This is a genomic window from Streptomyces sp. NPDC060232 (assembly GCF_042726555.1).
Classification (GTDB): Bacteria; Actinomycetota; Actinomycetes; order Streptomycetales; family Streptomycetaceae; genus Streptomyces.
This window is the reverse complement of record NZ_JBHXAG010000001.1, coordinates 620425-676270: the sequence shown is the minus strand read 5'-3', so window position 1 is coordinate 676270 and position 55846 is coordinate 620425. Positions and strand designations below refer to the sequence as shown.

General features: G+C 72.7%; 50 protein-coding genes and 5 pseudogenes (1 of these 55 cut by a window edge). 30 read left to right on the top strand and 25 right to left on the bottom strand.

The features are described 5' to 3' along the window. Positions 1-32: 32 nt before the first annotated feature. A pseudogene (locus tag ACFWFZ_RS03020) lies at positions 33-140 on the bottom strand (alpha/beta hydrolase); the annotation flags it as partial. 134 nt (positions 141-274) lie between these two features. Here ACFWFZ_RS03020 and ACFWFZ_RS03015 point away from each other — a divergent pair. Genes ACFWFZ_RS03015 through ACFWFZ_RS03005 form a run of 3 tightly spaced genes read left to right on the top strand, consistent with a single transcriptional unit; the run spans position 275 to position 2671 of the window. Next, complete coding sequence (locus ACFWFZ_RS03015; protein ID WP_387115645.1) at positions 275-604, top strand: plasmid stabilization protein; 330 nt, start codon at positions 275-277, stop codon at positions 602-604. A gap of 32 nt (positions 605-636) precedes the next feature. Continuing rightward, a complete protein-coding gene (locus ACFWFZ_RS03010; protein WP_387115643.1) occupies positions 637-1089 on the top strand; it encodes an SRPBCC family protein in 453 nt (150 codons plus the stop codon). Further along, entirely contained in the window at positions 1082-2671 is a 1590-nt protein-coding gene (locus tag ACFWFZ_RS03005) for a phytoene desaturase family protein (RefSeq protein WP_387115640.1), read from the top strand. The genes ACFWFZ_RS03010 and ACFWFZ_RS03005 overlap by 8 nt, the downstream gene beginning before the upstream one ends. Before the next feature lie 88 nt (positions 2672-2759). Here the strand turns inward: ACFWFZ_RS03005 and ACFWFZ_RS03000 are convergent, their stop codons facing one another. Then, entirely contained in the window at positions 2760-3875 is a 1116-nt protein-coding gene (locus ACFWFZ_RS03000; RefSeq protein ID WP_387115637.1) for a glutamate--cysteine ligase, read from the bottom strand. 384 nt (positions 3876-4259) lie between these two features. On the opposite strand from ACFWFZ_RS03000, the gene ACFWFZ_RS02995 reads away from it, so the two are divergent. From ACFWFZ_RS02995 to ACFWFZ_RS02985, 3 genes are all read left to right on the top strand, one after another. Further along, the gene (locus ACFWFZ_RS02995) at positions 4260-4385 is read left to right on the top strand and encodes a hypothetical protein (protein ID WP_387115634.1); all 126 of its coding nucleotides are present in this window, start codon (positions 4260-4262) and stop codon (positions 4383-4385) included. Positions 4386-4462: 77 nt separating this feature from the next. Continuing rightward, positions 4463-4681, top strand: a complete 219-nt coding sequence (locus tag ACFWFZ_RS02990; protein WP_387115631.1) for a hypothetical protein — start codon at positions 4463-4465, stop codon at positions 4679-4681. Beyond that, positions 4666-5172 (top strand): DUF6766 family protein, encoded by a 507-nt coding sequence (locus tag ACFWFZ_RS02985; RefSeq protein WP_387115628.1) that lies wholly within the window; start codon positions 4666-4668, stop codon positions 5170-5172. Before ACFWFZ_RS02990 ends, ACFWFZ_RS02985 begins: the two co-directional genes overlap by 16 nt. 44 nt (positions 5173-5216) lie before the next feature. On the opposite strand, the gene ACFWFZ_RS02980 is transcribed toward ACFWFZ_RS02985, so the two are convergent. From ACFWFZ_RS02980 to ACFWFZ_RS02965, 4 genes are all read right to left on the bottom strand, one after another. After that, complete coding sequence (locus ACFWFZ_RS02980; protein WP_387115625.1) at positions 5217-7433, bottom strand: S9 family peptidase; 2217 nt, start codon at positions 7431-7433, stop codon at positions 5217-5219. A gap of 64 nt (positions 7434-7497) precedes the next feature. Then, the gene (locus tag ACFWFZ_RS02975) at positions 7498-9279 is read right to left on the bottom strand and encodes an N-acetylglutaminylglutamine amidotransferase (RefSeq protein WP_387115622.1); all 1782 of its coding nucleotides are present in this window, start codon (positions 9277-9279) and stop codon (positions 7498-7500) included. A 356-nt stretch (positions 9280-9635) separates the two neighbouring features. Then, entirely contained in the window at positions 9636-9833 is a 198-nt protein-coding gene (locus tag ACFWFZ_RS02970) for a hypothetical protein (RefSeq protein ID WP_387115619.1), read from the bottom strand. A 121-nt stretch (positions 9834-9954) separates the two neighbouring features. Beyond that, on the bottom strand, positions 9955-10497 hold the full coding sequence (locus tag ACFWFZ_RS02965; protein ID WP_387115616.1) for an isochorismatase family cysteine hydrolase: 543 nt from the start codon (positions 10495-10497) through the stop codon (positions 9955-9957). Between the two features lie 179 nt (positions 10498-10676). Here ACFWFZ_RS02965 and ACFWFZ_RS02960 point away from each other — a divergent pair, with 179 nt between their 5' ends. The 4 genes from ACFWFZ_RS02960 to dhaK all read left to right on the top strand — a co-directional run bounded on the left by ACFWFZ_RS02960 (position 10677) and on the right by dhaK (position 13725). Further along, positions 10677-10865 carry a hypothetical protein gene (locus ACFWFZ_RS02960; protein WP_387115613.1) on the top strand — a complete coding sequence of 63 codons (189 nt, stop codon included), beginning with the start codon at positions 10677-10679 and terminating at the stop codon, positions 10863-10865. Positions 10866-10993: 128 nt separating this feature from the next. Then, positions 10994-12190, top strand: a complete 1197-nt coding sequence (locus tag ACFWFZ_RS02955; RefSeq protein WP_387115610.1) for a PP2C family protein-serine/threonine phosphatase — start codon at positions 10994-10996, stop codon at positions 12188-12190. Positions 12191-12329: 139 nt separating this feature from the next. Continuing rightward, entirely contained in the window at positions 12330-12578 is a 249-nt protein-coding gene (locus ACFWFZ_RS02950; protein ID WP_387115607.1) for a type II toxin-antitoxin system RelE/ParE family toxin, read from the top strand. Between the two features lie 142 nt (positions 12579-12720). Beyond that, the gene (gene dhaK / locus ACFWFZ_RS02945; protein ID WP_387115604.1) at positions 12721-13725 is read left to right on the top strand and encodes a dihydroxyacetone kinase subunit DhaK; all 1005 of its coding nucleotides are present in this window, start codon (positions 12721-12723) and stop codon (positions 13723-13725) included. 96 nt (positions 13726-13821) lie between these two features. Here the strand turns inward: dhaK and ACFWFZ_RS02940 are convergent, their stop codons facing one another. The 4 genes from ACFWFZ_RS02940 to ACFWFZ_RS02925 all read right to left on the bottom strand — a co-directional run bounded on the left by ACFWFZ_RS02940 (position 13822) and on the right by ACFWFZ_RS02925 (position 18135). Continuing rightward, positions 13822-14394, bottom strand: coding sequence for a DUF2231 domain-containing protein (locus ACFWFZ_RS02940; RefSeq protein ID WP_387115601.1), 573 nt, complete (start codon positions 14392-14394; stop codon positions 13822-13824). Positions 14395-14516: 122 nt separating this feature from the next. After that, complete coding sequence (locus ACFWFZ_RS02935; RefSeq protein WP_387115598.1) at positions 14517-16862, bottom strand: FtsX-like permease family protein; 2346 nt, start codon at positions 16860-16862, stop codon at positions 14517-14519. 2 nt (positions 16863-16864) lie between these two features. Continuing rightward, the gene (locus ACFWFZ_RS02930) at positions 16865-17632 is read right to left on the bottom strand and encodes an ABC transporter ATP-binding protein (RefSeq protein WP_387115595.1); all 768 of its coding nucleotides are present in this window, start codon (positions 17630-17632) and stop codon (positions 16865-16867) included. After that, on the bottom strand, positions 17629-18135 hold the full coding sequence (locus ACFWFZ_RS02925) for a PadR family transcriptional regulator (protein WP_387115593.1): 507 nt from the start codon (positions 18133-18135) through the stop codon (positions 17629-17631). The genes ACFWFZ_RS02930 and ACFWFZ_RS02925 overlap by 4 nt, the downstream gene beginning before the upstream one ends. 166 nt (positions 18136-18301) lie before the next feature. On the opposite strand from ACFWFZ_RS02925, the gene ACFWFZ_RS02920 reads away from it, so the two are divergent. The 5 genes from ACFWFZ_RS02920 (at position 18302) to ACFWFZ_RS02900 (ending at position 25230) form a co-directional block, all read left to right on the top strand. Further along, positions 18302-19576, top strand: a complete 1275-nt coding sequence (locus ACFWFZ_RS02920) for an ABC transporter substrate-binding protein (protein WP_387115590.1) — start codon at positions 18302-18304, stop codon at positions 19574-19576. Positions 19577-19806: 230 nt separating this feature from the next. Then, on the top strand, positions 19807-21510 hold the full coding sequence (locus tag ACFWFZ_RS02915; protein ID WP_387115587.1) for a glycoside hydrolase family 13 protein: 1704 nt from the start codon (positions 19807-19809) through the stop codon (positions 21508-21510). A gap of 69 nt (positions 21511-21579) precedes the next feature. Next, positions 21580-22911 carry an ABC transporter substrate-binding protein gene (locus ACFWFZ_RS02910; protein ID WP_387115584.1) on the top strand — a complete coding sequence of 444 codons (1332 nt, stop codon included), beginning with the start codon at positions 21580-21582 and terminating at the stop codon, positions 22909-22911. 10 nt (positions 22912-22921) lie between these two features. After that, positions 22922-24265, top strand: coding sequence for an ABC transporter permease subunit (locus tag ACFWFZ_RS02905; protein WP_387115581.1), 1344 nt, complete (start codon positions 22922-22924; stop codon positions 24263-24265). Then, entirely contained in the window at positions 24262-25230 is a 969-nt protein-coding gene (locus ACFWFZ_RS02900) for a carbohydrate ABC transporter permease (protein WP_387115578.1), read from the top strand. The genes ACFWFZ_RS02905 and ACFWFZ_RS02900 overlap by 4 nt, the downstream gene beginning before the upstream one ends. A 79-nt stretch (positions 25231-25309) precedes the next feature. Here the strand turns inward: ACFWFZ_RS02900 and ACFWFZ_RS02895 are convergent, their stop codons facing one another. Next, on the bottom strand, positions 25310-26731 hold the full coding sequence (locus ACFWFZ_RS02895; RefSeq protein ID WP_387115575.1) for an amidase: 1422 nt from the start codon (positions 26729-26731) through the stop codon (positions 25310-25312). A gap of 329 nt (positions 26732-27060) precedes the next feature. Here ACFWFZ_RS02895 and ACFWFZ_RS02890 point away from each other — a divergent pair, with 329 nt between their 5' ends. Next, positions 27061-27684 carry a histidine phosphatase family protein gene (locus ACFWFZ_RS02890; RefSeq protein ID WP_387115572.1) on the top strand — a complete coding sequence of 208 codons (624 nt, stop codon included), beginning with the start codon at positions 27061-27063 and terminating at the stop codon, positions 27682-27684. A gap of 304 nt (positions 27685-27988) precedes the next feature. Continuing rightward, entirely contained in the window at positions 27989-28414 is a 426-nt protein-coding gene (locus ACFWFZ_RS02885; protein ID WP_387115569.1) for a subtilase-type protease inhibitor, read from the top strand. Between the two features lie 232 nt (positions 28415-28646). On the opposite strand, the gene ACFWFZ_RS02880 is transcribed toward ACFWFZ_RS02885, so the two are convergent. The 3 genes and pseudogenes from ACFWFZ_RS02880 to ACFWFZ_RS02870 form a co-directional block, all read right to left on the bottom strand. Next, positions 28647-30383 carry an immunity 49 family protein gene (locus ACFWFZ_RS02880; RefSeq protein ID WP_387116309.1) on the bottom strand — a complete coding sequence of 579 codons (1737 nt, stop codon included), beginning with the start codon at positions 30381-30383 and terminating at the stop codon, positions 28647-28649. Between the two features lie 245 nt (positions 30384-30628). Continuing rightward, positions 30629-31366: an SAM-dependent methyltransferase gene (locus ACFWFZ_RS02875; RefSeq protein ID WP_387116306.1), complete on the bottom strand. Its 738-nt coding sequence runs from the start codon at positions 31364-31366 to the stop codon at positions 30629-30631. A gap of 90 nt (positions 31367-31456) precedes the next feature. Further along, positions 31457-32647: pseudogene (locus ACFWFZ_RS02870) on the bottom strand (glycosyltransferase); the annotation flags it as partial. 273 nt (positions 32648-32920) lie between these two features. Here ACFWFZ_RS02870 and ACFWFZ_RS02865 point away from each other — a divergent pair. Next, positions 32921-33170: pseudogene (locus tag ACFWFZ_RS02865) on the top strand (glycosyltransferase); the annotation flags it as partial. Positions 33171-33391: 221 nt separating this feature from the next. Here the strand turns inward: ACFWFZ_RS02865 and ACFWFZ_RS02860 are convergent. The 4 genes from ACFWFZ_RS02860 to ACFWFZ_RS02845 all read right to left on the bottom strand — a co-directional run bounded on the left by ACFWFZ_RS02860 (position 33392) and on the right by ACFWFZ_RS02845 (position 35564). Beyond that, positions 33392-33988 carry a hypothetical protein gene (locus ACFWFZ_RS02860; RefSeq protein WP_387115567.1) on the bottom strand — a complete coding sequence of 199 codons (597 nt, stop codon included), beginning with the start codon at positions 33986-33988 and terminating at the stop codon, positions 33392-33394. After that, positions 33985-34191, bottom strand: coding sequence for a hypothetical protein (locus tag ACFWFZ_RS02855; RefSeq protein WP_387115564.1), 207 nt, complete (start codon positions 34189-34191; stop codon positions 33985-33987). The genes ACFWFZ_RS02860 and ACFWFZ_RS02855 overlap by 4 nt, the downstream gene beginning before the upstream one ends. A 441-nt stretch (positions 34192-34632) precedes the next feature. Further along, positions 34633-35082 carry a hypothetical protein gene (locus ACFWFZ_RS02850; RefSeq protein ID WP_387115562.1) on the bottom strand — a complete coding sequence of 150 codons (450 nt, stop codon included), beginning with the start codon at positions 35080-35082 and terminating at the stop codon, positions 34633-34635. Positions 35083-35288: 206 nt separating this feature from the next. Further along, complete coding sequence (locus tag ACFWFZ_RS02845) at positions 35289-35564, bottom strand: SH3 domain-containing protein (RefSeq protein WP_387115559.1); 276 nt, start codon at positions 35562-35564, stop codon at positions 35289-35291. A 404-nt stretch (positions 35565-35968) separates the two neighbouring features. Here ACFWFZ_RS02845 and ACFWFZ_RS02840 point away from each other — a divergent pair, with 404 nt between their 5' ends. Both ACFWFZ_RS02840 and ACFWFZ_RS02835 read left to right on the top strand, forming a co-directional pair. Continuing rightward, positions 35969-37672, top strand: a complete 1704-nt coding sequence (locus ACFWFZ_RS02840) for a M4 family metallopeptidase (protein WP_387115556.1) — start codon at positions 35969-35971, stop codon at positions 37670-37672. A 16-nt stretch (positions 37673-37688) separates the two neighbouring features. Then, entirely contained in the window at positions 37689-39641 is a 1953-nt protein-coding gene (locus tag ACFWFZ_RS02835; protein WP_387115553.1) for a M28 family metallopeptidase, read from the top strand. A gap of 188 nt (positions 39642-39829) precedes the next feature. Here the strand turns inward: ACFWFZ_RS02835 and ACFWFZ_RS02830 are convergent, their stop codons facing one another. Both ACFWFZ_RS02830 and ACFWFZ_RS02825 read right to left on the bottom strand, forming a co-directional pair. Then, a complete protein-coding gene (locus tag ACFWFZ_RS02830; RefSeq protein WP_387115550.1) occupies positions 39830-40456 on the bottom strand; it encodes a hypothetical protein in 627 nt (208 codons plus the stop codon). Between the two features lie 64 nt (positions 40457-40520). Beyond that, positions 40521-41408 (bottom strand): NAD(P)-dependent oxidoreductase, encoded by an 888-nt coding sequence (locus ACFWFZ_RS02825; RefSeq protein WP_387115548.1) that lies wholly within the window; start codon positions 41406-41408, stop codon positions 40521-40523. Positions 41409-41462: 54 nt separating this feature from the next. Between ACFWFZ_RS02825 and ACFWFZ_RS02820 the strand changes: the two genes are divergently transcribed. Then, complete coding sequence (locus tag ACFWFZ_RS02820; RefSeq protein WP_387115545.1) at positions 41463-41816, top strand: winged helix-turn-helix transcriptional regulator; 354 nt, start codon at positions 41463-41465, stop codon at positions 41814-41816. A 155-nt stretch (positions 41817-41971) separates the two neighbouring features. On the opposite strand, the gene ACFWFZ_RS02815 is transcribed toward ACFWFZ_RS02820, so the two are convergent. Next, complete coding sequence (locus ACFWFZ_RS02815) at positions 41972-42163, bottom strand: hypothetical protein (RefSeq protein ID WP_356785421.1); 192 nt, start codon at positions 42161-42163, stop codon at positions 41972-41974. A gap of 559 nt (positions 42164-42722) precedes the next feature. On the opposite strand from ACFWFZ_RS02815, the pseudogene ACFWFZ_RS02810 reads away from it, so the two are divergent. Beyond that, a pseudogene (locus ACFWFZ_RS02810) lies at positions 42723-42983 on the top strand (hypothetical protein); the annotation flags it as partial. Continuing rightward, positions 42866-43381 (top strand): FG-GAP repeat domain-containing protein, encoded by a 516-nt coding sequence (locus tag ACFWFZ_RS02805; protein WP_387116303.1) that lies wholly within the window; start codon positions 42866-42868, stop codon positions 43379-43381. The pseudogene ACFWFZ_RS02810 and the gene ACFWFZ_RS02805, both read left to right, overlap by 118 nt. A 191-nt stretch (positions 43382-43572) precedes the next feature. Here ACFWFZ_RS02805 and ACFWFZ_RS02800 read toward each other — a convergent pair whose 3' ends face one another. Beyond that, on the bottom strand, positions 43573-44508 hold the full coding sequence (locus ACFWFZ_RS02800; RefSeq protein WP_387115542.1) for a class I SAM-dependent methyltransferase: 936 nt from the start codon (positions 44506-44508) through the stop codon (positions 43573-43575). 258 nt (positions 44509-44766) lie between these two features. Between ACFWFZ_RS02800 and ACFWFZ_RS02795 the strand changes: the two are divergent. Continuing rightward, positions 44767-44937: pseudogene (locus tag ACFWFZ_RS02795) on the top strand (ATP-binding protein); the annotation flags it as partial. Between the two features lie 275 nt (positions 44938-45212). Here ACFWFZ_RS02795 and ACFWFZ_RS02790 read toward each other — a convergent pair. Both ACFWFZ_RS02790 and ACFWFZ_RS02785 read right to left on the bottom strand, forming a co-directional pair. After that, a complete protein-coding gene (locus ACFWFZ_RS02790; protein WP_387115539.1) occupies positions 45213-46034 on the bottom strand; it encodes an ABC transporter permease in 822 nt (273 codons plus the stop codon). Next, on the bottom strand, positions 46031-46951 hold the full coding sequence (locus ACFWFZ_RS02785) for an ATP-binding cassette domain-containing protein (protein ID WP_387115536.1): 921 nt from the start codon (positions 46949-46951) through the stop codon (positions 46031-46033). Before ACFWFZ_RS02785 ends, ACFWFZ_RS02790 begins: the two co-directional genes overlap by 4 nt. Before the next feature lie 326 nt (positions 46952-47277). On the opposite strand from ACFWFZ_RS02785, the gene ACFWFZ_RS02780 reads away from it, so the two are divergent. Then, entirely contained in the window at positions 47278-48339 is a 1062-nt protein-coding gene (locus ACFWFZ_RS02780; RefSeq protein WP_387115534.1) for a sensor histidine kinase, read from the top strand. Beyond that, a complete protein-coding gene (locus ACFWFZ_RS02775) occupies positions 48336-49001 on the top strand; it encodes a response regulator (RefSeq protein ID WP_387115531.1) in 666 nt (221 codons plus the stop codon). The genes ACFWFZ_RS02780 and ACFWFZ_RS02775 overlap by 4 nt, the downstream gene beginning before the upstream one ends. Positions 49002-49434: 433 nt before the next feature. Here ACFWFZ_RS02775 and ACFWFZ_RS02770 read toward each other — a convergent pair whose 3' ends face one another. Continuing rightward, positions 49435-49851, bottom strand: a complete 417-nt coding sequence (locus ACFWFZ_RS02770) for a hypothetical protein (protein ID WP_387115529.1) — start codon at positions 49849-49851, stop codon at positions 49435-49437. Between the two features lie 365 nt (positions 49852-50216). Between ACFWFZ_RS02770 and ACFWFZ_RS02765 the strand changes: the two genes are divergently transcribed. The 4 genes from ACFWFZ_RS02765 to ACFWFZ_RS02750 form a co-directional block, all read left to right on the top strand. Continuing rightward, a complete protein-coding gene (locus ACFWFZ_RS02765) occupies positions 50217-52817 on the top strand; it encodes a helix-turn-helix domain-containing protein (RefSeq protein ID WP_387115526.1) in 2601 nt (866 codons plus the stop codon). A 163-nt stretch (positions 52818-52980) separates the two neighbouring features. Next, positions 52981-54096: an alpha/beta hydrolase gene (locus ACFWFZ_RS02760; RefSeq protein WP_387115523.1), complete on the top strand. Its 1116-nt coding sequence runs from the start codon at positions 52981-52983 to the stop codon at positions 54094-54096. Positions 54097-54190: 94 nt separating this feature from the next. Beyond that, on the top strand, positions 54191-54871 hold the full coding sequence (locus ACFWFZ_RS02755) for a DUF6585 family protein (protein ID WP_387115520.1): 681 nt from the start codon (positions 54191-54193) through the stop codon (positions 54869-54871). Positions 54872-55148: 277 nt separating this feature from the next. Next, positions 55149-55846: the 5' portion of a hypothetical protein gene (locus ACFWFZ_RS02750; RefSeq protein WP_387115517.1), read on the top strand. It continues 919 nt past the right edge of the window; 698 of the gene's 1617 nt are visible here — the first part of the coding sequence; the start codon lies at positions 55149-55151; its stop codon lies beyond the right edge, outside the window.

Here is a 55846-nt window from a genome sequence, read left to right as displayed (position 1 = left end):
TGTCGACGTCCGGCTGGAGGGCGAGGCCGGTGGATGTCCTGCACGCTGAAGCCGCCGCGGTAGCCGACGTCGTCGATGGACCGGGGGGAAGGCGCGACCATCACCAGAGCGCCGATCCGCTGCGGGGCCGCGACCGCGGCTGCGGCTGCGGCCGGCACCCCGATCAACGCCTTCGGGGCAGTGCCGACATCTGGTGCGTTTCACGTGGAATGCCGCGTTTTCTGGGTACGCGCAGCATGACCGTGGCATCTCACCGTCGACGAAAGGTTGCGTCATGCCCCGAGGATCCGGCCCCAAGCGCGAGCGCCAGTACGAGCACATCAAGGAGTCCGGGGAGCAGCGCGGCATGTCCGAGGACCGCGCGAAGGAGATGGCGTCCCGGACGGTGAACAAGGAACGCGCGCGTTCGGGTGAGAGCAAGACCGCGAGCCGCAGCTCGACCCAGGGCAAGTCCGCCTCCCAGCGCGGTGGCGAGAAGTCCGGCGGCGGGGGCAGCTCGTCCGGGCGCACCAAGGACGACCTCTACCAGGAGGCGAAGAAGCGCGGCATCGAGGGCCGCTCGACGATGACCAAGCAGCAGCTCAAGAACACCCTCGGCCACTGACCGCGGGTCGAGGAGGGGGAGGAGGAACCCCTGTGGCCGTCCGCCATCAGCTCGTCCGCTGTCCGCCGCGTCGCGTGTGGGCCGTACTCGCCGATCCGAACCTGTACGGGGAGTGGGTGGTGGGGCCCTCCGGGTCCACCCCGCTCGACGCCACCTGGCCCGCGCCGGGGTCCCGGCTGCGCTACACGGTCCGGCTGGGCCCCTGGTCCGCCGAGGGCACCACGACCGTACGCCACCAGGAGGCCGGCAGGGAACTGGAGTTGGAGGCGTCGTTCAAGTCCCTCGGGACGGCGCGGATCTTCCTCCAGCTCAGGCCGTGGGGCGAGGAGACCCTCGTCGTCTGCGACGAGCACCCGCTGCGCGGCCTGGGCGGCTTTCTGCACAACTCGGTGAGCGAAGCGGCCCTCCAGCTCCGGCACCGCGGCATGTTGGCCCGCCTGGCCCGGCTCGTGGAGCAGCAGCCCGACGAGGTGCTCCGTGCCTGACGCGGTGGTGATCGGCGCCGGCCCCAACGGGCTGGTGGCCGCGAACCTGCTGGTCGACGCCGGGTGGACCGTGGAGGTTCTGGAGGCCCAGGAGGAACCGGGCGGGGCGGTGCGCAGCGACCGGGGGGTGCACCCGGACTACGTGTCCGATGTCTTCAGCGCCTTCTACCCGCTCGCCGCGGCCTCCCCGGTGCTCGCGCGACTCGATCTCGGCGGCGAGGGCCTGCGCTGGAGCCACGCCCCGTCCGTACTGGCCCACCCCCTGCCGGACGGCCGGTGCGCGGTGCTGGAACGCCGGGTGGAGGACACCTGCGCCGGCCTGGCCGGGTTCGCCGCCGCCGACGCCGAGGCGTGGATGGACATGTACCGGACGTGGAGCCGGCTCGGGCCGGATCTCGTCCAGGCTCTGTTCACGCCCTTCCCGCCGATCCGGTCCGGACTCCGGCTGGCTGTGGGGCTCCGCGCCTCCGGCGGGCTGCGGCTGGCCCGGAAGCTGGCCCTGCCGGTACGCCGCCTGGGCGAGGAGGAGTTCGCCGGGGAGGGCGGTCGGCTTCTGCTCGCCGGCAACGCCCTGCACGCCGATCTGGCCCCCGAGGCGGCGGGCAGCGGTGGATTCGGCTGGCTGATGTCGATGCTGGGGCAGAGCCACGGCTTCCCGGTGCCCGTCGGAGGGGCCGGCGCCCTCACGGGGGCGCTCGTGAGCCGGCTGCGGCGCCGCGGCGGTGTGCTGCGCTGCGGGGAGCGGGTCACGGCTGTCCTCGTACGCGGGGGTGCCGCGGTCGGGGTCAGGACCGCGGGCGGGGAGACGGTGGGCGCGGGCCGGGCGGTCCTGGCCGACACGTCGGCGCCGGCCCTGTACCGGGACCTGGTCGGCGAGGAGCACCTCCCGTCCCGCCTGGTGTGGGACCTGGAGCGGTTCCACTGGGACTTCGCGACCTTCAAGGTCGACTGGGCACTGACCGGTCCGGTGCCGTGGACGGCACCGGGAGCGGCCGGCGCGGGGACCGTCCACCTCGCGAGCGGTGTCGACGGGCTCACCCGCTTCGCCGCTCAGATCGCCGCAGGACGGGTCCCCGACGAGCCGTTCACGCTGTTCGGCCAGATGACCACCGCGGACCCCGGCCGGTCACCGGCCGGTACGGAGTCGGCGTGGGCGTACACCCACCTCCCGCAGGACATCGCCGCCGACGCCGGCCCCGACGGCATCACCGGCCGCTGGGACTCCCGGGAACAGCGAGCCATGGCCGACCGTGTCGAGGCGCAGGTGGAACGCTTCGCACCCGGCTTCCGTGAGCGGATCGGCGCCCGCCGCATCCTGGCCCCCACCACCCTGCAGGCCATGGACGCGAACCTCCACAACGGCGCCGTCAACAACGGCACCACCGCCCTGCACCAGCAGGCGGTCTTCCGGCCCACGCCCGGGACCGGCAGGCCCGAGACTCCCGTGAAACGGCTCTACCTGGCCTCCGCCGCCGCACACCCCGGCGGCGGCGTCCACGGCGCACCGGGCGCGAACGCCGCCCGGGCCGCCCTGCGCCTCCACGGGCTGCCGGCCGTTCTCCACCGGGCCCAGCGCGTCTGACGGCCTGCGGGCAGCCGGGTGCGGCGTACACCGGCGCCCGCCCCACCGCCCTGCGAGAGTTCGGGTCCGCCCCTCGCCGCCGCGGCACTCAAGGCGCGACCGTCATCTCCGCACACCGGGTGACGACGGAGGCGAGGGACCGGCCGTCGGCGTGGAGGCGCCGCTGGATGCGGGCGCCGTTGCCCCGCTCGTGCAGCCGCGCGATGGCTTCGCGGACACGCTCGTCGTCATCGTGGTCCTTCAGCGCCTCGCGCACATGCCGGTACAGGGCTTCGACGGCATGCTCGGCGGACGTCTCGCGCATGGTCTCCGGGTGCAGCAGCGGTCCGTCCAGGCCCGAGCGGGCGGCCCGCCAGGAGGCGAGGCGCAGCAGGCTCGTATCGACCCGGGCCGGAGGCCGCCCGTCCTGCCAGGCGCGGGACTCCGTCTCGACGAGGCCGCGGATGAGGGCGGCGAGCAGGACCGGCGTGGCGGCGTCCAGGCAGACGTCGGCGACCCGGACCTCCACGGTGGGGTAGGTGGCCGACAGCCGGGCGTCGAAGTAGATCATGCCCTCGTCGCGCAGCACCCCGGTGTCGATCATCTCGCGTACCTGCTCGTGGTAGCGGTCGGCGGAGCCGAAGACCCCGACGGGGCCGGCGGAGGGCCATCGGTTCCACACCCTGCTGCGGTAGCCGGCATAGCCGCTGTCCTCGCCCTGCCAGAAGGGGGAGTTCGCGCTCATCGCCGCCAGGACGGCCAGCCAGGGCCTGATGCGGTCCAGGACCGCGACGCCCTCCTCGTCCGAGTCGACCGATACGTGGACGTGACAGCCGCAGGTGAGCTGTTCCTGGGCCGTGAGGCCGAACTGCTCGCCCAGCCAGCGGCAGCGCCGGCCGACGTTGAGCGACGGCTGCACGGGCAGCGGCGAGGTGGCGACCGCCGCAACCACCGCACCGGCGCTGGCGGCGTGGCGGGCGGCCTCACCCCGGATACGGACGATCTCATCCTGGAGTTCGCCCATCTCCGTGACCGGTTTGGTGGCGAACTCCAGCTGCTCCTTGTGCAGTTCCGTCTCGAACTCGTGCTCCGGTCCGCCGTCGGCGCCGGAGCGCTGCCGGTTCTGGCGCTCTGCGGCCGCCAGGACCGCTCCCGACACGGCGCGGGGAGCCCCGCTGTCCGCGTCCACGAGCAGCAGTTCTTCTTCCACGCCTACGCTTCGCATGTCGCCGCCTGTGCATCGATCCGTCAGATGTCCCGCACCTGCCCCGGCCGCCCTCGGCCATGCGGCCCGGCGAGGGCTGCCCGGCCGTGGCGTGGATCTGCTACCGGGGCGCCCTGCTGAGGGGCGCGGGGCCTGGCGGCGGTGGTCCTCGCGGCTGCGGGGACCGCCGGTGCGCTCACCGGCGGCGGATGAGACGCCGCGCCATCCGGTGAACCCGGTTCGCGGAAGCGGGCGCTCAAGTCACCCGCGCGGGGGCGGCCACTCGGGTGACCTGGGCCCGGCCCCCGGCCCCCGTACCACCGCGGGACGGGTCGCCGCCGTGAGGATGACCGGGCCGACGCCAGTCGGTGCAGGTCCGCACATCCGCAGACTCGGAGGACAGACATGGACGCGATGGTGCTCCTGCGCGACGACCACAGGACGGTCGAGGAACTGTCCAAGCAGTTCGAGAAGACCGAGGACGAGGACACGGGCGAACGACGTCGGATCGCGGACGCCGCAAGCCGGTGACACCGGCCGGCACCGGGCCCCGGCCCCGCCCTCCCCGGCCCGCTCGGAGGGTACTGGGCGCCGGGGTACTGGCCGGGGTGACGGTCACGCTCCTCACGGGCTGCGGAGCCTCGGCCGTACGGGTGGACGGCGCACGCGACGCGGCCCACGCGTTCGAACAGGCACTGGCCGCCCGCGACTACGCCGCGGCGTGCGAGCTGCTGGCCCCCGAGACCCGCACCCAGCTGGAGCAGGACGGGAACAGACGTGCGCGCAGGCGCTCGGGAGCCAGGAACTGCCGGTGTCCTCAGCGGTGAAGTCGACGGAGGTCTACGGGCGGATGGCTCTGGTCCGCGCCGAGGGGGACGCGATCTTCCTGTCCCGGTTCACCGGCGAGTCCAAGGAGATCCACAGGACCGGTACGGAGTCCGACCGCGAGCAGCGCGTCGGCAATCACGCCACGGCGCAATCGCCCCGCTGGGCCGGCACGAAGGACTGGCGCCAGAGCGTGTACGCGCGCTCGCCGGGCCTGGTCATGGGCACACTGTTCATCCTGTCCTGGACCGCCCAGTCGATCACGGGCATGGCCGCCTACGACGAACAGCAGCTCCGGCAACTCCAGAACCCGGTCGGATGGGACGGCTATCTGGCCTCGCCGGACTTCTGGAACAGGAGCCTGCAGAACCGGCAGTCGGAGCTCCTGGCCGTGGCGGCCGTGGTCATCCTCTCCGTGTACCTGCGCCAGCGCGGCTCGCCGGAATCCAAACCGGTCGGCGCCGCCCACACCTCCACCGGCGTCGAAGGCTGACGGCCCGCCGCTCTTGCCGGGCGGGCGGCGTCGGACGTGAGCGGTCAGGTCGCCGGGTGGGGGTCCAGATACCTTTCCAGCCAGTCCGCGGCAGCACGCCGGTAGAGCCTCCTGTTGTCCGCCCGCAGGAACTCGTGGCCCTCGTTGCGCAGCGTCAACTGCCTCGCGGACACGCCGCGTTCGCGGGCCGCGCGGACGAACTGCTCCGACTCCGTCGGCGGCACGTTGGTGTCGTGTTCGCCGTGGACGGCCAGTACCGGCGCGCGCAGTTGGTCGACGCGGCTCATCGGGGACAGTGCGCGCAGCAGCTCCCGGTCGTGTTCGGGGTGGCCGTACTTGGCGGTGGCGGACTGGGCGATCCACGGTTCCGTGCCGGCGAAGAACGTGGCGAAGTCCGACATCCCGCAGACGGCCACGCCGGCGCGGAAGAGGTCCGGATGCCACACGAGGGAGGCCATGGTGAGGTAACCGCCGTACGAGCGGCCCATCACCCCCAGCCGCACGGGGTCGGCGTAGCCGAGCGCGACCACGTGCGCGGCGCAGTCGGCGACGTCGTCGATCGCCGCGAACCGGCCGGCGCCGAGGTCGGCGTCCACGAAGGACCGCCCCCAGCCGGACGAGCCGCGGACGTCGGGGGCGAACACGTCCAGGCCCCTGCCGAGGAGCTCGTGGTAGAGCGGGCTGAAGACCGGCCGTTCCTGTTCCTCGGGACCGCCGTGGAGGTGGATGACGCACGGGGCGGGCCGGCCCGGATCCCGGCCGGGCGCCCGGTAGTACCAGCCTCCCAGCGTCAGCCCGTCCCGCGCTCGGCAGCGCAGGGGCACCGGCCGTACGGGAGGCCGCCCGGGCGGGACCGCGTCCTCGTCGCGGGCCGACCAGCCGGCGCGTGCCGGCACGAGGCCCTGGTCCAGTTCCCAGATGCCGGGCCTGCGCCGGGAGCCCGCCAGTGCGGCGAAGAGGCCGCCGCGTTCCAGGGGCGCGATGCGGGTCACGACCTCGTGCGGCAGGACCGGCCGGTGTCGCGGCCCGACGCCGTCGTCCTCGTCGGCGAGGGGGAGGCCCACGCTCTCCAGCTCGGTCGCCCCGTGCGCGTTCCAGGCGAGCAGGGCCCATCGGCCGTGGTCGGGCACGCTCAGCAGGTCGAGGGCGGACCCGTCGCGTTCGGCCGCCACGGACACGGCCCGGCCCGCGCCCTCCTCGTCCAGCCGGACCTTCAGGAGCGCCGCGAACTCGCGGTCCGTGTCGCTGCGCAGCCACACCGTTCGCGCGTCGGCGGAGAACCGCCCGATCCAGGGGTCCCCGTCGGCGACGTGCAGGGAGAAGGTGGTGCGGCCGGAGGCGGTGTCGAGTACGAGGGCCTCGCGCCGGCCTCGCGGGCCGCGGCGGACGAGCGCCAAACCGCCGTCCGGGCTCGTGTCGCACACGCGCAGCGACGCAGCGCCCTCCTCGGCGTACAGCAGGACGGGCGCGTGTGCTCCGTCCGGGTCGACCAGGTAGGCGGCGAGCCCGCCCCCGCGGACCTGGCCGGGGTCACGCACCTGGCCCAGGTCCGGAACCTGGGCCCGGTTCGGGATCTGGCCGGGGTCCTGGTCCGCGGAGGCCCGGTTCGCCGCCCCGGCTCCGAGCAGGGTCGCGGGGCCGCCGCGCTCGGGCCAGGCCACGCCTGGAGCCTTCGCGCCGGGCGCGGCCGGCGCGCCGTCGGCGTCCGCCGCGAGGTGTCCTGCCCCGGTGTGCTCCGAGCCCGACGCGGAGGGCTGGGCGACCGTGACCGCCAGCGCGGTGCCGTCGCGCGTCCAGCAGCCGAGGTGCGCCGAGCTCCCCGGCTCGGCCCCGGCGAGCACCTGCCGGCCGGTTCCGTCCGGGCGCACCACCAGGACGCGGGTGTGCTCGCCGCCGCCCGGCGCCGAGGTGTAGGCGATCCAGCGCCCGTCGGGGGACCAGGAGACCTCCGTGACCGGATCGGGGTCGCCGTCCAGCACGTGGGCACCGTCCCCCCGGGCGGGTCCGCTCCACAGCTGGGGCACGCCGGACCGGTCGCAGATGAACGCGACCTGCTCACCCGTGGGGTTCGCCGACGGATACCAGCATCCGTGGGCGGTGAGCAGGGTCGGCGGGTCGGCGCTGCGGTGGTCGGGCATCCGTACCGGCACGGGCGCCGGCGCGGGCGCTGCGGCGTCGCGTTCCTCGGCGGCCGGGGCCGCCGAGGTCCCGGCCGCCGAGACGGGTACGTGATCCACAAGGTTCGTCTGCTCCAAGGGCATGGCCACCTCTCCCAGGCTTCCGCTTCCGGAGTGCTCCCACCACTCAGTGCAGTGTTCCCACCGCTCAGCCGATGCCGTGCGCCTGGAGCCAGATCTCCAGCGTGGCCACCTGCCACAGGGTATTCGCCCCGCGCCGGGCGCGGTGGCGGTTGGGTGCCGCGAGCAGCTCGGCCACGAGGCGCTCGTCGAAGATGCCGCGCCGGCGTGCCTCCGGGGCCGTCAGGGCGTCGCGTACCCGGGACAGGACGGGCTGGGCCATGTTCCGCACCGCGGGGACGGGGAAGTAGCCCTTCGGGCGGTCGACGACCTCGCGGGGCAGCACCGTGCGTCCGATGTCCTTGAGCACGGCCTTGCCGCCCTGTGCGAGCTTCAGCTGCGGCGGACAGGCCGCTGCCAGCTCGACGAGGTCCTGGTCGAGGAACGGCACCCTGGCCTCCAGCCCCCAGGCCATCGTCATGTTGTCGACCCGCTTGACCGGGTCGTCCGGCATGAGGGCGTGGACGTCCATGCGCAGGGCGGCGTCGAGGGCGGTGTCGGCGCCGGGGGTGGCCATGTGGTGCCGGACGAAGTCCATGGAGGCGTCGTGGCCGACGGCGAGGTCGGGGTGGATCATGGCGTTGAGGTCGGTGTGCGTCCGGTCGAAGTAGGCGCGGGCGTAGGCGTCGTCCGCACCGGTACGGGGGGCCGAGGCGATCTGCGGGTACCAGTGGTAGCCGGCGAACACCTCGTCGGCGCCCTGGCCGCACAGGACGACCTTGACCTCCTTGGACACCTGCTCGGACAGCATGTGGAACGCCACGGCGTCATGGCTGACCATCGGCTCGCTCATGGCGCCGATCGCGTCCTCCAGCGCGGCCGGAAGCCGGTCGGAGGGGATCATGAGCTGGTGGTGGTCGGTCGAGAACCGGTGCGCGACCAGGTCCGAGTACAGGAACTCGTCGCCGTCCTCCCCGTTCTCCTCCTCGAAGCCCATCGCGAAGGTCGGGATGTCCTCGTACCCGTCCTCGGCGAGCATCTGGACCAGCAGGCTGGAGTCCAGACCGCCGGACAGGAGCACTCCTACCGGGACGTCGGCGACCGTACGCCTCTTCACCGCGGTGCGCAGCGCGTCGTGCACGGCCTCGCGCCAGAGCGCGGGGTCGTCGCCGAGTTCGGTGTGCCGGGTGTACGAGGGCTGCCAGTAGCAGTGGTCCTCACGGGTGCCGTCGGGCTCGATGACCCGGACGGTTGCCGGCGGGAGCTTGCGTACGCCGGCCAGCACGGTCCGGGGTGCCACGACGGTGCCGTGCCAGCTCAGGTACTGGTGGAGGGCGACCGGGTCGAGGGAGGTGTCCACTCCCCCGCCCGCCAGCAGGGCCGGGAGGGAGGAGGCGAACCGGAGGCGGTCGCAGTCCTCGGTGACGTACAGGGGCTTGATGCCCAGCCGGTCACGGCCCAGCACGACCCGGCCCGTGTGGTGCTCGACCACGGCGAAGGCGAACATGCCGACCAGGAACTCGACGCACTCCCGGCCCCACTCCGCGTACGCCTTGACGACGACTTCGGTGTCGGAGTCCGAGAAGAAGCGGTGCCCGAGCCGTTCGAGGCGGGCACGCAGCTCGCGGTGGTTGTAGATGCAGCCGTTGAAGACCGCGGTGAGGCCGAGCTGTGCGTCGACCATGGGCTGGGCGCCGCGTTCGGACAGGTCGATGATCCGCAGCCGCCGGTGGCCCAGGGCGACCGCCGCCTGCGACCAGGTTCCCCGGCCGTCGGGCCCCCTCGGCTCCAACACGTCGGTCATGCGTTCGACGGCGGCCAGGTCGGGGCGCCTGCCGTCGAAACGTACCTCTCCGCTCAGACCGCACACGGGGCACCTCCCCGCGCCGCGGAACGTCGGGACACCCGGGAGACCCCGCTCTTCACAGAGGACCAGGTCGCGTACACCATGCGTCTGCGCTCCTGTGCCGGTTCGGCCGACACGTGCGAGTCGGTCCGAACGGGCGATCGACATATCCGGCGCCTGCCCGCAGAAGAGCCCGATAAGCGGACGCTCTCCCCGCTCGATGCCGGGGCGGCACCGTCACGGGCGCCGGAGCCGGGCGGGGGCCGGGCTCCAGTCTCACCCAGGAACCGGGCCCGCGCACGAGTTGCGAGCCGGGCCGCCCGTCGGCCGTGGCGGTGTGCGCGGTGTGCGCGGGGCTCGTCGCCGCCGTGGCCGCGTGTTCACCGCGTGCCGCCGCCTGCGGCGGAACCGCGCCGGGGCGGCGCTCCCCGCCGGGCGGCCGCGTCATCCGGATCGACACCCTCAAGCAGGCCGAACATCTGGTCGAGCACCCGCTGGAAGTCCCTCCACGGAGTCGCCCGGTCGTCGCCGTCGGCGCGGGTGTCGGCAGGGTTTGCGCCCGCTCGTTTCGAGGCCATGATCCACCTCTGGGCTCTCGTCGGCCGGCTCCGCACCGGACCGGTTCGTTCGGTTCGTCTCGCGCGCGTCACGCGTGCCCGGGGCACCTTCCCCGGTGCCGGAGGTTCATGCGGAGCCCGGTCAGCCGTCGAACACGACGTCCTCGACCGCGCAGACGTCGGCGGACATGTTGCGGCTCATCATCCGCAGGGCCGCCTCGGCCAGGTCGGCGTCGATGTGGGCCACCGCGCCGTCCGCCACGACGACGTCGAAGTGCCGGATGTGGGCGTCCAGCGCCGAATACAGCACGCACTGCTCGGTCACCTGGCCGCACAGGACCAGGCGCTCCACCTTGAGCTGGCCCAGCAGGTAGGCCAACGGGGTCTCGAAGAAGATCGAGTGGCGGGCCTTGACCACGAAGAGCGAGTTCTCGTCGGGGGCGATCGGCTCGACCAGGCTCCTGTGGCGGCCGGCGAGGGCGGCGCCCAGGATCTCGCCGTGGTGGGAGCGCCACTCGCCGAAGTTGTCGTTCACGTAGACGACGGGCGATTCGCTGGCGCGGGCGTGTTCGAGCAGTGTCGTGATGCCGGGCAGCGCCTCGCGGACCGACGCGACGAGGGCGTCGGCGTCCTCGTGGTCGTAGGTGTTGAGCATGTCGATCACGATGAGCGCCGTACGGGGCATCGATGCCGCCACCTCTCGTCTCTCGTCCTGCGGCCGGTCTCCTCCCCGGTCTCATCCTGTTCCGGGCCCGGCGGCGACGCGACCGCGCCAGGTGTGCGACTTCCGCTGCCGGGCAGACGCCTCTCGCAGCCCCGCTCCGCGCGGGGCTGACCAGCGCCTTTCGTTCCAAGGAGGAGATCATGGCTCCGCGCGAGAAGGACCGGGTCACCTATCGCGACGGCCGTCAGGACCTGCACCGCGGCCGGATCGAGGAGGTGCGCGATCCCGGCCCGCACGCGGTCTACCGGATCCGCAACGAGCGCACCGACGAGCTACAGGTGATCACGCAGGACCAGATCGAGGGGGACCCCGACGGCGCCGTCTCCTGAGCGTCCGAGCACCGTCGGCCGTCGTGTCGGCCGGGGCGACGCGCGGCTTCGTGTCCAAGATGGCCGCATGGGTTCCCGGCGCTGGAGGAGAGGCATCCGATGGTCTGCGACGGTGTAGGGCGTTGGTGGTGAGCGACGGGGCCCCCGAGGAGCTGGGGCCGGTGCTGGCGTGGGTACTCGACCGCTCCCACGAGGCGTCGGCCCTGGACATCGCCGAGCTGATCGACGAGGCCGCCCGCCGTCTGGGCATCGGTTCGACCCGGCTGCTGCTCGCGGACATCCAGCAGCTCCGGCTCAGCCCGCTCCCCCGACCCGGTGGCCCGAGCCCGGAGGCGCCGGCCGGTGTCGACATCGACGGGTCCCTGGCCGGCCTGGCCTACCGGACCCAGCGGGTGCAGCAGAACAGGGACGGGGACACCAGCTGGTTCCCCATGGTCGACGGCATCGAGCGGGTCGGCGTCATGCAGGTCTCCGGCTCCGGCTGGGCCGCGGACCGGGTGGAGGCGGGCCGTGCGCTGGCGAGCCTGGCGACGCTGCTGGTGGTGTCGCAGTCCTCCCACAACGACCTCCTCGTCCGGCACCGGCGGACGAGCCCGATGAGCCTGCAGGCCGAACTGCTGTGGGCGTTCCTGCCCCCGCGGACCATCGGCACCACCCGGGCCACCTCCGCCGCCATGCTGGAACCCGCCTACGACATCGGCGGCGACGCCTTCGACCACACCTTCGTCGACGGCACCCTGCACCTGACCATGCTGGACGCGATGGGCCACGACCTGGCCTCCGGAGGCGCGAGCGCCGCCGCCATCGCCGCCTGCCGCTCCACGCGCCGGTCCGGCGCCGCCCTCCCCGACATCGCGACCACCATCGACCGCACGCTGGCCCGGTGGATCCCCGACCGGCTCATGACCGGGGTCATCGCCGAACTCGACACCCACAACGGCGACTTCCACTGGATCAACTGCGGCCACCCGCCGCCGCTGCTCATCCGCGACGGCCACGTCCTGCCCCGAGCGCTCGAACGCGCCGCCGAGCTGCCCCTGGGCTTCGGGTTCCATGACCCGGAACCTCCCGCGCGGCACCACGTACGCCTCCAGCCCGGCGACCGGGTCGTGATCCACAGCGACGGCGTGACCGAGGCCCGCTCCCCCGAGGGCGACCTCTACGGCGAGGAACGGCTGACCGACACCGTGATCCGCTCTCTCGCCTCGGGACACAACGCCCCCGAATCCCTGCGCCGGCTCGTGCAGAACCTCCTCGCCCACCGGGAGCACCGCCTGCGCGACGACGCCACCATCCTCCTTGCCGAATGGCACCCGGCCCCCTGACCCGGGCCGTGCCCCCGCGCCGCGCCGTGCCTCCGCTCCGCGCCGCGCCGCGCCGCGGGGGGACGCGTACCGGCCCGCCGGTGCGGGCAGACGCCCGGGGGTGGCGCGACCCGATCGCCCTGCGGAAGGAGGGTGGCGAATGGCCTACGGCATCGTGTGGGACGAGGCGGCCCTGCGCGGGGCCGCGCGGCACCTCGCGGACGATCCCGCGGGGCTCCGGCAACTGCTCTTCGCCGTCGATCTCCTTGCCGCCGAGCCCCGCCCGCAGGGCGCCGCCCCGTACGGCCCGGGGCTGCGCCGCATCCACGTCGGCCGCTACCGCGTGCTGTACGCCATCACCCGTGACCCGAGGGCCGTCGTCGTCCTGCACGTCGGCCGCCTTGAGTAGACCGGCACGGCTGGACCGGCACGGCGTTGGTGCGCCCTTGGGACGGCTCCTCTACCGTCGAAGTGAGCGGTGCGCGCTCGGCATGCCCTCGGACAGTCGGACGGTCGGACAGTCACCTGTGAGCCCCACTGGGAGATGCGCGATGAAGATGCTGATCAACAGTCCTGAGACCGTCGTCGCCGACGCCCTGCGCGGGCTGGCCGCAGCCCACCCGGACCTGGACGTGGACCCGGAGGCCCGGATCATCGTACGGAAGGGCGCGAACGAGGGCGGGCGGGTCGGCCTGGTGTCCGGCGGCGGCTCCGGGCACGAGCCCCTGCACGGCGGCTTCGTCGGCCCCGGAATGCTGTCGGCCGCCTGTCCCGGCGAGGTGTTCACCTCCCCCGTGCCCGACCAGGTCCTGCGGGCCGCCAAGGCGGTGGACTCCGGCCAGGGCGTGCTGTTCATCGTCAAGAACTACACCGGGGACGTGCTGAACTTCGACATGGCCGCCGAACTCGCCGAGGAGGACGGCATCCGCGTCCTGCGCGTACTGGTCGACGACGACGTGGCCGTGACCGACAGCCTCTACACAGCCGGACGGCGCGGCACCGGGGCCACCCTGTTCGTCGAGAAGATCGCCGGGGCCGCGGCCGAGGAGGGCGCTGCGCTGGAGCAGGTCGCCGCGGTGGCCGAGCGGGTCAACAAGGCCTCCCGCAGTTTCGGCGTGGCGCTGAGCGCCTGCACCACGCCCGCCAAGGGCAGCCCCACCTTCGACCTGCCGGACGGCGAGCTCGAACTGGGCATCGGGATCCACGGCGAGCCCGGCCGGGAGCGCCGCCCGATGATGTCGGCCCGGGAGATCGCGCAGTTCGCGGTGGGCGCCGTACTGGACGACCTGGCGAAGGTGGCCCCGGCCGACGGGCCGGTCCTGGCCCTGGTCAACGGCATGGGGGCGACACCGCTGCTGGAGCTGTACGGGTTCCACTCGGAGGTGACGCGGGTCCTCGCGGACCGCGGTGTACCCGTGGCGCGCACCCTCGTGGGGAACTACGTCACGTCGCTGGACATGGCGGGGTGCTCGGTGACGCTGTGCCGGGCCGACGACGAAATCCTGCGGTTGTGGGACGCACCGGTGCAGACCCCGGCACTGCGCTGGGGCCGCTGACCGCTGACCGGAGGGAGGGGGGCGGAAGCCGGGCCGAGTCCTGTCGTCGAGGTGGCGTCGCGAGCCCGGTGTGTCCACAGGGCACGGCCTCACGGCCTACGTGGCGGGATGGCCTCCGACCGCCTGTCGGTAGGCGATGTGGCCGCCCAGTGCGCCGGTGACGGACACGGCCGCCAGTCCGGCCCATGACCACAGCCTGCCCTTCGCCGGACGGCCGCCCAGGCGCGCCGCAAGGGAGACCGCGTAGCAGCTGACGGCCGCGGCGTTGGAGACGGCGTGGGCGAGGCCGACCCGGGCCTGTTGGGGCGGCAGGTCGGCCCAGTCCGCCCAGCCGGCGACGGCGGCGGGGGCCACACCGGCGAGGCCGACGGCCGTCAGGATCGTGGCCGCCCGCCGCTCCCCGGGTGCGACGTCGACCACCGCGGCGGAGAGCCAGCATCCGATGGGCACCTGGACGAGGACGGGATGGACGGGATGGCCCAGTGGCCTTCCCCTGAGCACGTCCCTCACGCCGCCCAGGGGCAGCGAGCGGATCCCCCGCTGGAGTACACGGATCGCGGGATCGGCCAGGGTGGTCCGCTCAAGGCGGTCCAGGGTCGTCAGCCACCACCCGGAAGCGGCGTTCAGGGCGGGGGCGACCTTCGCGGGGTCGAGGGTTTTGGTGTTCATGGAGGGCGCCTACCCGGCTTCGGGCCCCCGCCCCACGTTGGTGTCGCCCGAATGGGGCGCCGGCGGACCGCCGGCGACCGGGCGACGTGCCGCCGGTCAGCTCCGACGGTCGGCTCCGACGGTCAGAGGGTCTCGCTGAGCGAGTCCGCCAGCCGCCGTCGTGCCGTCCGGGTCGCCGGCAGCACCGCCGCCGCCACGGCGCCCAGGACCGCGCCCACGATCACCGTGAAGAGCACCGGCAACGGCGGCAGTTGGGCTATCCCCGCGCCGATGCCGCTCGACGCGCCCTGCGTGTCCACCAGCCAGCTGCCGGTCAGGACGCCCACCGTCGTCCCCACCAGGGCGGACACGAGCGCGGTCAGGCCGGCGGCCGTCACGATCATGGCCCCGATCTGCCGCGGCGTCAGCCCGATGGCCTTCAGCGCGAGCAGGTCCCGGCCCCGGTCGCGTACGCCAGTGCCGATGAGCGTGAGCAGTTCGATCAGCCCGATCAGCGCCAGTACGGCGATCAGGGCGCCGATCACCCCGCGTGCCGGTTCCAGCCGGTCGGCCGGGTTCGGCGTCTCACGGATCTCCAGTGCTGCGCCGGCCGCCGTGGCGAGGGCGCCGCTCACGGCCCGGGGGTCGGCCCCCTCGCGCAGTTCCAGGGCGTGGAAGGCGGGCCGTAGCCGGGGGTCCCGCTCGCGCAGTGCGTCGAGGGTGGTGGTGATCACCCGGCCGCCGGATTCGGGCTCGATGGTGCGGCCGACGAGGTGCAGGATCTGCGGGCGTCCGCCGACGGTCATCCGTACCCAGTCGCCGACCCGTACGCCGAGGAGGTCCAGCAGCCCCTGGCCGGCCACGGCCTCGTCGGGCCCGGCGACCGCGCGCCCCTCGACCACTGCGGAGGGGTAGGGGTGCGGGGCCGTGCCCAGGCCGCGCAGGGTGATGGTGCCGGTCTGTCCGGGGACGAGGGCCGCCATCTCCGCGCCCGGATGGACGGCGGCGATGTCCGGGACCGCCGCGAGGGCCTCCTCCAGCTCCGCGTCGGAGGGTCCGGCGGGCTGCTCGGACCGTACGGTCAGTGCCGCCGCCAGCCCCACCTGCGCGGGGCGGCTGCGGAACTGGTCCAGCGTCGACCAGGCCACGAGGGCGACCGTGATGAGCACCAGCGGCAGCGCGAGCCGCACCACCGGTACGAGCGTCCGCCCGCGTCGCGGGAACGCCGCACGCCACCCCAGGACGAGGGCGGGCGGCACCCGTACGCCGAGCGCCCGCTTGCCGAGGGCGGTCATCGGCGCGGCGGACGGCAGTGCCGCCCGCGCCACCGGCACCGGCGGCACCCGTCCGGCCCGCCAGGCCGACAGCCCGGTGGAGGCGGCGATCAGCAGGACCGCGCCGCCGGGGATGCCGATCATCAGGGCGGTGTGACCGGGCAGGTCCTGCCAGACGGCCGCGGCCTCCCCGATCCGCCCGGGTATCCGGGCGCCGAGGAGGGTGATCGCCGTGGTGCCGAGGGCCACGCCCAGGAGCGCGAAGGCCAGGTGCTGCACGAGGAAGCCGCGGGTGACCTGGCCGGGGGTGAAGCCGATCGCTTTGAGGACGGCGATGTCGCGCAGCTGGCCCCGGACGCGGGCGGCGACCGCCCCGGACGCGGCCAGGGCGGCGGCGAGCAGCGCGCCGAGGCCGAAGACCGCGAAGACCGTGCCCAGGAGCCGGTCGTCGCCGCCCGCCTCGGCGCGGGCCTGCTGCCACTTGGTGACCTCGGCGACCCGGTCGGCGCCGAGTACGGTGACGGCGCGCTGAACGATGAAGTCGGTGTCCTCGGGGTCCTCCAGGCGCAACCCGACGCTCTGCCCGGTGTCTCCCCGGGCGATCTCGCCGAGCGTTGCGGGGAGTACCCAGCCGATGCCGGCCGAGCCGCCCGGCTGGTAGCGGGGCTCGGCCGCGTCGGCCGTGCCGCTCACCCGCAGCAGGTGCGGGGCGCCGTCCGGTCCGGTGACGCGTACGGTGTCGCCGGGCTCCGCCCAGAGGGCCCGTGCGACGGAGGTCTCCAGCACGACGGAGCCGGCGGCCGAGCCGGCGCCGGCGTCGCCGGCGTCCGGGCGGGCGAGCCAGCTGCCCTCGGCGACGAGCGGCCGTCCGGTCTGCGGGGGCTCCACGTCGGCGGCGCGGAGCGTCACCCCGGCCCTGGCGCCGCGGGACTCGATCGTGGTCGCGGCCGTGCGGTAGGGCCCGGACAGCGCCGCGACGCCGTCCACGCCGGCCAGGGCGTCCGCGTCGGTGTCCGCCCCGGCGCGGGTGTGCAGCCAGATGTGCGCGCCCTGGGACTGGTTGAAAACCCGCTGCCAGGGGTTCGCGGCGTAGCCGAACAGCGCGCCGGCCAGCAGGAGCGAGGCGATCACGCCGGCGCTGGCGAGGACGACGAAGAGGGCTTCGCCACGGTGTGCGCGGAAGTCTGCCTGCGCCCAGCGCAGAGTGGCCCGCACGGTCATTCCTTCAGTTCGAGTACGCCGCAGACGCCGCCGGCCGGGCCTGGGCGGCCCCCGCCGAGCTGTGCGTCGTCGGCTATTCGGCCGTCGAAGAAGCTGATGACGCGGTCGGCGGCGCTGGCCATCCGGGCGTCGTGGGTGACCATGATGATCGTCTGGCCGCGCTGGTGGAACCGCGTGAGCAGCCGCAGCACCTCACGGGTGCCCTTGCTGTCGAGGCTGCCGGCCGGTTCGTCGGCGAGGAGCAGTGCGGGGTGGTTGACCAGGGCGCGGGCGAGGGCGACCCGCTGCTGTTCGCCGCCGGAGAGCTCTCCGGGCATGGAGCGTTCGCGGCCTTCGAGGCCGAGTTCGGCGAGCAGTTCGGCGCGGGAGTCGCGGGCGGCCTTCGGGGAGGCGCCGGCGAGCAGGGCGGGCAGTTCGACGTTGTCGGCGACGGTGAGGTTGGAGACGAGGTTGAAGAACTGGAAGACGACGCCGATGCTGCGGCGCCGGAGAACGGCCCAGCGTGCCTCGCGGTACGCGTCGACGCGCTCGCCGTCGAGCCACAGCTTTCCGCCGTCGGGCCGCTGGAGGCCGCCGATCAGGTGCAGCAGGGTGGACTTGCCGGCGCCCGACGGCCCGGTGATCGCGACGAACTCGCCCGGCTGGACGGACAGGTCCACGCCGCGGACCGCGGGCACCGGGGCGCCTTCGCCGTGGTGCGTCTTGGTCAGGCCCTCGGCGCGGACGATGGGCACGACAGGAGCGGCGGCGGTGTCGTCGCTCATTCCAGCTCCTCCTGACAGCGTTCCAGCCAGTCGAGGTCGGCCTGCAGGTGCAGCATGGCGCCCTCGATCAGCAGTTGGGAGACCTTGTTGTCGCGGTCTTCGGCCGCGGCCAGCTTCGACAGGTCCCGCATGGTGTTGAGGTACTGGCGCCGCTGCCTGTTGATCAGGGCGATCGGATCGGCCAGACCCGACTGCGGTGCGAGCGCCAGTTTCATGAAGAACTCGTCCCGTACCCGGGGTTCCTCGGCGGTGTCCTCGAACCAGGCCAGTACGGCTTCGCGCCCGGCGTCCGTCAGCTTGTACGTGCGCTTGTTGGGCCGGCCCGACTGTTCGACGTCCTCGCCCTCGATCAGGCCGCTCTTCTCCAGCCGGCCGAGGGTGACGTAGATCTGGCCGACGTTCGGCTGAGGGTACGCGGCGCCCAGGAGCTTCTCAAGGTCCTGCTTGAGCTCGTAACCGTGCGCAGGGCTACGGGTGAGGAGCGCAAGGAGCGCCAGCCGCACTCGCCCCCTCCTTCCCGCTGCGTAGTCAACCGTTCACTGGCGCCGGGCCGGATGTCTCCTACGTCCGGTCCGTCTGCCTGGACGTCTAGTATCGCCCATGCCTAACGGGTATATATAGGCCACGATGGGTCGGCGGCGCAGCCGGATCGTGCACTGGGAGGAATCTATGCGGTGGATGCGTGCCGCGGGTAGAGCTCTCCTGGTGGTGGCGGTCGTCCTGGCGGGGTACGCCGGTCTCGGCGTCCGCCCCGACGCGGTCACGGCCTCCGGCGCCCGCGGCCCCCTGACGCTCGTGACGGCGGGCGACCTGACCGACTACCTCGGCCCCCTGCTCGACGACTGGAACGACAGCCGTCCCGGCGAGCGGGTCACTCTCGTCGAGCTGCCCGACTCGGCCGACGAGACCCGGGCCCAGATGATCAGCGAGCTGCGATCGGGCCGTGACCGGTTCGACGTGCTGAACATCGACGTCGCCTGGACGTCGGAGTTCGCGGCCGCCGGGTGGATCTCCCCGCTCGAACGGGCCCGGTTCCCCCTGGACGCCTTCCTGCGGCCGGTCGTGGACACGGCGACCTTCGACGGCCGGCTGTACGCGGTCCCGTACGTCACGAACGCGGGGCTGCTCTACTACCGCAAGGACGTCCTGGACCTCGCCGGCGAGCAGCCCCCGCGGACCTGGTCCGAACTGGCCCGCCAGGCACGCACGATCGCCCCGCAGCACGGGCTGGACGGTTACGCAGGCCAGTTCCTCCCGTACGAGGGGCTCACCGTCAACGCCACCGAGGCCGTGCACTCCGCGGGCGGTTCGATCCTGCGCGACGACGGCGCCCGCGTCACCGTGGACTCCGACGAGGCGCGCACCGGACTGCGGTTCCTCGCGGACGGGGTACGGGAGGGCTGGATCTCCCGTGACGCGCTCGGCTACAAGGAGGAGGAGTCCCGGAAGGCGTTCCAGGACGGCAGGCTGCTCTTCCTGCGGAACTGGCCCTACGTGTACGCGGACGCGGGCGCGCCGGGGTCGAAGGTCGCGGGCCGGTTCGGCGCGGTGCCGCTGCCCGGCGCCGACGGGCCCGGCACCAGTGTGCTGGGCGGCTCCAACCTCGCCGTCAGCAGTCATGCGCGGCATCCGGCGTCGGCGGCCGATCTGATCTCCTACCTCACCAGTGAACGGGTACAGAGGCGGGTGCTCACCGAGGGTTCGCTGCCCCCGGTGCGCGCAGCGCTGTACGAGGATCCCGAGCTGGTCCGCGCGTACCCGTATCTGCCGACCCTGCGCGAGAGCGTGCTGTCGGCGGTGCCGCGCCCCAAGAGTCCGCGCTACGACCAGGTGAGTCTCGCCGTGCAGGCCGTGGTGCAGGACGTGATGGCGTTGCGCCAGACGCCGGACGAGGCGGTGGCGCGCCTGGCTCGCGAACTCGGGGCCATTTCCCGCACGGGCTGACCGCGCGCATCGGACGCATCGCACACTGAGCACCTCCTCAAGGGCTTCTACTTACATGTTAAGTAGAAGCCCTTCTTCATGCACGTGGGCATTCACGGACAAAACACCCCAGCTTTCGCCTGTTTCTGGACACATCGTTGACACCTTCCAGTCGCTGCTACTTAACATGCATGCATAACAGCGCACCTGATTCAGGGCGCTCTCGCATTCAGCAGACAGGTCGACGCGAGATGCTCAGCACCCTTCCGGCCGGTACCGGTCACCCCTCCCGCAGCGCCGCCTCCTCCGCCCCCTGGTGGCGCGACGCGGTGATCTACCAGGTCTACGTCCGCAGCTTCCTCGACAGCACCGGGGACGGCGTCGGCGACCTCGCCGGCGTCCGCGCAGGGCTCCCCTACCTGCGCAAGCTCGGCGTCGACGGCATCTGGCTCAGCCCCTTCTACCCGTCGCCCCAGCACGACCACGGCTACGACGTCGCCGACTACTGCAATGTCGACCCGGTCTACGGCGACCTCGCCGAATTCGACCGGTTGGTGTCCGACGCCCACCGGCTCGGGCTCAAGCTGCTGCTCGACATCGTCCCCAACCACTGCTCCAGCGAGCACCCGTGGTTCCGTGAGGCACTCGCCGCGGCGCCCGGCAGCGCACCGCGCTCCCGCTTCCACTTCGCACCGGGCCGCGGCCCGGACGGTGCGGAGCCGCCCAACAACTGGCACGCCATGTTCGGCGGACCGGCCTGGAGCCGGACCACCGGGCCCGACGGCACCCCCGGCGACTGGTACCTGCACCTCTTCACCCCCGAGCAGCCGGACCTGAACTGGCGCAACCCCGTCGTGGGCGACGACTTCGAACGGGTGCTGCGCTTCTGGCTGGACCGGGGCGTCGACGGTTTCCGCATCGACGTGGCCGCCGGACTGTTCAAGCACCCCGAGCTGCCCGACTCCGACGACCCCGAAGCGGACGAGCGGGCCCGCGACGCCGTCAACCAGCTGGCCTGGAACCAGCCCGAAGTGCACGGCGTATGGCGCCGCTGGCGCGCGGTCTGCGAGGAGTACACCGCCCGGGACGGCCACGAGCGGCTGCTCGTCGGCGAGGTGTCCGTGCCCACCGCACGCGAGCACGCCGATTACGTCCGCCCCGACGAACTGCACCAGGCGTTCTTCTTCGACCTGCTCAGCGCTCCCTGGGACGCCGACGCCTTCCGGACGACGATCACCGAGGCGATACGCGACATCGCCGGCACCGGGTCCACCGTCACCTGGGTCCTCAACAACCACGACCAGGTCCGCACGGTCACCCGCTACGCCGGTGAACCGGGGGTCGAGGGCAGCGGACTGGGAGCGGCCCGCGCCCGCGCCGCGGCCCTCCTGATGCTCGCCCTGCCCGGCGCCGCCTACGTGTACCAGGGCGAGGAACTCGGCCTCCCGGAGGTCCTCGACCTGCCCGACGAGGTCCTCACCGACCCGATCTTCCGCCGTACCGGCAGCCGCAAGCACGTGCGGGACGGCTGCCGCGTGCCCTTGCCCTGGTCCGGTCACGCCTCCCCGTTCGGCTTCAGCCAGGAGGCGGCCGGGGTCAAGCCGTGGCTGCCGCAGCCCGAGTGGTTCGCCGACCACGCCACCGACCGCGCCCTGGCCGACACCCGTTCCTTCTGGCACCTCTACCGCGACGGCCTCCAGCTGCGGCGCACCCTGCCGCAGCTCGGCGACGGAACCCTGCGCTGGCTGGACGCTCCCGCGCAGGTCCTGGCCGTCTCCCGCGGCGAGGGCCTGATCTGCGCGGTGAACTTCGGCACGGAGCCGGTGCCCGCTCCGGTCACCGGTACTCCGCTGCTCGCCAGCGGGCCCTGCCCCGAAGGGGTGCTGCCCGCGGCGACCGCGGCCTGGTGGGCGGGCGAGTACCCGGCCCCCGCACCGGCAGCCCCCCGCACGTGACCCCGCAGCACGTCACCCCGTAGCAGCCCCTTCCCTCCCCAGACCCGGACTTCCCCGAGAGGACTCCTCATGCGACGACCGAGCAAGACGACCCGCCGAAACGCCGCCACCGCGACGGCCGCCCTCGCCCTCGCCCTCGGCGCCACCGCCTGCGGCGGCGCCACCGGACCCGCGAGCAGCGGCGAACTCGGCGGCCAGACCGTCACCGTGGCCGGCGTCTGGACCGGCGCCGAACAGCAGAGCTTCAAGAAGGTCCTCGACGCCTTCACCGAGAAGACCGGCGCCGAGACGGTCTTCGTCCCCTCCGGCGACAACGTCTCCACCTTCGTCGGAAGCAAGATCGAAGGCGGCAACGCACCCGACGTGGTGATGGTGCCGCAGGTGGGCGTGCTCCAGCAGTTCGCGAAGAAGGGCTGGCTCCAGCCCCTGTCCGACCAGACCGCCCGGACGGCCGGGTCCACCCTCGCCCCGGTGTGGAAGAACTACGGCACCGTCGACGGCCAGTACTACGGCCTCTACTTCAAGGCCGCCCACAAGTCGACCGTCTGGTACGCCCCCGAGGCCTTCACCCAGGCCGGTGTCGCCGAGCCCAAGAGCTACAGCGACATGCTGAAGGCCGGACGCACCCTCGCGGACTCCGGCCGCCCGGCCTTCGCCATAGCCGGCGAGGACGGCTGGACCCTCACCGACTGGTTCGAGAACATCTACCTCTCCCAGGCCGGACCGGAGAAGTACGACCAGCTCGCCCAGCACCAGCTCAAGTGGACCGACGAGAGCGTCGTCAGGGCGCTGACCACCCTCGGGGAACTGTTCAAGGACAAGCAGCTCGTCGCCGGCGGCGCCCAGGCCGCGCTGGGGACCGACTTCCCCTCCTCTGTCGCACAGGTCTTCGGCCCGGAGCCCAAGGCGGGCATGGTCTACGAGGGCGACTTCGTCGGCGGCGTCGCCAAGGGCCAGTTCGGCAAGAAGCTCGGGCAGGACGCGAAGTTCTTCCCCTTCCCCTCGGTCGACGGCGGCAGGCCGCCGGTGGTCAGCGGCGGTGACGCGGCGGTCGTCCTGAAGGACGGCAAGAACGGCAAGGCCGGCATGAAGCTGGTCGAGTTCCTGGCGAGCGCCGAGGCGGCCGAGGTCTGGGCCGGCGCGGGCGGCTTCCTGTCCCCGAACAACGAGGTCGACCTCGCCAAGTACGGCGACGACACCACGCGCAGCACCGCCAACTCCCTCATCGCGGCGGGCAACTCGATCCGCTTCGACATGTCGGACCAGGCCCCGGCCGCGTTCGGCGGCACCAAGGGCGCGGGTGAGTGGAAGCTCCTCCAGGACTTCCTGCGCGACCCCTCGGACCCGCAGGGCACCGCCGCGAAGCTTGAGGCCGAGGCCGCCAAGGCCTACGGGAACTGAGGCGACCGACATGGCTGACACCGTGACCGTCCGCCCCGCGGCCGACGGGCGGCGCCAGGCACAGCGCAGGAAGCGCCGCCTCGCGGTCGTCTTCGTCCTGCCGGCCCTGCTGCTGCTCGGCGCGCTGGTCGTCTACCCCGTCCTCTTCTCCTTCGGTCGCAGTCTCTTCGACGCGGACGGCGACCGCTTCGTCGGAGCAGCGAACTACGCGGCGATCGTGCAGGACCCGGCCACCCTCAAGGCGATCCGCAACAGCGCCGTCTGGGTCGTCGTCGCCCCCACCCTGCTCACCGGGCTCGGGCTGATGCTCGCCGTCCTCACCGAGAAGGTGCGCTGGGCGACCGCGTTCAAGCTGGTGCTCTTCCTGCCGATGGCCGTGTCCTTCCTGGCCGCGGGCATCATCTTCCGGCTCGCCTACGAACAGGACCCGGACCGGGGCGTGCTCAACGCCGCCGTCGTCGGTGTCCACGACGGCTTCCACGACGCCGCCGCGTATCCGACGGCCCGCGCCCGGGAGGGCCACGGCCTGACGGGCGGGGCGGGCGGCCCGTACAGCACCGCGGAGACCGTACGCCCCGGGGGCTCGCTCAGCCTCGGGTTCATCGGGGTCGCACCGGATGCGATGCCGGCCGGTGCGAAGGCCGCCGCTGCGGACGCGGCGGCCGACGCGCCCGGCACGGACGCGATCGGGGGCGTCGTCTACCTCGACTTCGCCCCCGGTGGCGCGGGCACGCCGGGCCGGGTCGACCCCGGGGAGAAGGGGCTGCCCGGCATGACGGTCGAGGCCGTACGGGACGGCCAGGTCGCCGCGACCGCCACCACGGCCGACGACGGCACCTTCCGCTTCACCGGCCTCGCCGACGGCGACTACACCGTGCGGCTGCCCGCGGCCAACTTCGAAGCCCCCTACCAGGGGGTGAGCTGGCTCGGTCCGGCGCTGGTGACGCCGGCGATCATCGGCGCCTACCTGTGGGTCTGGACCGGCTTCTCGATGGTCCTGATCGGCGCCGGCCTCGCGGCCATCCCGCGCGACGCGCTGGAGGCGGCGCGCATGGACGGTGCCACCGAGGGCCAGATCTTCCGCAAGATCACCGTTCCGCTGCTCGCGCCGGTGCTCACGGTCGTCTTCGTGACGCTGGTGATCAACGTGATGAAGGTCTTCGACCTCGTCTGGATCATCGCGCCCGGACCGGTCCAGGAAGAGGCGAACGTACTGGCCACCCGCATGTGGCTGGTGTCCTTCGGCGGCGGCAACGACCAGGGGCTCGGCAGCGCCCTCAGCATGGTGCTCCTGCTGCTCGTCGTCCCGGCGATGATCTTCAACGTCCGGCGTTTCCGAAGGAGTGGAGCATGAGCGGCCACAGCACCGTCGAGCGGCGCGGCCCGTCGCCGTCCCCGGCGTCCCCACCGGCGCTCCACGCGCCGTCCCCCCCGGCGCCTTCCGCGTCCGCGCCCTCCTCCGCGCCCGGGCGGCGCCGCGGGGGCCGGCTCTCGCGCCTCCTGGGCAGCTCCGTCGTCCAGGGCGTCCTGATCCTGGTCGCCCTCGTGTGGATCACACCGCTGGCGGGCCTGCTCCTGTCCTCGCTGCGCTCGGAGCAGGACAACGCCACCGACGGCTGGTGGACCGCGCTCACCGACCCCTCGCAACTGTCCCTGGACAACTACAGTGCTCTGCTGCGGGATTCGGGCATCGGGGCGGCCTTCTGGAACACCGTCCTGATCTCCGTGCCGACCACCGTCATGGTGGTCGTCATCGCGGCGCTCGCCGGATACGCCTTCGCGTGGCTGGAGTTCCCCGGCCGGGACGGCGTGTTCCTGGTGGTCGTCGGGCTGCTCGTGGTGCCCGTACAGATCGGCCTGCTGCCCGTGGCCAAACTCTTCGGCGCGGTGGGCCTGTTCGGGACGGTCGCGGGCGTCGTCCTCTTCCATGTCGCCTACGGGCTGCCGTTCGCGATCTTCCTGTTGCGCAACTACTTCGCCGAGATCCCGCGCGAGATGCTGGAGGCCGCCCGGATGGACGGCGGCAGCGAGTGGCGGATCTTCTCCCGGCTCGTGCTGCCGCTCGGCCGCCCGGCCATCGCGAGTCTGGCCATCTTCCAGTTCCTCTGGGTCTGGAACGACATGCTCGTGGCGCTGCTCTTCGCGGACAACGGCTCGCAGCCGCTCACGGTCGCCCTGCAGTCCCAGATGCGGCAGTTCGGCAGCAACATCGGCGTCCTCGCCCCCGGGGCGTTCCTGTCGCTGGTGGTCCCGCTGGTCGTCTTCTTCGCCTTCCAACGGCACTTCGTCCAGGGCGTGATGGCGGGCTCGGTGAAGTAGCCGCCGGGACGGGCCCCCTACACCGCCTCCGCATGAGTGCACGTAACTCATGCGGAGGCGTCCTCGCGCCCGCCCGCCCTCAGGTGACCGGCAGCCGCGGGCGGCTCTCCACCCACGGCCGGGCCTCCTCCAGCTGCGCCGCCACCCGCAGCACCGACACCTCGTCGTCGCGGCGGCCCACCAGCTGTACGGCGAGCGGCAGTCCGTCCGCGCCGAAGCCGGCGGGCACGGACGCCGCCGGGTGTCCGGTGACGTTCCACAGCGCGGTGTAGGCGACCATCGGGCGCGAGCGCGCCAGCGCCGTCAGCAGGCCGGCGCCGTCCAGCGCGCCCACCGGGCGCGGGCGGGCTGCGATGACCGGGGTCAGCAGCAGGTCCATGGAGGTGAACATCCGGTCGGCGCGGTCCGCAAGCCGCTCCCCCGCCCGGATGCCGCGTTCCACGGCGGATTCGGGGACCAGGCGGGCGAGCGCGAGGGTGCTCTGGGTACGCGGCTCCAGCAGGTCGGGCCGTTCGACGGCGGCGGCCTCCGCGCGTACGCCGCCGCAGAACTGCGCCGCGAACGGAGCCGTGGCGTCCGGGTAGCGGGGATGGACCTCGCGTACGTCGTGGCCCAGTGCACGCAGCGCCCGTACGGTCTCCAGCAGGGCTCCGACGTGCTCGGGGTGCGGGCGGACTCCGGGCACGGCGGGCTTGGCGGAGTACCCGATGCGCAGCCGGCCGGGCGGAGTCCCCAGGGCCCGCAGCCAGCCGGTGGTGACGGGGCGGGCGCTCCAGCGGTCGGCGGGGGTGGTGCCGGCGAGGACGTCGTAGAGCAGGGCGGCGTCGCGGACGGTGCGGGTCAGCGGCCCCACGGTGCCGAGGGCGTACCAGAGGTGGGGGTTCGGGGCGGTGGAGACGCGGCCGCGCTGGGGTTTGAGGCCGAACAGCCCGCAGCAGGCGGCCGGGATACGGATGGACCCGCCGCCGTCGCCGCCGAGCGCCGCCCCGACCAGTCCGGCCGCGACGGCCGCGGCGCTGCCGCCGCTGGATCCGCCGGGGGTGCGGGAGGTGTCCCAGGGGTTGTGGGCGGTGCCGTGGGCAACGGACTCGGTGAAGGGCCACTGGCCGAACTCGGGCATCGTCGTCTTGCCGATGACGACGGCGCCGGCGGCGCGCAGGCGACGTACGGCCTCGGAGTCGGCGGCGGCGGGGGTGCGGTTGGCGGCTCCGCCGAAGGTGGTGACCTGCCCGGCGACGTCGAGCTCGTCCTTCACGGCGACGGGCACGCCGTGGAGCGGGCCGTACGTCTGCTCCGCTTCCGCTTCCGCGTCCCGGGCATCGGCCTCGGCGAGCGCCTGCTCGGCGAGGACGACCCGGAAGGCCCCGAGTGCGGGGTCGAACCGGGCGATGCGGCGCAGCGCCGCCTCGACGAGGGCGCGGGAGGTGACCTTGCCGGTGCGCACCAGCTCGGCCTGCCGCTCGACTCCCTGGAACATCAGCTCCGCGTCGTCCCTGTCCATGCCCACCCCTTCACCCCTACCTTCCGGTAACCCGGGCAAGGCTGGCGCCCCGCCGTCCCCACGTCAAGCACACGCCGGCACTTTCGGCCTCGCCTGCGTTCGAGGCGCGGGTAGGGGGACATGACGGGGTGGGCCGCGACCGTGACGGGCTCGGACGGGGGCGCCGCGGCACCAGGCCACGGGCGGAAGCGTCCCGGGACGCAGGCGTCCGTGCGACGGCGGGGAGCGGACCGTCGCCCGCGAGGTTTCCAGCCCTGCAGGGAACCAGGCTGCGCGGGCTCGGCGTCTCTTCGCGAGTCCACAAGATCGACTTCGCCGAAGGATGCCCCATGACCGGTACGGCCGCCCGCTACCTCTACCTCACCCGACACGGCGAGGCGTCGTCGGACGAGAGTGAACTGACGGATGCGGGACGCCGCCAGGCCGCCCTGCTCGGGCAGCGGCTCCGGGGCGTCCCGCTGTCGGCGATCCACCACGGGCCGCTCGCCCGGGCCGAGCAGACGGCCCGGCTGATCGGTGAGCAGCTGGACGGCGTCCCCCGCCGCCGCACCGAGACGGCCGGCGACTACGTCCCCTACCTGCCGGCACGTGAGGAACTGCCGCCGGAGGCGGCCGACGCCTGGACCGAGTTCCTCGGCCGGTTCAGCGCCGAGGAAGGGGAGCGGGGACCCGGGCTCGCGGCAGCGGCGCTCGCGGCGTTCACCGGGCCCGTCGCCGGCGACGCACCGCGCCACGAGCTCGTCGTCACCCACAACTTCCTCGTCGGATGGCTCGTGCGGGACGCGCTCGCCGCGCCGCAGTGGCGATGGCTGGGCATCAACCACGCCAACGCGGCTCTGACCGTGATCCGCTACGCCCCCGACCGACCGCCGGCGGTTCTCCTCTTCAACGACACCGGGCACCTCCCGGCCGAGCTCCGCTGGACCGGCTTCCCACAGGAGCTCCACGTCTGAGCCCCGGGTGACCGCCTTCATCCCGTCACCCTGCAGGGCAATTCGGCGGACGGCGCACCGCCGTCACCAGGGAGGGAGGGATCGCGGCGCGCGGCGGCCCCCGTCCCGTGAGCCGCGCGGGGGCCCGGGATGTACCTCGCCAGCTGCGTGAACGGCCGTCGGGCATCCGCTATGCGAATGATCTGTCCGTAAATCGACCGCCCGTTGGCGGCCGCCCTTCGGACCTGCCAGGCTCGTCTTCAGTTGAGCGTCAGATCACAGGCATCGAACCGCAATCAACCTTGAATCGAAGGCGAAACCTGTCATGCGTCACCACATCATCGCCGTATCCGCCCTGAGCCTTCTCTGTCTCGCAGGCAGTACCGGTCTCGCGGAGGCTCAACCCGCCAGTGCGCACGGCCCGTCCGCGATGGTCTTCACCATCGCCCAGGGGACCGGCGAGCCCACGGACACCGTCCTGCGCGCGTCCACCCTCAGCTGCGCCTACACCGCCGAGGGCACCCACCCCGACCCGAGGGCCGCGTGCGACGCACTCAACGCCACCGACGGCGAGCTCAACCGCCTGCTGGCGGCGCCGAGCCCGTCGCGGTTCTGCCCGATGTACTTCGACCCCGTCACGGTCACGGCGGACGGCGTACTGCAGGGCAGGCGCGTCGCCTGGAAGCACACCTTCTCCAACGCGTGCGTGATGTCCACGACCCTGAACGACAGCCCGGTGTACGCGTTCTGACGCCGCGCGGCCGACCGGCCGAGGCGAAGTGCGGCCCGGGAACCAGCGGGCTCCCGGGCCGCCCTCCGGCTGCGCGGCGCAGGACCACCCCCGTCTAGGACCTGTATCGAGTTGCCCCGCGACGTCGCGACGCCCGGCACGCACCCTCGGCACGCACCGAACGCCGCTCCTTGCTCCACGGGGCAACTCGATACAGACCCTAGTGACCGCAAAGGTTCACCGGGTCACAGCACTAGAACGGCTCCGCGGCCTGCAGGAGACGCACGGGGAGATAGGGGGACTCGACGCGGACGGCCCAGCCGCGGCGGCGGGCGTGACAGGCCAGGGCGAGGATGTCGAGGTTGACGGCGGCATCCGGTTCGTCGGCGCGGTCGGCGACCGCGTAGTAGGCGCGGTGGGCTTCGAGCGCGTCGGCCAGGGCCAGGTTGAAGCTCTCCTCGTCACCCTCCACCAGCTGCGACAGCAGCACGGCCGGCGGCATGGCGAAGCCCCAGTCCGCGGCCCTCTCGGTCTGCTGGAGGGCCCGTTGTACGGCCTGTTCGGGCTCGGCGCCCGTCAGGTAGGCGTGCAGGGCTTCACGGTACGCGCTGAAGGCGGAGCCGTCCGGGCGGGCGAAGGTGGGGCCGGTGAGGACCAGGGGGGCGAGGTCCTCGCGCGCTCCGGTGATCAGGGCGAAGGACACGGCCTTCTGCCAGTTGTGGGCGCCGGCCTCCTCGGCCCGCTGGGCCGGATAGCGCAGCGTGCGGCCGTCGATGGTGACCTCGGCCTCGGTACCCGGCTCGGCGAGGGCGATACGGAACAGGGCCGCCCCCATCCGGGAGGCCAGCCGCAGGGGCGCCAGCTGCGCGTCCGTGAGATCGCCCAAAGCCCCCGCACGCCGCTTGAACAGGCGCTCCTGATCGCCCATGACGCTGTCGAGCCGCCAGACGGCGAGGGGCTTCCCGTCGACGGCGGTGAACGCCTCCTCGACATACTTGTGGTACCTGGCCTCGGTCTCCGGGTGGACGGTCCGCTCGCAGTCCGGCCGCTCCACCACCAGGGCGCCCGCGGCGAGCGCGGCGACCGCGTCCGGCCGCCGGTCCCGGCCGAAGCCCGCGACCCGCGGCCCTCGGGTCTCGAAGCCGGTGACCAGCGCGTGCGGGAGGTAGTCGGTACGGACGGCGGGCGCCCAGCCCAGGCTCCGGTACGCGAGCGCGGCGAGGGAGATGGGGACGAGCGGGAGAAGGTTTCGCGTGGAGGCCGAGGAGCCGTGCAGGGCCCGGTGGCTGACCAGGAGCTCGGGCAGCGCGGCATCGAAGGCCTCCCGGTCCTCGGCGGCCAGGGCGCGCAGCGTGCGCAGCGCAGCGCTGTCCGGCCGGTCCAGCAGCGGCTCGCCGCTCTCCTCGGCGCGGCTGCGTACGCGGTCCAGGGCCGCGTCGACGGCGGCGAGCTTGGCCTGCGCGCTCGGCGGGTGGTCCCCGTCGTCGCCGGTGTCGTCCAGGACGACGGCCATCAGCCCCGTGGCGAGCTCGCCGGCGGGTGTGCCCTGCAGCCGCTCGGCGAACTTGTCCCGGGCGAAGCGGAAGGCCTCCCCGTGCCACGTGGCCTTGTCCCTGAGGACGGCCAGGCAGAGCGCGTCGATCCACTCCCCCGGCGTGACGCTCTCCTCGGGGTGGTCCTCCCCCGGGTCGTAGCTCATGCCGAAGTTCACGTATTCCAGGAAGATCTGGAAGCTGCAGTGCGGGTGGTACGCCGCGTAGGCGACAGCGCCGGCGGCGGCCTCGGAGGCGTCCTTGAGGGCGGCCTTGGCCTCCGGGGTGTCGAGGTCGGGGGTCGCGACGGAGAGAGCGCCCAGGTATGCGAGGAACTCGTCCGCGATGGACTGCCACGCGTAGGTGGTCATCCGGCCGCCCCTCGACATGGAGCGCACCTGGCCCCCGATGCGGTTCGTGAAGTCCTCGCGTGCCGCCGACACGGCCGCCTCGCCCACCTGGTGACGCTCTATCCGCACTGCCTTGCTCCTTGATCAGAATCGTTGCGGACAGCCTAGGGGTGGGATCTGACAGACCGGCGCCTGCCGGGCACGCGGTGCACGTGACTTCCCCGGGTAGCAGGCGCCGACCAGCGTGCGTCCTCGTCGAGGGACTGCTCGATCTCCGTCAGGCACGCGGTTCCTCTCCGCATGCCCCTCCACTGACCCCCTTTGCACCCGTTCGGCGAGGGTGGCGTGGTCGATCAGTCCGACGTTCGGCGCAGGACGAGGCAGAGGAAGCCGAAGCTGTCCCGGTACCCGCGCAGCCATTGCGAACGCTGGGCGTCGGCCGTCTCCAGCGCCTGTGCGGCGGCCGGATCGGCAGGGTGGTCGAGTGCCCATGCGGCCAGCGAGCCCCAGCAGGCCCACTCGTAGCCGTCCAGTTCTCGGCGGGTGCTGACATGGCCGTGGACGGGGGTCCAGCCGTCGGCGACCACGCGGTCCACGGTGGTCGCCAGGTCGTCGAGGTCGCCGAACATCTCGACGGCCTCCGGTGAGGGGGTGCGGTCCCAGAACGACTCGCCGATCAGGACACGGCCGCCGGGAGCCAGGTGCTTGCGGGCCGCCGCGAGGGTGGGCAGGAGACCGCCGAAAGCATGCGTGGCACCGACACTGATCACCAGGTCGAAGGGCTGGTCGGAGGCGAAGTCCGCCGCCTCCTGGTGGTGGAGGACCAGCCGGTCGTCCACCCCCCGTCCGCTCGCCGCCCGGCGGGCCTGGGTGAGGGCGACCTCGGAGACGTCGACGCCCTCGGCGTGCAGGTGCGGGCGTGCCGCCAGGGCGCGCAGGAGCCATTCCGCCGTGCCGCACCCGAGGTCGAGCACTCGCTCGTCGCCCCGGGGGAGGCCGCGCTCAAGCAGCACTCTGACCGAGTCGTCGTCGAGCGGTGCCTTGATCGGGTGGTCGGCGTGGGCGATGCCGGAGATCTGTTCGCGGCTCACGGCCGGCACGGCGTCAGCCTGCTCCGCGGGCTCCATGGGCTCCATGTGCTCCGCTTGCTTCGCGGGCTCCGCGTGCTTCGCGGGCTCCGGTTCCAGGAGCAGCCTCGCGGCCACCTCCGTCCCGTCGGTGCGGATCGTGCCGGCGACCGCCTTCGCCCGTGCTTGCGCCTCTGGGGTCAGGGCCGTCCCGAGCGCGGCCGACAGCGACTCGAAGGTCGGGGTCGGGCCGTCGTGTGCCGCGCCGATGCCCAGGTCGGCGACGCGGGCGGCCCAGTGCGGCTGGTCCACGAACTGGGGTACCACCACCTGCGGTGCGCCGGCGAGTGCGGCGGTCGTCGTGGTCCCGGCGCCGCCGTGGTGCACGACGGCGGCGACCCGGCGGAAGAGGGCCTGGTGGTTGACGTCGCCCACGGCGAGGCAGTCGTCCGCGTCGTCGATCGGTCCCAGGTCGGCCCAGCCTCGGGAGACCAGTACGCGGCGGCCCTGCGCGCGGACCGCCTCGACGGTCGTCCGGCCGATGTCGTCGGGCCCGCCCAGCGGCATGCTGCCGAAGCCGACGTACACGGGCGGGGTGCCGGCGTCGAGGAAGGCCTCCAGGTCGGCGGGCAGGGGGCGCTCGTCGGGCAGGATCCACGCGCCGGTCTGTACGAGGTCCAGGTTCGTCAGGCCCTGCCACGGGCCCAGAACCGGGTCTGCGGCCAGCCAGGGCCGTTCGGTGAAGACATGGTCACGGACGTTGTCCACGGGCGCGAGGCCGATCGCCTCGCGGTGGGCGTTGAGGGGCGCGAGGTAGAGGGCGTTGACCTTCTGGGCGTCCAGGTCCCACAGGGCCTGGTTGTCGGTCATGCCGGGCGGGGCCGGCGGGCCCGGGCGCGACGCCGGCCGGTAGTGCGCCGAGGGCATCTCGAACGGGTGGAAGGCCACGTACACGTAGCGTATGCCCAGTTTCTCGGCCACGGAGCGGGCCCCGGCCGGCATCAGACCGCTCGCCACGAGCACGTCACAGCCCTCGGCCGCCTTGCCGACCGTGTCGAAGTGCGCGGCGACCAGCTCTGCCGCGAACCCGGCAGCGTCCGTCGGCGGCGCCACCGTGCGCAGCGCGCGTACGTCGCGCCCGAAGGGCACGACCTCGGCGCCGACACCGGCCAGCAGGTGCGCGAACTCCGCGTCCGGCGGCGCGCACACGCGTACCTCCGCGCCCCGCTTGCGCAGCTGCGCCGCACATCCCGCCAGCGGCGCGATGTCGCCGCGCGATCCGTATGCCATCAGGAGCACTCGCATGTTGTCTCTCGTTTCTGTGGAAGTCAGACGGTGCGCACGTCGAGCTGGAAGTCGCTGGTGCGCCGGTAGGAGCGGAAAGCCCGGTGCGGTGTCGACCGCAAGCATGTGGGTGTAGTCCTCGGCGTTGTCGGACTCGATCTCGACGACGTCCGGGGCATCGGCGCGCAGTCGGCGCAGCACGGCTGCCTTGGCCCGCAGCCCCAGCCCGTGGCCCCGGTGCGCGGGAACGACCGCGGTGTCGTACTGCCGGGCGCGCCAGGGTTCCCCCTGGGGGCCGGCGCACCCCAGGTGGTGGTCCCCCCGGATGGCCGACCAGCCCTACGGGGCGGGCCGGGTGGCCGGGTTGGGCGTCGGCGTGGCGCACGACGGGCCGGCCGTGGCCTTCGAGTCCCTGTCTGCCGCACTCCGGACGGCCCTCACTGCCGAAACCCAGGGCCGGGCAACGGCCGTGGCCGGCACGGTCCGCACCGACGGAGCAGCGGTGGCCGCCGGACTGCTCCTCGCCACGGCCGGCCGGTGGTAGCAGCACCCTCAGGTCCTGTCCGGAGTTCCAGCGCAATGCCGCGGGGGAACTCCAGACAGGACCTGAGGGGCGTCGTCCGGGGGCAGGTCGGGCACACCGCACGGAAGTGGCCGACCAGCAGCCCGTACGGCTCCCCCGTGCCCGGGGTCCCTGGACAGCCGGCGTCGGACGCGGCGCCGACATCGGACTCGGCGGTGTCGGCATCCGTTCCCGCAGTGTGCTCAGGACGCGGGGGTGGTGCCCGGCGCCGGGGTCTCGGCGGACCAGAAGTCGGAGCGGACGTTGGGGGTGGGGATGGCGGTTTCGCCTTCGTACGTGGCGCCGTTCGCCACTTTGGTGGGTGCTGCCACCTTCGAATTCTTCACGCAGGGGCTGGTGACTTCGAAGAAGGCCTGCCCCTGGTGGCCGAAGAGGACCATGATGCCGAAGCCGTCCGGGGACGTGGCGACGATCTCGGGCGTGTCCTTGTCCGGATTCACCGTCTTGATCTGGTAACCGCTCGCCTTCCAGAAGTTCTCGACCACACCGAGGAAGTTGCCGCGACGCTGCTCGGAGACGACAGTCATCACGGTCCAGTAGCGCGTCACGTCGCAGCTGCCGGTCGTCGTGGTGTCGTGGACCCATTCGATGTCCGGCTTGATCGCCCCGACCGTCGCGTAGAACATCGCGTCGGCGCGCTCCGCCGCTCCCTGCATGTCCATGCCTGCCACTGTCCCTCGTCCGTCCTTGGTGCCGTCCGTCAGTCCGCATCCGGCGAGCAGCGCACCGGCCACGGCCAGCGCACAGGTCAGGCGAATGGTCCGTGTGATGCGCTTCATCGGTGTTCTTCCCTCACGATCTTCTCAGGCTGCCCGGCCACGATCCTGGCGATGTTGTTCGCCGACGTCTGGTCCTTCTCCGGAGTGAAGTACTGGGAGTGGGCGTCGAACCCTCCACCGTCGACGACCATCCTGGGTCCGTCGTCGACCAGGAAGCGTTGGGCCCCGAAGGCCTTGCTCGCCGGGTCCTTGCCGAAGTACACGTCGTCGTCGCCGATGTCGAAGACGTCCCGTCCGACCCCGACCCCGACCGGGCCTGCCAGCAGCCAGCCGAGCCTCGACGGCCGGGTAGCTGACGGAGCCGTCGTCGTGGACGGTGAAGTTCAGGGCGGCGGCGTCCGCGAGGGCCTGCTTCAACTGGGTCTGGGGCTCGGCGAGATCACTGGCGAGCCCGTTGAGCGCCGTACGGACGAGCCCGCACTCGGTGTGCAGGTACTGGAAGTTGCGGCTGAGGCGCTGGAGCCTGCCCAGGGCCGCCTCCGCCGACTCGCTCTTCTGGGTCTCGCGGAGCTTCGCGGACATCGCACGGTCGACCCGTACGCGGTCGGAGTCCGAGCGGTCCGAGACCTCGTGCCACTTGTCGCCCGCCTCCGTGAACTCGGAGGTCTTGAGGTCGCGCAGCTGCTTCCAGGTGAGGGTTCCGGTCATCGCTTCTCGTCCGCCTTGGAGCCGCCGTCGACGCCCTTGAAGGACGTCTCGATCGCGGCATCCGTCTCGCCCATCTCCTTGGCGACCTTCAGCAGGGTCCCCTTGAGCTGCTCGCACTCGTCCCGCACCGACTGGAGGCGTTCCTCCCAGGAGGTCAGCACGCTCTTGAGCGCGGCGACGGAGCTGAGGCCGGCGGCTCCCGAGGCGACGCCCTCGTGACCGGGTCCGAGCGCCGAGCGGCTCGTCTCCGTCCTGGTGCGCAGTTCGCCGGCGGTGCCGGAGGCGCTGGTCCAGGGTCCTTTGCTGTGCTTGAGGTCGATGTTCCCGCCACCGCCACCGCCTCCGCCCCCGCCGCTCCCGGAATCGGGGGCTGTCGAGGCGAGGTTCATCGCGGGGCCGCCGTCGATCGGCCCGAACAGCTCCTGCCAGCGCTCCGAATAGGACACGGCTCCCCCGTCTTCGTCTGCGTTCGGCTCCTGCGCCCCGAGAGACTAACGCAGGCCACGCACGCGTGGGCGATCGGGAACAGGATGCGCAGAAAGGTCCCCTGTGCCACTCCCGTACCACGCACCACCTCGGATCCGTCCCGGGGACTGCCATGGGCGGCTGCCCCCGGGACGGCGCCGGGCGCGACGTGAGGGCCGGCCCTCCGTCAGCCCTGGGGGCCGGCCGGCTGGGCGTCCTTGGACAGCGGCACCTCTCCGGTGTTGTCGACGTGGCGGGCGGCGACCCACACGGGCTGGTCGCGCAGCAGATACCAGATGCTGTTGCCGTCGATGGTCTGCGCGTGCACCTTGCTGTGCAGGCCGACTTCGGCGCCGTGGGTCAGGTTGCCGACGAGGGACGAGTCGGTACTGGGATACCTCCGCAGGTTGACGCCGGTGCTGCTGACGACCGTGCCGAACGGCTTGGCTGGACTGGGCATCATGACCTCCACGGGAACGGGAACGCCTGTGCGGCGGGACGTGGTCCGGAATGCGGACGGGTTGTCTGCACGGTAGAGCCCATGCCCGTCGGGGAGCCGGAGGCGTGCGGGGCATCGGGACGCCCGGCGGCGGGTGTCATCCCGTTGGCCCGCCGTCGCCTCTGCTTCAACGATCCACCTGGACAATGATGACAGTTCAATTACTCGGCGTGATGGACTCGCGTCGACCGCCCGGTCCTGCCGCGGAGATCACCAGCCCCGGAGAACAGCCTGTGGCGTGGCCCGATGTCCGGCAGACCGTATCGCGGCCGTGCTGGCGCACCCGCCCTCCGGTTGCCCCGTTCATCACGGTGCGTGACGATCGAAGAAGGGGTGAAACGTCGGGGTCAGCGAGAGGGGTTGCGGCGATGTCAGACTTGGAACGGTACCGCTATCACGTTGCCGACGACCCGGAGGTGCGCGGTACGCACCTGAGCCGTGAGCGGGTGCGCGGCATGTCGGCACCCGAGGGCGAGGAGGGCCGGCAGGACTTCAACTCGGCCGAGTCCGCGGCTCGGTTCTACCTGGCCGAGAAGCTCGCCCGGGAGGAATCACCGGGGCTGCGTCATGCGGTCCGGGAGGACCGGCCCGAACGTGTTCCCGACCTGGCCCTGCTGGAGGCGCCGCGCCGGCAGGTCGGTATGGGGACCACTCTGGTCCGCTTCGAGCAGACGCAGCAGGAGATCCCCGTCTTCGGCACCGAGGCCTTGGTCGAGATAGACGAGGACCAGCGGCTGGTTTCGATGGACTGCCGTCTCGGTGAGGTGAGCGGCGTCGGCTCCGTGCCGGAGCTGTCGGGGACCGATGCGCTGGAACGAGTGAGACAGGCGACGGGGAGCACGGTTGCCGCCGAGGACCTGCCGCCCGCGACCCTGGCCTACGTCGAACTGGACGACGGCTGGCACCTGGCCTGGCACCTGCGTGAGGTGCCGGCGCAGCTGCCGGCCATGCGCCGTGAGCCGGGCGATCGCGGCCATGGTCTCGGCCGGTCCCCGCGTGAGGACTTCCCGCTCACCGCTTACCTCGTCGACGCCTTCTCCGGCGAGATCCTCCGGTCCTACGGGATGACGCCCACGGTGCTGGTGCCCACCCGGCTGGAGGGCGAGGACGAGGTCAGCGTCCGCCACAGGTTCCACGGCAGCCAGCACAACGGCTCGTTCCTCCTGGACGACCGGTGGCGGCAGATCGCCACCTACGACCTGGCCTTCGCCGACCTCGCGCAGGCCGCCGCGCTTCCGGCCTCGGCGATCGGTTCTTCGCAGGCGGACTTCGGCACCGGCCACCGGGCCGGGGTCTCGGCCCACGTCAACGCCGAGCGGGTGGCCAAGTTCTACCGCGACCAGCTGTACCGCAACGGCATCGACGACGCCGAGATGGACCTGACCTCGGCGGTCAACTGCATCTACAGCGAGGACGGGCCGGGGCCCGAGTGGGTCAACGCCGTCTGGTGGAAGGGGCGGATGTGGTACGGCCAGGTCTCCGTGGACGCCCGCCTGGTGAGCCTGGCCAGCCACCTGGACATCATCGGGCACGAGCTGACCCACGGGGTCATCGAGACCTCCAGCAACCTCGTCTACCAGGACCAGTCCGGCGCCCTGAACGAGTCGCTGGCCGACACGATGGGCATCATCATCGCCAACTGGTACCAGGCGCCGGACCGCGACGACGTGCGTACGTGGACCTGGGAACTCGGCATCGGCCTGGGCGGCAACGGGCTGCCCCTGCGCGACATGGGCGACCCGGCCCGTACCGGCGACCCCGGCCATATGAGCCAGTACCTGCACACCCCGCGCGACAACGGCGGTGTCCACACCAACAGCAACATCCACAACAAGGCGATGCACCACCTCCTCACCTCCGTGGACGCGGCGGGCACGCCGGTCCTCACGGTCGAGGAGTGGGCCCTGCTGGTCTATCTCGCCTTCGTACGCCTGCTGAGGCAGTCGGGCTTCGAGGACATGCGCCAGGCCCTGCGGGACGTCGCCAAGACGTATCTCGCCGGCAACACCGCCGCACGGACGGGCGCCCTGACGGCGGTCGACGACGCCTACCAGAGAGTCGGCATCGCATAGAACCGGGTGAGTCGAAATGCCCACACTCTTCTTCGACATCGGGGCGACCTTGGCGGACGGCCGCCTCGAAGCGGACGGATCCTGGCTGTTGCGTCCCCGCCCCCGTGTCATGCAGGTCCTCGACGCTTTCGCAGATGTGCCCAAGGGCGTCATCTCCGACCCGGGCACCGAGGAGGACGCGGCCGCGCGGGTCGGGGAAGCCCTCCAGGAGGCGTTCCCCGACCGGTTCCCCGACGACCACCTCATCCACTTCGGCCCCAAGACCAGCCGCGCGATCTTCGACGATGCGGTCCAGAGCACGGGCGGCGCGGCCGACGACTGCGTCTTCGTGGGTGAGGACCACGACGAGCGCGCCTTCGCCCGCACCGCGGGCCTGCGCGTCGCACCCCACCCCGTGTTCACCCTGGCCGCCGTCGAGGACCGCCCCGTCTTCTGGACGAGGATCGACGTGCCGGAGGGTACGAGCCTGGGCGTGCTGGAGTCGTTGGCGAACGGCACGGAGGCTGTACCGGTGCATGTCGCCTCCCCTCGGCTGGTACTCGCGATGGCGACCGCATTCGGCGTCGAGACGCTCCAGCAGGCCGGGTTCACGACCGACGTCCGGGGCCAGGTGGAGGACACGGCGGCGTTCCTGGTCAGGGACGACCGCCCGGTCCCGGTGCCGGAGGCCTTCGCGGGGGCCTCGGAGGGGTCCCGGACGGCGGCCGAAGGCACCCTGCGCGCCGCGGCCGCGTTCTGCTTCGCTTCCGGCGAGCTGACCGGGTACCCGGGGCGGATCTCGTCGCTCGGGCCGGCGCCCGGCGGGGTCTACGTCGCCGCACCCGCCGGTGTCCCGATCGAGGAGGTGCACGCGCCGGGAGCCAGACCCGGACACACCGAGCGCCTGCTCCCGGACCCGGCGCTCCTGTCACGCCCCGGGGAGACGCAGGCCGAGGGATTCACCGCGGCCCTGCCCGCCGGGTTCGACGAGGCGGGCGACGGCCTTCCCTCCCCCGGAACGCTCGCGGCCGTGCGCGCGACCGTGACACCCGAGGCGCTGCGCGCTCACGTGGCACGCATCTCCGGCGTCGAACCGCTGGTGCCCGGCGAGCCGCTGAAGGTCCGCAGCCGTGACGCGGCGCACGCCGACAACGCACTCGTCGTGGACGCGCTGGTCCGGCACTTCCAGGATCTCGGGCTGGTGGTGCGACGACACGCGTTCACGTGGCGGGGACGCCGGCTGTTCAATGTCGAAGCCGAGCACCACGTTGAGGGGGCCGACTCCGCCGTCCTCATCACGGGGCATCTGGATTCGACGGCGGAGAGCGGCGACTTCGTCGATGCGAACGGCCATACCCGCCCCTACGACCCCTCGGTGGACCCGGCGCCCGGTGCGGACGACGACGGGAGCGGCACCGCAGCGGTCATGGCGGCGGCGGAATGCCTGCACGCGCTCGTCGAGGAGGGTCGGGCGCCGACGCGTAACGTCCGCTTCGTCCTCTTCAACGCCGAGGAGCAGGCGCTGGTCGGCAGCAAGCGCTACGCGCGCGCCGCCGCAGCGGCGGACGACCGCATCGCGGGCGTCTTCCAGATGGACATGATCGCCGGCTTGCAGGACGGCAGCCCACCCGCGGTGGAGATCCATGCGGGATCCTCCGTGCCCGGCCCGGTCGTGGCCGCCTCCGACGCGCTCGGTGACATGGTCGCGCGGACCGTCCCCGCCGTCGCCTCCGGCTTGGCGATCCAGCGGCTCACCGGGCCGGGGGACCCCGCCCTCGGGCGGAGCGACCACGCGAGTTTCCACGAGCGGGGATGGGCGGCCATCGCCGTTTCCGAGAACCTCTTCGGTGCCGACGGCGGCTCTGGAACCGGCACCCGGCAGTACCACACGCCCGGCGACACCCTCCTCGACGAGGACCACGACCCGCGGTACGCGGCCACGATCGCCGGCTCCGTCACCGCGACCGCCCTGACCTTCGCGGGCCTGTAGGGGTGTCAGGTCGCTGCGGGGTCGAGCCAGCGGGCCTGGGTCTGTCCCTCGGCCGCTGCGACGCCCTCCCCCATCCTGCGGAGCAGGCCGGCGGCTTCGTACACGTCCGCGACCAGCAGCGCCGGCTCTTCCGGAACGCTACACCCCTCCGGCGCTCGCCAGCACGATGACAGTTCGGGAACTTGTTGTCATCGTACGGGCGAGGGTACGGCCAGCGCGCGGGCCACCGCCGCGGTGGTGGCCGCGGCGTGATCGGGAACGTGACGGGCCGCCCACGGGCCGACCAGGTGCGTGAAGTGCCTCAGGTCGCGCTCCGCGCGGGCGAGCAGGTGGCGCAACCGCGTCACCTGCAGTTCGATCACCGGGCTGTCGTCCTGCTCCGTGTCCACGGTGAGCCGGACACGGTCGCCGAGGCGTTCGGCGAGGGGTGAGGGGTCGTGGCCGAAGGAGGCCCAGCCGGAGCCGTCGACGACCTCCGCCCAGTCGGACCGCTCGTCCATTCCGTTGCAGCAGCCCGGCAGCAGCGTCCTGCCGTGCGCGGTGTCGGTGACCCGCAGTCCGCCGGACGCGAACAGGTCGTCCATGGTGAGCAGGCCGTGCAGGAAGGCCCCGAGCGGGTCGGCGGGCCGCGGCGGGCGCCCGTCGTCGGGCTCGCAGTCGTTGCAGGCGGCGATCGACATCACCGCGGTGCCGACTTCCGCCGGGGACAGTGCGCCGCTGAGCGGCAGGAAGGCGTACGGCTCCGCCCCGGCCACCGGCCAGAGTGCGAAGCCGTCACGCGCCTGGATCTCCAGGACCGGCTGTATGACGATCACCCGGGCAGTCTGCCCGATGCGTCCGCGCGGCCGGCCGCAGGGTGACGTCCCGTCGGGCTCCTCGTCAGCGGCGGCCCAGGACCTCGGCGATCCTGGTGAACCCGTCGGCACCGTGTCCGCTCGCGATGGCCCGACCCGCCCAGCCTTCGGCCGCGCGCATGACGGAGGCGTCGATGCCGTGGGCCTCGGAGGCCTGCACGATGTGGGCCATCGACGAGGCGGCCGAGGTGAGCGGGTTGCCTTCGCCCGAGTACGTGCCGTCGTCCACGTCCCCCGCGGTCTCCTCGAAGATCGGCGGGAGGATGGCGGCGATGCCCTGGGCGAACGGGACCAGCTCCCGCGCCGTGATCCCCTCCGCCCGCGCCACCGCCAGGGCGTGGGCGTAGCCGGCCATCGCCGTCCAGAAGACGTCCAGCAGGGCCACGTCGTAGGCGGCGGCCCGGCCGATGTCCTCGCCGAGGTGGGTGTGGGCGCCGCCCAGTGCCTCCAGTGCGGTCCGGTGCTCGTCGAAGAGCTCCCGCGGGCCGCTGTGGATGAACACCGCGGCCGGGGTCCCGATGGTCGTGGTCGGCGTCATGATCGCACCGTCCAGGTAGCGCACTCCGTGCCCGGCGGCCCAGGCCGCGGTGTCCCGGGCCCGGTCCGGGGTGTCGGCCGTCAGGTTGACGACCGTACGTCCCTTGAGCGCGGCGGTGACCGCGCCACGCCTCAACACGGCGTCGGCGGCGTCGTAGTTCACCACGCAGACGACGGTCAGCCCGCTCGCGGCGACGGCTTCCTCGGCCGTCTCAGCGCTGACGGCGCCGCGCTCGACGAGGTCCCGGTCCCGGCCCGGCGTGCGGTTCCAGACCGTGGTCCGCAGGCCGGCGGCCAGGAACGCGGCCGCGAGCGAGCGGCCCATCGGCCCCAGCCCGAGTACGGTGACAGCAGATTCTTCGGTGAACGAGGACATGGCTCAACTCCCAATGGACGCAAGGCGAACTGAAACAGAGATGGAGAGGCTGAAATGACGCGCGGTCGTGCCCAGGACCCGGATGTCTGCGGCGTGACCGCCGCGGTCGCCGTGATCGACGGCAAGTGGAAGACGGGTCTGCTCTGGCTCCTGGAAACGGGCCCGCGCCGCCCCGGCGAGCTGCGCAGGCAGTTGCCGGGCATCAGCGAGAAGGTGCTGACTCAGGCGCTCCGCGAGATGGAGACGGACGGACTCGTGCACCGGGAGGTGTACGACACGCTGCCGCTGAAGACGGAGTACTCCCTCACGGCCTTCGGCCGGGAGCTCTCGGAGGTGTTGGCCCCTCTGTCCGACTGGGGCCACCGCCGTCTGGAGAAGCTCGCCGCCGAGCGGTCGGCCGCATCCTGACGCATCACATCACCTCCCGTCCCACCTGGTCCCGGGCGACCCTTCGCCACCCCCTCACCAGAGTCCCCCGAGGACCGCGCTCCGCCAAGTACCCACAAAAAGGTGGGTACTGGAGGGGGTATGGGAGGGGGTGCGGGAGGTACTGGAGGAGCGCCTCAGGCCAGGCGGGCGCTGATCCGGTAGCGCATGTCGCCGGCTGCCCGGCGGATCTCCTCGGGTTGCGCGTCGTCCTCAAGCACCCCCAGGAGCACCATCAGCGCCCGCGCCTCGTCGGCGCTGATCAGCTTCAGGCGCGGCTCCGTGACCCCGTCGAGCAGTGCGTCCAGCAGGTCCAGTACGTCGTCCATGCCCACACCAACGCCCGGCGCCCCGGCCGCGTCACCCTGGTGTCCGCCCCACCCGGAGCCGCACGCCTCACCAAGGAGCTGGTGCCTGCGCTGCGGGTGTCGTGGCCGGAGTCCTGCGCCTCGGCCCGTACGGCGGGCACGCGCGTGACGGCTGGCGGTACTCCGCAGAGGCCCTCGAAGTGTTCGTACGGCTCGGACGCGCCTCGCCGGAACCCTCACCGGCACCGGCACCAGACCCGCGCGCTGACGGCGCTCCTCCATCGCCGGCCCGCTGGAGCGCGGTGGTCCGAAGGCGGCCAGGATCTATCGGAGCGCGCACGAGCCATGGCCAGGCCGGCCTCGACAGCATCCCGCCAGATCGTTCCCGGAGTCAGGATCCGGGCGGCCAACCGCTCGTACTCGGCCTGTTGGTCGGGGTCGCACCGGGACCGCATCGGCCGGGTGGGTCTGGCCTTCGGCGAACGGCACCGGCCACCTCTGGCGCGAGTTCGACCACGTCTTCGTCACCCGTCCGGCCTCCGGCCGGGCCATCTCCTCCTGTGACATCGACGAAGCCCGAATGGACACCACGGAGAACACGGATGGAGTCGCCACGAACGGCTTCTCGGACCACGCCCCGGTCGTCGTAGGCCTCGGTGACCAGCCCGTCCCGGCCCGCGTCCCCGGCGGCTGGCTCGGCGCCTCGGTCTCCCACCGCGGGGACTGGACCGGCGACGGCTGGGAGGACCCGGTCGCCCGCGTCGGCACCCCACTGCGCGTCTACCCGGGCGGGATGGACGGCCGTCTGAAGTCCCCCGTCGCCCTCGGGACCGTCTCCGCGGACGCACAGGTGGTCAGCGTCGGGGACATGACCGGCGACGGCGCCACCGACCTTGTCGTCTCGGCCGACAACAAACTCTGGCTGTACGAGAACGACACGGCCGCGGACGTGAAGCCCGCCGTCAAACCCAGGAAGGAGATCGGGAACGGCGGCTGGTCCCCGCTGACTCTCAGCGCCCCCGGCGACGTCACCAAGGACGGCATCCCGACCTGCTCGCCCGCGACATCCGTGACGGAGTCCTGTACCTCTACCGCGGACGGTCCGACGGCACCTTCGGCAACCGCAGCGAATACGGCCGCAACTACACCACGGCCAACAGGCCCCTGATCGCGGGAGCCGCAGACGCCGACCGGAACGGCACCGCCGACATTGGACCACCACGGGCGAGGGCACCCTGAAGTTCTACAAGGGCGAGCTGTCGGGCACGAACGCGGTCGACGGTCCGGGTACACAGGTCGATGGCAGCGGCTGGAGCGCGATCACCATCATCGCCTGACCCCGTCGTACTACCGGCCCCGGCACGATCTGCGGGCCCGCAACGCGGGCTCCGGATCCGGTCCGGGGGCGCGTGGTGTCAGCCCTTTCGGTGTCAGCCCCTCCGACGGCGCTTGCGGGCGACGATCGCGCGGGTGACCACGGGCGGGAGCAGGTCCTTGGCCAGCTTGCGCCAGCCGGCACCGGGCCTGCGCGCGGCGGCGGGAGCGGGGACCGGCTCCGGTTCCGCCCGCGGCGCGGGGTGCAGCGGCTGCGGGGGTTCCGGCGCGACCGCCCCATGGTCCCCGATGCGTACCAGGGGGCGGCCGTCGATCACGTCCACGCCGTGCCAGAGGTCGGTGCGCTCCTTCAGCCATGCGAGCAGAGCCGTCTGGTGGGGCGCCGGGTCGCCCCAGGTTGCGTAGAGTTTCGAGGCGGAGACGCAGATGGGGTGCAGTTCGCCCGTGACCACGGCGGTCCAGACGGCGGCCGCGACGCCGGGACAGTGCTCGGAGCGGTAGTCGTCGAAGACCACCACGGCATCCGGGGTCGCGACGAGACGTGAGGACGCGATGTCCGTGACGACGTGCTCGTAGAGATGTGAGGCGTCGACGTGCACGAATCGGCAGCTCGTCGGCTTGACCCGGTCGGCGACGACCGAGGTGGGCGCTTGGATCAGCGTCGGCAGCGCCTCGTGGAAGGCCAGGTAGTTCGTCTCGAAGCCGCGCCGCGTGAGGGTGGGGTAGGAGCTGCGGTTCTCCGCGACGTTGAAGTCGTCCGTGGCGGGCGAGTCGAAGAGGTCGCAGACGGTGAACTCCTCACCGGGCCGGAGGTACCGTCCGAGGAAGATCGCGCTCTTCCCCATGAAGGCACCGAGCTCCAGCAGGTCGCCCGGCTGCCCCTCACTGCTGTTCTGACGTGTCAGGAACCAGTCGAAGAGCACCTGGTCGTACGCCGAGAACCACCCCTTGACCTCGCCGTACGTGGTGGGGACGAGCGGGGCCGGCTCACCGTCGGGGGTAGCGACGGAAGCCTGTGAAACGTGCGACACGGAGAGTCATCCTCCAGCGGAGTGGCATCGGTTTTCACGCTGTTACCCGGGGGGTACCGGAACCCTAAGCCCTGGGCGGACGTGTGGCGAGACATGAGCGGGACCGGCCTGTGCTTGCTGCCCGGCGCAGCCGCTGGACCGAGGCGTTGTGGTACGCGCCGGGGGGCCGGGCGGTGGTCGCGAGCAGGTGCAGCGCCTCGTACCCGTCCAGGTGCCGGGCGGTGGTGCGCTGGCACCCGTCGGGCGCAGGCACGGTGCATCGCAGGCGACACCGTTCTGGGCCCCGACTCTCCGTTCCGTCTCCAGTACCCTGAGCCCTACGCCGAGGCGGCTCGCACGTGGTTGCACGCCGAGGCCGACGTCGTCGACACCACGCACCTCACACCCGCCCAGGCTCCCCAGCACATCGCGGACGCCGTCACAACCTAGGGTTCGCTCCCCTCATCCGACGTGCGAGGTCTACAGAAAGACCGGTGGCGCTGGGCGGCGACCAAGCTCCGCTGGGGCCTGGCGGTCGACGAGGACGCACGGAACGGCTGTTCGACATCGCGGCCGGCTGCAGAGGCACCGAGGTGGAGTTGATCCCCGCCCCGTAACCCGCTCTGCGGATGAACTCGTACGTCGACAAGGGCTGCGGCGTAACTACCGTGCCTCGCGCCCGGAGCGTGCTTCCCGAGCGCGATGTGCGTGCCCTGACGACACGCTCACACGTCGCGGCGCCTCACCATGAGCCGGGCGAGTGCGACCGCGATCAGCGGCCAGAGCGCGTACACGACCCAGGAGCCGGAGACCGTGGCGGTGTAGCCCGGGGATCCCGGATCTGGCTCCCAGTTCTGGACCAGGCGCCTCCAGGCGGCCGACACCATCGCGTGGTTGATGTCCGCCGACCAGCGCTCGCTCTCCGAGAACATGGGCGGCAGCATCAGCAGGGTGAGGACGGTGGTGACCATGGTAGCGGCGCTGTGGCGGAGCAGGACGCCGAGGCTCAGACCGATCAGTGCGCAGACCGGGGCCAGCAGCGCGGATGCCACCAGCGCCCGGAACACGCCGGGGTGGGTGAGCGGGACCCCGGCGTGCCGACCGCTGAGGACGGCCTGGGAGACCAGGAAGGAACCGGCGGAGACGACCGTGCCGACCGCGGTCCAGAGCGCGGCGGTGACGGCCGCCTTGGCCAGCACCACCGAGCCCCGGGCGGGGACGGCCACGGTGGTGGTGCGGATCAGGCCGCTGCTGTACTCGCTCACGACGGTGAGGGCGCCGATGCTGCCGGCGACGAGCATCAGCGTCCAGTACCCGGCCGGAGGATAGGCGTCGTAGGGCAGGAACTCAGCGGGGCCGGAGCGGGCGGCATTGTCCGCGAGTGTGGCCACGGCGGAGGACCCGATGACGAACAGGATGGTGAGTGCGATCGTCCACGGGGTGGAGCGCAGAGACCGCATCTTGATCCACTCGGAGGCGAGCAGGTCGCGGAAGCGGGCGGGCCCGGTGACGGGATTGGCCGGGGGGACGGAGCCGAAGGTGGTCATCGGGGCTGTCCTGCCTGGTATTCGACGCTGTCGGCGGTGAGTTCCATGAAGGCCGTCTCCAGTGAGGCGGTGCGGGTGGTCAGTTCGTCCACTCGGATTCGGTTCTCGAAGGCGAGTGCTCCGATCCGGTCCGCCGGGAGCCCTGTCACGGCGAGCCTCTCGGCGCCCGCCGAGCCCTCCGGCTCGACCGAGGCGCCCGCCGCGGTCAGCACGGCTGCCAGCTCGGCGGCCTGCGGTGTCCCCACCACGACGCTGCTACGCGTGCCGCGCGCCGCGAAGTCCCGTACCGACTCGGCGGCGATGAGGCGGCCCCGGCCGATGACGACCAGCTGGTCGGCGGTGCTCTCCATCTCCGACATCAGGTGGCTGGAGAGGAAGACCGTGCGCCCCTCGGCGGCCAGGCGCCGGAGGAGCCGGCGTACCCAGAGCACCCCCTCCGGGTCCATGCCGTTGATCGGCTCGTCGAACATGAGCACGGGCGGGTCGCCGAGCAGGGCGGTGGCGATCCCCAGACGCTGCTTCATGCCGAGGGAGAATCCCCCGATGCGGCGGTGCGCCGCGTCGGCCAGTCCCACGTCCTGAAGCACCTCGTCCACCCGGCGCTGCGGAATGCCGTTGCTGCGGGCCAGGGCGGACAGGTGGGCGGCGGCGCTGCGGCCGCCGTGGACCTGTCCGGCGTCGAGGAGGGCACCGACGTGCCGCAGTCCGCGCGGGTGGTGGTGGAAGGGGACGCCGCTGACGGTGGCGGTGCCGGTGGTGGGCGCGTCCAGGCCGAGGATCATCCGCAGGGTGGTGGACTTGCCGGCTCCGTTGGGGCCGAGAAATCCGGTGACCTGGCCCGGCCGCACGATGAAGGACAGGTGGTCGACGGCCGTCTTGCTGCCGTAGCGCTTGCTGAGTTCGTTGACTTCGATCACGGCACCCACACTGCCGAGAGGCCCCCGGCCCGGACATGGGGCCGTGGACGGCAATCGTGCGGCCGGGTTGGCCCGTGGGCGTACGTCCCGGGGCTGATGCCGCGCGGGCGGTGGCCGGGTTAGTCTCGCGGCGTGAACCTCATAACGATCACCCCGTTGCCCGTGCGTGTTGCGCACCGCGGCCTTGTCCGCCAGTGGGGGGCACGCCACCGATGAGGAGAACGAAGGCCGCAGCCTGGGCGGGGGGTGCCGCCTACCTTCTCATGGTGGGTCTGCTGGTGGGAGGCGCGACACGGGCTTCGGGCACGGTCCACGCTGTAGGGTCGGTGCTGGCGGTGAGCCTGCTCGCCGGCGTGGTGCGGCGGATGCCGCTGCTGGCTCTCGCCATGGCACTCTTCGGATCCACCACGGTGGTGGTGGGCACTCCGAGCTCCCTCCATGCGGGCCAGTCGGGTGGGTATCAGGGCCAGTTCCTGTCGTATCTGGCGGTGGACCTCGTCCTGGGCTTCATCGTCGCCACCTGCACACGACGGGCGTCGATCGTCGCCGTGGCCGCGTGCTTCTCCGTGCAACTCCTGGTCGTCGGAGCCTTCGCGCACGGGGACAATCTGACCGTCAACGTCGTGATCGCCCTTCTGGCGATGGCGGCGTCCTCCACGGTCGGTCTGCTGAGTCGCGAGCGCCGCGAGCACGCGGTGGCGCTGCGTTCGCAGGAGGTGGCTGAGGCCGTGACCGCCGAACGGCTGCGGATCGCACGGGAGCTGCACGACATGGTCGCGCACAGCATCGGCATCATCGCCATCCAGGCCGGCGTGGGCAGCCGGGTCATCCAGACCCAGCCGACACAGGCGCGCGAGGCCCTGCGCGCCATCGAGGCCACCAGCAGGGAGACCCTGTCGGGCCTTCGGCGCACGCTGATGTCGCTTCGTCAGGCCGACCGGGGAGCGACCGCCTCGGAGCAGTCACCGCTCGCACCCGCGCCGGGGTTGGCAGACGTCGAACGGCTGGCGGCGGCCACGGCCGATGCGGGGGTACGCGTCGACGTGCGCCGCAGCGGCGAGCAGCGTCCGGTGCCGGCGGACATCGACCTCTCCGCCTACCGGATCGTGCAGGAGGCGCTGACCAACGTGGTACGCCACGCGGGCACCGGACGTTGTCAGGTGACCCTCGGCTACGGAGCCCAGGAACTGTCCGTGGAGGTCGTCGACGAGGGGCTCGGCACCCCCGGGAATGGCTCGGCCCACGGCTTCGGCCTCGTGGGCATGCGGGAGCGGGTCGGTCTGCTGGGCGGTCACCTCAGCGCCGGGCCGCGACCCGAGGGCGGCTTCCGAGTGGCAGCCAGGCTGCCGCTGCCCGCAACCGTCGGCGTTCCGGTGGAGGCCCGATGACCGCCCGGGTGGTGCTCGCCGACGACCAGCCGCTGGTGCGGTCCGGTCTGCGCGTACTCATGGCCGATCACCCCGACCTGGAAGTCGTCGGTGAGGCCTCCACCGGCACCGAGGCGGTCCAGCTGGTCAGGGACGTCAGCCCCGACGTCGTGGTGATGGACATCCGCATGCCGGGCATGGACGGGATCGAGGCCACCCGCCTGATCACGGCCGGTCCGGCAGCGACCCGCGTCCTCGTCCTGACCACCTTCGACGAAGACGATCACGTCTACGGCGCGCTCCGGGCCGGCGCGAGTGGCTTCGTGGTCAAGGACATGGCGCTGGACGACATCCTCGCGGCGATCCGAGTGGTCGCCGGCGGAGACGCACTGATCGCCCCTGGTGTGACGCGCCGTCTGATCGCGGACTTCGTCGGGCGCCCCGAAGCGTCTGCCCCGGCACCCTCCCCACGGCCGGTCGCGGGCATCACCGAACGGGAACGGGAAGTACTGACCCTGGTCGGTCACGGCCGGTCGAACACCGAGATCGCGCAGGACCTCTTCATCACGGTGGCCACCGCGAAGTCGCATGTGTCACGGCTGCTCACCAAACTGGGCGCCAGGGATCGGGTCCAGCTCGTGATCACCGCCTATGAGACGGGGCTCGTCACGCCGCCTCGCTGATGGCTTCCGTGAACCCCATGGTGAAGTCCCGGAGCCGGTGGAGAGCAGCGCGCCGCAAGTCCGGCTCCCGGAGGAACGGCGCGGCCCGGCGGCACCGGCCTGCGACTGCAGCACGCCCCTGGTCGCGGCCGGTGCCATCCACGGCGCCACGTACCCGCCGCTGCCCGGATCCCATCTGGCGACCGAGTCCGGCAGCGACGCGCTCTGTCTCCTGGCCACCGCACCCGCCGCCCCCGCACACACCGCCGGCAGCAGCCACCTCGCGCATGGGCCGCAGCCGGCGCGCGTGTTGCAGCCACCGGCCGAGACGTGGCCGGCGTTCCAGTGCCGCAGGGCCGTGCGCTGGTAGCCGGTCCGGTCATCCGCTGCCGGCAGGGGCCGGCGCATTGAGCGCGAGCCGGGCGGCGGCACCTGCGGTGCGGCGGGGCCGGGCTCAGTGCTCGCCCAGGTAGGCCTTCGTCTCCGGGCGGCCGCACAGGGTGACCAGGACGGCCGAGAGGAGGAAGGTGGTGACGAATCCGGCCAGTTGGGTGAGGGTGCCGTCACGGTCCCAGTCGGCTCCGGCGACCATGCCGCCGATGGCAAGGCCGGAGACGGTCGCCGGGATCAGGGCCAGTTGGCTCAGGCGGTCGCCCGCGTGGGTCCTGCCGGCGAGCACCCGGCCGCCGTTGCGCAGCAGGCCCACGCCGAGGGCGAGGACGGGCAGGCCGAACAGGCCGAAGCCGTTGCCGTCGGTGAGGAGCAGCAGGAGGAACACGGCGAAGACCGCGATGACGGCGCCGGCCGCGATGCCCAAGGCGCCCGCGCCCGTCGCCGCCGCCGGTCGCGGCCTGCCGGAGGAATCGTTCATGGCTGGAACTCCTTCTCGTGTCGTCCGGTCGGGGGCCGCCGGCCGCAGGCGCCCCGGGCGCGTGGCCCGGCCGCCCCTGCGTGTCTCGATGTGGCCGGCGGGGGCGGTGCCGGGGTGTCTGAGGGCGTAGTGCTCGGCGAGGCGGCCGAGTCCCTCGGGCTCGTCGAGCCAGGGGGTCTTGAAGCTGCACTCCGCGCACCAGCAGCGGTGGGGCACGTCGGCTCCTCGCCTTCCGTCGGGTGGCGCCGCTGACGATGGTGGCCCGGGCCATGGCGGTCGCACAGGTCAGGGCCCCGGCCATCGGTGACCGGCGGCCACGGGTAGGCTCACCGCCGTTCCTACCGGTGGGTCAGGGGAGATGAGGGATGGCAGAGGACGTCGGCACGCTGTTACGACGGCTGCGCGAGCGGGTGGGTCTGACGCAGGAGCAGGTCGCCGAGCGGTCCGGCGTCAGCGTCCGCACCATTCGCCGGCTGGAGAACGACCGGTCCTCCAACCACCGGGTCGCAACGCTGAACCTGCTCGCGGACGCGCTCGGCCTGGAGGAAGGGGACCGTCTGCTGCTGGCCGCCGCCCTCGCCGGTTCCCCCGACTCCCCCGGTGCCCCCGCCGCTGCCGCCGCGGCGGCACGTCGTCCCGACGCGGACCACCGCCCCGGGCACGAGCTGCCGCCGGCCCGCGCGGCCGCCCCGCCCGACCGCGCCCCCGACCTGGTGCCCGACCGCGCGCCCGCCCTGGCGTCCGCCCTGTCGCCATCTCTGTCGCCCGTCCACGGGAGGCTGGCCGACGCGGCGGAGGAACTGGCCATGGAGGTCCGGCGCCGCTGGCGTCGGGAGGAGGCGCAGCGGCGCGTGCACGACCCGTTCCCCCTGCCCGTACGGTGGACGCCGGCGCCCGGCGCACTGACCGACCGGGCGGAGAACATCCAGCGCCTCGGGCCGGGTGAGCTGCCGCGTGCGGTGGATCTGGACGGGGACCTGCGAAGCCTCGCCGAGGTGTACCTCAGGATTCCCTCCGGGCGGCTGGTCGTCCTGGGGCGGGCGGGCTCGGGGAAGTCCGTCCTGACCGTCAGGCTGGCGCTGGACCTCCTGGAGAGCCGGGCGTCGGCCGCGCACCGCCGCGTGCCGGTCGTCTTCAGCATCGGCTCCTGGGACCCTTCGACGACCGCGCTGCGGGACTGGCTGGTCGGCCGGCTCCTGCGCGACCACCCCCATCTGGCCCGCAGCGGCCCGGGCGGGGCGACCCTGGCGGCCGCGCTGGTCGACGGCGACCTCGTCCTTCCGGTCCTGGACGGGTTCGACGAGATGGCCGAGGGGCTGCGACGCGACGCCCTGGACGCTCTCAACGCCACCGCCGCGCCACTCGTCCTCACCAGTCGGCGCGACGAGTACGCCGAGGCCGTCCGGGCGGCGCACACACCGCTGGTCTGGGCGGGTTGCATCGAGCTGGCCGACCTCACGCCCGAGGACCTCGCCGACTACCTGCCCCGCACTGCCCGCACGGTCCACACTGCCCGCGCCGTCCCGTCCGCCCGGACGGGCGGCGACGCCGTACACGGCTCGGCGTGGGACACGGTCGTCGCGGAACTGCGCACCAGCACCGGACCGGCGCACAGGAACCTGGCCGAGGTGCTGACCACCCCGCTCATGGTCGTCCTCGCCCGTACCCTCTACAGCGAGTCCGGCGACCGCGATCCGGCCGAGCTCCTGGACGTCGAGCGGTTCCCCACGGTGAGGAGTCTGAGCGAGCACCTGCTGGCGGGCTTCGTGCCCGCGGTCTACCGCCGCCGCGCCCCGGAGCGGGACGCGGGCGGCCCGCGGTCCGGGGCCCCGTACGCGGACGCCGTCCGCGCCGAGCGCTGGCTCGGCCGCCTCGCCCACCACCTGGTCCGCACGGACCACGAGCGCCACGACCTCGCGTGGTGGCGGCTCGGCCATGCGCTGTCCCGTACGGCACGGACCGTGGCCCTCGTACTGGCGACCGCCCTGGCCGTCGCCCTGGCCGACTGGTCGGTCGGCCTCCTGCTCGTGCCGTTGCCCCCCGGGGAACTGCTGCTGCAGGGCGCTCTCATGGGGCCGGCCGCGGGGCTCGGCTTCGGAGCGGTCTACGCGATGGTGGACAGATCCGGTGGCGTGACGGCCTTCGAGCCGACCAGGGTCCGGCTGACGCTGCGCGGCACCCACGCCGGTCTCGGCCGCCGGTCCCTGCGCACCTTCCTCTCGCGGCTCGGGCAGGGCCTGATCGGCGGAACCGTCATGGGCGTCGGGTGCGCGTGTGCCCTGACCCTCCAGCGTGCCCTGGCCGCGGGGACACCGCTCGCCGATCCGGACGTCGTCTCGGGCACCTTGATCAACATGCTGGTCTTCGCGCTGATCTTCGGCCCGGCCTCCGGTCTCGTGTTCGGTCTGATGGCCGCGCTCGAAGCGCCCGTGGACGTCTCCACGGCGGCCACTCCGGTCAGTCTGCTGACCTCGAACCGTGCGACGGCGGGCCGCCAGTTCCTCATCCTGGCCGTGGCGCTCACCCTGGCCATCGCATGCGGCGGATACCTGGTCGTCGCTCTGCTGCGCACCGTGATGGGACCGCTCAACTGGGGCGTCCAGGACAGCCTGTTCATCGGTACGGTCGGCGGTCTGGGGGGAGCGGCCGCCTACGTGCTCGCCTTCACGGCCTGGGGCCAGTGGATCGTCCTGGCGCGCGTCTGGCTCCCGCTGGCCGGGCGACTGCCGCCGGACCCCGCCGCGTTCCTCGACGACGCCTACCGGCGCGGGGTGTTGCGCCAGACGGGGGCCGTCTACCAGTTCCGCCACGAGCGGCTGCAGCACCACCTCGGCCGCGCCTTCCGCGGCGCGCACCGGGACTTCGCGCCGGCGGCGTTCGAGCAGCCCTCCACCGGGCGTCCCGTCGGCGACGCACGTCCGGGCGCCGACGCACGTCCGGGCGCCGCCGAGGGGGAGGCCGACTGACGCGGGGCGGGCGGAACCCCCTACGCCCGGCCCCTTGCGGCGGCCGGTCACCGATGGCCGGTCGTATGGCCTGGTGGCCGCGGGGCGCGGGAGACCAGCATCAGGACGTCCGGCTCGCAGCGGGTCATCCCGCGGTGCGAGCCTCCCCGATGAAGGGTTCGTGATGACGTCCCGTCGTATCACCGCACTGGGCGCGGCCTTCGCGCTCACCGCTCTGCTCGGCCCCGGCGCGGCACTCGCCGCTGCGGCTCCGGCCGCCGCACCGGTGGTCACCGCCGCCGCTCCCCCGGCCGCCGCCCAGATCCCCGTCTTCACGGACGGCCATGGTCTGACGCTGGTCCCCGGGGACACGCAGGTGCACGGCCCCACCGACTTCACCCTCACCGTCACCACCCCGCAGGTCTCCGGGAAGCACCGGATCCGCATCCTGCTGCCCGCCGCCTACGACGCCGACCCCGGCCGGCGCTGGCCGGTCACGTACTTCCTGCACGGCGGCAGCGGCAACGTGGACGACGTCGCGGCCGCGCCGGCGCTGCACTCGAACTCGATGATCACGGTGGTGCCGGACGGCGGGCTCAAGGGCTGGTACGCCGACTGGGTGATGCAGAACACCGCCGAAGGGGCCGCGAACTGGCAGACCTTCCACCTCTCCCAGGTCGTCCCGTTCATCGACGCGAACCTGCGCACCCGTACCGACCGGGCCCACCGGGCGGTCGTGGGGCTGTCGATGGGCGGCTTCGGCGCCTTGCACTATGCACAGGCCCGCCCCGACCTGTTCGGGCACGTGGCCGCCCTCTCGGGAGGCATCGACTTCGGCATGTGGCAGGTCCGGGCGGCCGTTCTGGCCACCGAACTCAACGCCACGGGGGCCTGGTGCGCGAGCACCACCTCCGGTTCGGCCGGCTCCGGCCGGTGCACCGGCTTCGGTCCGGTCGTGGACAGCGACGCGATCTTCGGTTCCCCGTACCCGGTGTTCGGCGCCGACCGGGTGTGGAACGCGGTCGACCCGGCCGCGCCGGCCAACCTCGCCAGGCTGTCGGGCACCGGCATCACGCTCTACACCGGCAACAACGACCTCATCGACGTCCACACCGCAGCCGCCTCGCAGACGGTCAAGGGCCGCCTGGACCGGCTGGGCATCCCCAGCAGGCTCGTCGACTACGGCAACGGTGCGTCGCTCTCCCCGAGCTGCGACGGCGGGCACAACTACGGCTGCTGGGGCCCCGCCTTCGCCGACTACGTGCCGCGCCTGGAGGCCGCCTTCGCCGCGGCGGGATGACCTGCGGGCACGGGCGCAGGGCAGGGGCAGCGCGAAGGCAGCGCGAAGGCAGCGCGAAGGCACGTACGCGCCGCGATGTGAAGGGGACGACGGCATGGAAGAACGGGACACCTACGAGCAGCCGACCGGCGAGGCAGCGGCGCTGGCGGCGCAACGCGGCCTCGGGCAGTGGCATCGCACCTTCCGGATGAGGCAGAGCCGCCTGTTCGGCAAGCACAACGCGTCGCGGCTCTACCTCTACGACGGCGGCGCGGTGGTGACGGGCCCCGAGGGGTTCCGCTCCGCGTACTCCTGGGACACGGTGCGGGTGCTGCGGTACTTGAGCGTCCGCAACGGCGTCCCGTGGGACGCCCGGTACACCCTGCTGGACCCGCAGGGCGCGGCGGTGAACATCGGTCCGGGCACCCGGGTGTTCCTCGGGGACGAGAAGCGGGCGCTGGGCATCACCTCGGTGGTGCAGGGTGCCCTCTTCCTGTGGCCGGACGTCTGGGGTGAGCACATCCTGCAAGCCGTCACGCGCACCCAGCTGCCGAAGGTGTTCGCGGCTCTCGAACGCGGCGAGACCGTGGACTTCGGGGCCTACAAGGTCGACCGGCACGTCCTGGCGGGCCGCAAGCACTCCGCCCCCTGGTCGGAGATCACGGAGATCTCCTCGCACAGCGGCTCGCTGATCTTCAACGGGAGCCTGAAGCGCACCACGGTGGACAGCGCGGACCTGCAGAGCATCGCCAACCCGGATCTGTTCCTGAGGCTGTGCCGGCACCTGAAGGGGTGACAAGACCGGAGAAGGGCCCTACCTGTGAATGCGCGCAGGCCACGCCGCATCACAAGGGTCGCGTGAAGCACGACACAAACGTCCGCGCACCGGTGGTGCAAAGGGTTCGTTACACGGTCGCGCCGCCCCAAAAACCGCTCATCGCGGGGCGGCGCGGCTCTGTAATGTGAGCGAACCTTCGAGATCAACTCGAACGTTCGACCAACACCATGGGGGGCCGGTGCGTAGTCGCCGACTTGTCTTTTCCGCTGCCGTGATCGCGGCAGGCGTCGGGTTCATGCCGGGGGGCACGGCCCAGGCCGCGGGGCCGTCCGCTGACGGTGCCCACGGCGTCACTTCGTCCAAGGACCTGCTCAAGACCGCCGCGAACGCGTTCACCTTCAGCAGCCCGGCCGACCGGTCGGTGAAGCAGAACCTGCCGGCCGCCGGAAACAAGACCGCTGCCGCTCCGCAGGCTGCGGGCGCCGACCTCAAGGTCGGCCTCAGCGGCACGGCCACCAGCGCCCGGACGATCGACCTGAAGTCCGAGATCACCAGCAGCCTGGGCACGCCGCTCACGGTCGTGATCGACTGGGGCGACGGCACATCCAGCAGCGAGCACGCCGGCGGCACCGAGACCAAGACCTCCCACCACACGTACGCCGAGGTGGGCAGCTACACGGTCAAGGTCACCGTGTACGGCGTGGACGGCGCGAACGGCCCCTCGGCGACCAACGAGATGCCGTTCATCACCCCAGGCTCCGAGTTCACCCCGCACAGCCCCACCCGGCTGCTCGACAGCCGGGACGGCACGGGCGCCGCTCAGGCCGGCCAGGTGCCGGCGTGGGGCGAGGCCCGGGTGAAGGTCGCCGGGAACAACGGCATCCCGGCCGACGTCGCCGCCGTGGTCCTCAACGTCACGGTCACCAACACCAAGACCGCCGGTCACGTACGCGCCTACGCCGACGGCACCGAGCGTCCGACCACGTCGAACGT

Coding starts and splice junctions, on each gene's coding strand:
- ACFWFZ_RS03015 (WP_387115645.1), top strand. CDS start 275: ATGCCCCGAGGATCCGGCCCCAAGCGCGAGCGCCAGTACGAGCACATC.
- ACFWFZ_RS03000 (WP_387115637.1), bottom strand. CDS start 3,875: ATGCGAAGCGTAGGCGTGGAAGAAGAACTGCTGCTCGTGGACGCGGAC.
- ACFWFZ_RS02995 (WP_387115634.1), top strand. CDS start 4,260: ATGGACGCGATGGTGCTCCTGCGCGACGACCACAGGACGGTCGAGGAA.
- ACFWFZ_RS02980 (WP_387115625.1), bottom strand. CDS start 7,433: ATGCCCTTGGAGCAGACGAACCTTGTGGATCACGTACCCGTCTCGGCG.
- ACFWFZ_RS02970 (WP_387115619.1), bottom strand. CDS start 9,833: ATGGCCTCGAAACGAGCGGGCGCAAACCCTGCCGACACCCGCGCCGAC.
- ACFWFZ_RS02965 (WP_387115616.1), bottom strand. CDS start 10,497: ATGCCCCGTACGGCGCTCATCGTGATCGACATGCTCAACACCTACGAC.
- ACFWFZ_RS02960 (WP_387115613.1), top strand. CDS start 10,677: ATGGCTCCGCGCGAGAAGGACCGGGTCACCTATCGCGACGGCCGTCAG.
- ACFWFZ_RS02950 (WP_387115607.1), top strand. CDS start 12,330: ATGGCCTACGGCATCGTGTGGGACGAGGCGGCCCTGCGCGGGGCCGCG.
- dhaK (WP_387115604.1), top strand. CDS start 12,721: ATGAAGATGCTGATCAACAGTCCTGAGACCGTCGTCGCCGACGCCCTG.
- ACFWFZ_RS02940 (WP_387115601.1), bottom strand. CDS start 14,394: ATGAACACCAAAACCCTCGACCCCGCGAAGGTCGCCCCCGCCCTGAAC.
- ACFWFZ_RS02930 (WP_387115595.1), bottom strand. CDS start 17,632: ATGAGCGACGACACCGCCGCCGCTCCTGTCGTGCCCATCGTCCGCGCC.
- ACFWFZ_RS02920 (WP_387115590.1), top strand. CDS start 18,302: ATGCGGTGGATGCGTGCCGCGGGTAGAGCTCTCCTGGTGGTGGCGGTC.
- ACFWFZ_RS02915 (WP_387115587.1), top strand. CDS start 19,807: ATGCTCAGCACCCTTCCGGCCGGTACCGGTCACCCCTCCCGCAGCGCC.
- ACFWFZ_RS02910 (WP_387115584.1), top strand. CDS start 21,580: ATGCGACGACCGAGCAAGACGACCCGCCGAAACGCCGCCACCGCGACG.
- ACFWFZ_RS02905 (WP_387115581.1), top strand. CDS start 22,922: ATGGCTGACACCGTGACCGTCCGCCCCGCGGCCGACGGGCGGCGCCAG.
- ACFWFZ_RS02900 (WP_387115578.1), top strand. CDS start 24,262: ATGAGCGGCCACAGCACCGTCGAGCGGCGCGGCCCGTCGCCGTCCCCG.
- ACFWFZ_RS02895 (WP_387115575.1), bottom strand. CDS start 26,731: ATGGACAGGGACGACGCGGAGCTGATGTTCCAGGGAGTCGAGCGGCAG.
- ACFWFZ_RS02890 (WP_387115572.1), top strand. CDS start 27,061: ATGACCGGTACGGCCGCCCGCTACCTCTACCTCACCCGACACGGCGAG.
- ACFWFZ_RS02885 (WP_387115569.1), top strand. CDS start 27,989: ATGCGTCACCACATCATCGCCGTATCCGCCCTGAGCCTTCTCTGTCTC.
- ACFWFZ_RS02860 (WP_387115567.1), bottom strand. CDS start 33,988: ATGAAGCGCATCACACGGACCATTCGCCTGACCTGTGCGCTGGCCGTG.
- ACFWFZ_RS02845 (WP_387115559.1), bottom strand. CDS start 35,564: ATGATGCCCAGTCCAGCCAAGCCGTTCGGCACGGTCGTCAGCAGCACC.
- ACFWFZ_RS02840 (WP_387115556.1), top strand. CDS start 35,969: ATGTCAGACTTGGAACGGTACCGCTATCACGTTGCCGACGACCCGGAG.
- ACFWFZ_RS02835 (WP_387115553.1), top strand. CDS start 37,689: ATGCCCACACTCTTCTTCGACATCGGGGCGACCTTGGCGGACGGCCGC.
- ACFWFZ_RS02825 (WP_387115548.1), bottom strand. CDS start 41,408: ATGTCCTCGTTCACCGAAGAATCTGCTGTCACCGTACTCGGGCTGGGG.
- ACFWFZ_RS02820 (WP_387115545.1), top strand. CDS start 41,463: ATGACGCGCGGTCGTGCCCAGGACCCGGATGTCTGCGGCGTGACCGCC.
- ACFWFZ_RS02815 (WP_356785421.1), bottom strand. CDS start 42,163: ATGGACGACGTACTGGACCTGCTGGACGCACTGCTCGACGGGGTCACG.
- ACFWFZ_RS02790 (WP_387115539.1), bottom strand. CDS start 46,034: ATGACCACCTTCGGCTCCGTCCCCCCGGCCAATCCCGTCACCGGGCCC.
- ACFWFZ_RS02775 (WP_387115531.1), top strand. CDS start 48,336: ATGACCGCCCGGGTGGTGCTCGCCGACGACCAGCCGCTGGTGCGGTCC.
- ACFWFZ_RS02770 (WP_387115529.1), bottom strand. CDS start 49,851: ATGAACGATTCCTCCGGCAGGCCGCGACCGGCGGCGGCGACGGGCGCG.
- ACFWFZ_RS02765 (WP_387115526.1), top strand. CDS start 50,217: ATGGCAGAGGACGTCGGCACGCTGTTACGACGGCTGCGCGAGCGGGTG.
- ACFWFZ_RS02760 (WP_387115523.1), top strand. CDS start 52,981: ATGACGTCCCGTCGTATCACCGCACTGGGCGCGGCCTTCGCGCTCACC.
- ACFWFZ_RS02755 (WP_387115520.1), top strand. CDS start 54,191: ATGGAAGAACGGGACACCTACGAGCAGCCGACCGGCGAGGCAGCGGCG.